49 protein-coding genes (2 of these 49 only partly in view) are annotated in these 57,671 nt (G+C 67.9%); 30 read left to right on the top strand and 19 right to left on the bottom strand.

What is annotated here, in order from left to right; genetic code table 11:
• Positions 1–1,678: the 5' portion of a hypothetical protein gene (locus ROY82_13150; protein MDT3683409.1), read on the bottom strand. Its footprint begins 590 nt before the window's first position; 1,678 of the gene's 2,268 nt are visible here — the first part of the coding sequence; it begins with the start codon at positions 1,676–1,678; the stop codon falls past the left edge of the window.
• 516 nt (positions 1,679–2,194) lie between these two features.
• A complete protein-coding gene (locus ROY82_13145) occupies positions 2,195–3,361 on the bottom strand; it encodes an NAD(P)/FAD-dependent oxidoreductase (GenBank protein MDT3683408.1) in 1,167 nt (388 codons plus the stop codon).
• A gap of 103 nt (positions 3,362–3,464) precedes the next feature.
• Between ROY82_13145 and ROY82_13140 the strand changes: the two genes are divergently transcribed.
• Positions 3,465–4,100 (top strand): TetR/AcrR family transcriptional regulator, encoded by a 636-nt coding sequence (locus ROY82_13140; GenBank protein MDT3683407.1) that lies wholly within the window; start codon positions 3,465–3,467, stop codon positions 4,098–4,100.
• Between the two features lie 162 nt (positions 4,101–4,262).
• On the opposite strand, the gene ROY82_13135 is transcribed toward ROY82_13140, so the two are convergent.
• Positions 4,263–4,817: a YceI family protein gene (locus ROY82_13135; GenBank protein MDT3683406.1), complete on the bottom strand. Its 555-nt coding sequence runs from the start codon at positions 4,815–4,817 to the stop codon at positions 4,263–4,265.
• A 210-nt stretch (positions 4,818–5,027) separates the two neighbouring features.
• Between ROY82_13135 and ROY82_13130 the strand changes: the two genes are divergently transcribed.
• Positions 5,028–5,378: a helix-turn-helix domain-containing protein gene (locus tag ROY82_13130; protein ID MDT3683405.1), complete on the top strand. Its 351-nt coding sequence runs from the start codon at positions 5,028–5,030 to the stop codon at positions 5,376–5,378.
• Between the two features lie 66 nt (positions 5,379–5,444).
• On the top strand, positions 5,445–6,356 hold the full coding sequence (locus tag ROY82_13125) for a VOC family protein (protein MDT3683404.1): 912 nt from the start codon (positions 5,445–5,447) through the stop codon (positions 6,354–6,356).
• 139 nt (positions 6,357–6,495) lie between these two features.
• On the opposite strand, the gene ROY82_13120 is transcribed toward ROY82_13125, so the two are convergent.
• Complete coding sequence (locus ROY82_13120) at positions 6,496–7,497, bottom strand: Gfo/Idh/MocA family oxidoreductase (GenBank protein ID MDT3683403.1); 1,002 nt, start codon at positions 7,495–7,497, stop codon at positions 6,496–6,498.
• 517 nt (positions 7,498–8,014) lie between these two features.
• Here ROY82_13120 and ROY82_13115 point away from each other — a divergent pair.
• The 12 genes from ROY82_13115 to ROY82_13060 all read left to right on the top strand — a co-directional run bounded on the left by ROY82_13115 (position 8,015) and on the right by ROY82_13060 (position 23,092).
• On the top strand, positions 8,015–9,223 hold the full coding sequence (locus ROY82_13115) for an ABC transporter ATP-binding protein (protein ID MDT3683402.1): 1,209 nt from the start codon (positions 8,015–8,017) through the stop codon (positions 9,221–9,223).
• Positions 9,224–9,256: 33 nt separating this feature from the next.
• A complete protein-coding gene (locus ROY82_13110; GenBank protein MDT3683401.1) occupies positions 9,257–10,333 on the top strand; it encodes an extracellular solute-binding protein in 1,077 nt (358 codons plus the stop codon).
• Between the two features lie 40 nt (positions 10,334–10,373).
• Positions 10,374–11,990, top strand: a complete 1,617-nt coding sequence (locus tag ROY82_13105; protein ID MDT3683400.1) for an iron ABC transporter permease — start codon at positions 10,374–10,376, stop codon at positions 11,988–11,990.
• A 212-nt stretch (positions 11,991–12,202) separates the two neighbouring features.
• Positions 12,203–13,069: a nitrilase-related carbon-nitrogen hydrolase gene (locus ROY82_13100; GenBank protein MDT3683399.1), complete on the top strand. Its 867-nt coding sequence runs from the start codon at positions 12,203–12,205 to the stop codon at positions 13,067–13,069.
• A gap of 262 nt (positions 13,070–13,331) precedes the next feature.
• Entirely contained in the window at positions 13,332–14,534 is a 1,203-nt protein-coding gene (locus ROY82_13095; GenBank protein ID MDT3683398.1) for an ROK family protein, read from the top strand.
• Positions 14,535–14,577: 43 nt separating this feature from the next.
• On the top strand, positions 14,578–15,789 hold the full coding sequence (locus ROY82_13090) for an extracellular solute-binding protein (GenBank protein MDT3683397.1): 1,212 nt from the start codon (positions 14,578–14,580) through the stop codon (positions 15,787–15,789).
• 40 nt (positions 15,790–15,829) lie between these two features.
• The gene (locus ROY82_13085) at positions 15,830–16,729 is read left to right on the top strand and encodes a sugar ABC transporter permease (protein ID MDT3683396.1); all 900 of its coding nucleotides are present in this window, start codon (positions 15,830–15,832) and stop codon (positions 16,727–16,729) included.
• Complete coding sequence (locus tag ROY82_13080) at positions 16,729–17,562, top strand: carbohydrate ABC transporter permease (GenBank protein ID MDT3683395.1); 834 nt, start codon at positions 16,729–16,731, stop codon at positions 17,560–17,562. Before ROY82_13085 ends, ROY82_13080 begins: the two co-directional genes overlap by 1 nt.
• A 139-nt stretch (positions 17,563–17,701) precedes the next feature.
• Positions 17,702–18,775, top strand: coding sequence for a glycoside hydrolase family 15 protein (locus ROY82_13075; protein ID MDT3683394.1), 1,074 nt, complete (start codon positions 17,702–17,704; stop codon positions 18,773–18,775).
• Complete coding sequence (locus ROY82_13070) at positions 18,772–20,517, top strand: glycoside hydrolase family 66 protein (GenBank protein ID MDT3683393.1); 1,746 nt, start codon at positions 18,772–18,774, stop codon at positions 20,515–20,517. The genes ROY82_13075 and ROY82_13070 overlap by 4 nt, the downstream gene beginning before the upstream one ends.
• Before the next feature lie 157 nt (positions 20,518–20,674).
• Complete coding sequence (locus tag ROY82_13065) at positions 20,675–21,190, top strand: hypothetical protein (GenBank protein ID MDT3683392.1); 516 nt, start codon at positions 20,675–20,677, stop codon at positions 21,188–21,190.
• Between the two features lie 246 nt (positions 21,191–21,436).
• Positions 21,437–23,092, top strand: a complete 1,656-nt coding sequence (locus ROY82_13060; protein ID MDT3683391.1) for a discoidin domain-containing protein — start codon at positions 21,437–21,439, stop codon at positions 23,090–23,092.
• A 70-nt stretch (positions 23,093–23,162) separates the two neighbouring features.
• Here the strand turns inward: ROY82_13060 and menC are convergent, their stop codons facing one another.
• A complete protein-coding gene (gene menC / locus ROY82_13055) occupies positions 23,163–24,272 on the bottom strand; it encodes an o-succinylbenzoate synthase (GenBank protein MDT3683390.1) in 1,110 nt (369 codons plus the stop codon).
• Between the two features lie 262 nt (positions 24,273–24,534).
• Here menC and ROY82_13050 point away from each other — a divergent pair, with 262 nt between their 5' ends.
• On the top strand, positions 24,535–25,968 hold the full coding sequence (locus tag ROY82_13050; protein MDT3683389.1) for an acyclic terpene utilization AtuA family protein: 1,434 nt from the start codon (positions 24,535–24,537) through the stop codon (positions 25,966–25,968).
• A complete protein-coding gene (locus tag ROY82_13045) occupies positions 25,965–26,297 on the top strand; it encodes a DUF4387 domain-containing protein (GenBank protein MDT3683388.1) in 333 nt (110 codons plus the stop codon). Before ROY82_13050 ends, ROY82_13045 begins: the two co-directional genes overlap by 4 nt.
• Positions 26,298–26,546: 249 nt before the next feature.
• On the opposite strand, the gene ROY82_13040 is transcribed toward ROY82_13045, so the two are convergent.
• Positions 26,547–26,768 carry a cold-shock protein gene (locus ROY82_13040; protein MDT3683387.1) on the bottom strand — a complete coding sequence of 74 codons (222 nt, stop codon included), beginning with the start codon at positions 26,766–26,768 and terminating at the stop codon, positions 26,547–26,549.
• A gap of 376 nt (positions 26,769–27,144) precedes the next feature.
• On the opposite strand from ROY82_13040, the gene ROY82_13035 reads away from it, so the two are divergent.
• Positions 27,145–28,398 (top strand): hypothetical protein, encoded by a 1,254-nt coding sequence (locus ROY82_13035; GenBank protein MDT3683386.1) that lies wholly within the window; start codon positions 27,145–27,147, stop codon positions 28,396–28,398.
• A 159-nt stretch (positions 28,399–28,557) separates the two neighbouring features.
• Here ROY82_13035 and ROY82_13030 read toward each other — a convergent pair whose 3' ends face one another.
• From ROY82_13030 to ROY82_12990, 9 genes are all read right to left on the bottom strand, one after another.
• On the bottom strand, positions 28,558–29,901 hold the full coding sequence (locus ROY82_13030) for an NAD(P)/FAD-dependent oxidoreductase (GenBank protein MDT3683385.1): 1,344 nt from the start codon (positions 29,899–29,901) through the stop codon (positions 28,558–28,560).
• Positions 29,898–30,863, bottom strand: a complete 966-nt coding sequence (locus ROY82_13025) for an aldo/keto reductase (GenBank protein ID MDT3683384.1) — start codon at positions 30,861–30,863, stop codon at positions 29,898–29,900. The genes ROY82_13030 and ROY82_13025 overlap by 4 nt, the downstream gene beginning before the upstream one ends.
• Positions 30,864–30,884: 21 nt before the next feature.
• On the bottom strand, positions 30,885–33,329 hold the full coding sequence (locus tag ROY82_13020) for an EAL domain-containing protein (GenBank protein MDT3683383.1): 2,445 nt from the start codon (positions 33,327–33,329) through the stop codon (positions 30,885–30,887).
• 128 nt (positions 33,330–33,457) lie between these two features.
• Positions 33,458–34,426, bottom strand: coding sequence for a hypothetical protein (locus ROY82_13015; GenBank protein ID MDT3683382.1), 969 nt, complete (start codon positions 34,424–34,426; stop codon positions 33,458–33,460).
• Positions 34,423–35,877, bottom strand: a complete 1,455-nt coding sequence (locus tag ROY82_13010) for a rhodanese-like domain-containing protein (protein ID MDT3683381.1) — start codon at positions 35,875–35,877, stop codon at positions 34,423–34,425. The genes ROY82_13015 and ROY82_13010 overlap by 4 nt, the downstream gene beginning before the upstream one ends.
• A 440-nt stretch (positions 35,878–36,317) precedes the next feature.
• Positions 36,318–37,157: a nucleotidyl transferase AbiEii/AbiGii toxin family protein gene (locus tag ROY82_13005; GenBank protein ID MDT3683380.1), complete on the bottom strand. Its 840-nt coding sequence runs from the start codon at positions 37,155–37,157 to the stop codon at positions 36,318–36,320.
• The gene (locus tag ROY82_13000; protein MDT3683379.1) at positions 37,154–37,753 is read right to left on the bottom strand and encodes a type IV toxin-antitoxin system AbiEi family antitoxin domain-containing protein; all 600 of its coding nucleotides are present in this window, start codon (positions 37,751–37,753) and stop codon (positions 37,154–37,156) included. The genes ROY82_13005 and ROY82_13000 overlap by 4 nt, the downstream gene beginning before the upstream one ends.
• Before the next feature lie 257 nt (positions 37,754–38,010).
• Complete coding sequence (locus ROY82_12995; protein ID MDT3683378.1) at positions 38,011–38,385, bottom strand: type II toxin-antitoxin system death-on-curing family toxin; 375 nt, start codon at positions 38,383–38,385, stop codon at positions 38,011–38,013.
• Positions 38,382–38,612 carry a hypothetical protein gene (locus tag ROY82_12990; GenBank protein ID MDT3683377.1) on the bottom strand — a complete coding sequence of 77 codons (231 nt, stop codon included), beginning with the start codon at positions 38,610–38,612 and terminating at the stop codon, positions 38,382–38,384. Before ROY82_12990 ends, ROY82_12995 begins: the two co-directional genes overlap by 4 nt.
• Positions 38,613–38,895: 283 nt before the next feature.
• Here ROY82_12990 and ROY82_12985 point away from each other — a divergent pair, with 283 nt between their 5' ends.
• From ROY82_12985 to ROY82_12970, 4 genes are all read left to right on the top strand, one after another.
• On the top strand, positions 38,896–39,159 hold the full coding sequence (locus ROY82_12985; GenBank protein ID MDT3683376.1) for a type II toxin-antitoxin system prevent-host-death family antitoxin: 264 nt from the start codon (positions 38,896–38,898) through the stop codon (positions 39,157–39,159).
• The gene (locus ROY82_12980; GenBank protein MDT3683375.1) at positions 39,156–39,533 is read left to right on the top strand and encodes a type II toxin-antitoxin system VapC family toxin; all 378 of its coding nucleotides are present in this window, start codon (positions 39,156–39,158) and stop codon (positions 39,531–39,533) included. Before ROY82_12985 ends, ROY82_12980 begins: the two co-directional genes overlap by 4 nt.
• Positions 39,534–39,751: 218 nt before the next feature.
• Positions 39,752–40,645, top strand: a complete 894-nt coding sequence (locus ROY82_12975; GenBank protein ID MDT3683374.1) for a LysR family transcriptional regulator — start codon at positions 39,752–39,754, stop codon at positions 40,643–40,645.
• Positions 40,638–41,549: a BadF/BadG/BcrA/BcrD ATPase family protein gene (locus ROY82_12970; GenBank protein MDT3683373.1), complete on the top strand. Its 912-nt coding sequence runs from the start codon at positions 40,638–40,640 to the stop codon at positions 41,547–41,549. Before ROY82_12975 ends, ROY82_12970 begins: the two co-directional genes overlap by 8 nt.
• 84 nt (positions 41,550–41,633) lie before the next feature.
• Here ROY82_12970 and ROY82_12965 read toward each other — a convergent pair whose 3' ends face one another.
• From ROY82_12965 to ROY82_12955, 3 genes are all read right to left on the bottom strand, one after another.
• On the bottom strand, positions 41,634–43,382 hold the full coding sequence (locus tag ROY82_12965; GenBank protein ID MDT3683372.1) for a THUMP domain-containing protein: 1,749 nt from the start codon (positions 43,380–43,382) through the stop codon (positions 41,634–41,636).
• Positions 43,383–43,802: 420 nt separating this feature from the next.
• Entirely contained in the window at positions 43,803–45,155 is a 1,353-nt protein-coding gene (locus ROY82_12960) for an anhydro-N-acetylmuramic acid kinase (protein ID MDT3683371.1), read from the bottom strand.
• Positions 45,152–46,225, bottom strand: coding sequence for a serine hydrolase domain-containing protein (locus ROY82_12955; protein MDT3683370.1), 1,074 nt, complete (start codon positions 46,223–46,225; stop codon positions 45,152–45,154). The genes ROY82_12960 and ROY82_12955 overlap by 4 nt, the downstream gene beginning before the upstream one ends.
• Before the next feature lie 138 nt (positions 46,226–46,363).
• Here ROY82_12955 and ROY82_12950 point away from each other — a divergent pair, with 138 nt between their 5' ends.
• The 5 genes from ROY82_12950 (at position 46,364) to ROY82_12930 (ending at position 51,486) form a co-directional block, all read left to right on the top strand.
• Positions 46,364–47,863, top strand: coding sequence for an ABC transporter substrate-binding protein (locus ROY82_12950; GenBank protein ID MDT3683369.1), 1,500 nt, complete (start codon positions 46,364–46,366; stop codon positions 47,861–47,863).
• An 11-nt stretch (positions 47,864–47,874) separates the two neighbouring features.
• Positions 47,875–48,825, top strand: a complete 951-nt coding sequence (locus ROY82_12945; GenBank protein ID MDT3683368.1) for an ABC transporter permease — start codon at positions 47,875–47,877, stop codon at positions 48,823–48,825.
• On the top strand, positions 48,822–49,661 hold the full coding sequence (locus ROY82_12940) for an ABC transporter permease (protein MDT3683367.1): 840 nt from the start codon (positions 48,822–48,824) through the stop codon (positions 49,659–49,661). Before ROY82_12945 ends, ROY82_12940 begins: the two co-directional genes overlap by 4 nt.
• Before the next feature lie 103 nt (positions 49,662–49,764).
• Positions 49,765–50,502, top strand: a complete 738-nt coding sequence (locus ROY82_12935; GenBank protein MDT3683366.1) for a hypothetical protein — start codon at positions 49,765–49,767, stop codon at positions 50,500–50,502.
• A 246-nt stretch (positions 50,503–50,748) separates the two neighbouring features.
• The gene (locus tag ROY82_12930; GenBank protein MDT3683365.1) at positions 50,749–51,486 is read left to right on the top strand and encodes a hypothetical protein; all 738 of its coding nucleotides are present in this window, start codon (positions 50,749–50,751) and stop codon (positions 51,484–51,486) included.
• A 177-nt stretch (positions 51,487–51,663) separates the two neighbouring features.
• On the opposite strand, the gene ROY82_12925 is transcribed toward ROY82_12930, so the two are convergent.
• Positions 51,664–53,217: a serine hydrolase domain-containing protein gene (locus ROY82_12925; protein ID MDT3683364.1), complete on the bottom strand. Its 1,554-nt coding sequence runs from the start codon at positions 53,215–53,217 to the stop codon at positions 51,664–51,666.
• Between ROY82_12925 and ROY82_12920 the strand changes: the two genes are divergently transcribed.
• The 3 genes in view from ROY82_12920 to ROY82_12910 are tightly spaced (each overlapping or abutting the next) and all read left to right on the top strand, a layout consistent with a single transcriptional unit that may run on beyond the window.
• Complete coding sequence (locus tag ROY82_12920; protein ID MDT3683363.1) at positions 53,216–56,353, top strand: monovalent cation/H+ antiporter subunit A; 3,138 nt, start codon at positions 53,216–53,218, stop codon at positions 56,351–56,353. The two genes, ROY82_12925 and ROY82_12920, sit on opposite strands and share 2 nt — an antisense overlap.
• The gene (locus tag ROY82_12915; protein ID MDT3683362.1) at positions 56,353–56,691 is read left to right on the top strand and encodes a Na+/H+ antiporter subunit C; all 339 of its coding nucleotides are present in this window, start codon (positions 56,353–56,355) and stop codon (positions 56,689–56,691) included. Before ROY82_12920 ends, ROY82_12915 begins: the two co-directional genes overlap by 1 nt.
• Positions 56,688–57,671, top strand: the 5' portion of a protein-coding gene (locus ROY82_12910) for a monovalent cation/H+ antiporter subunit D (GenBank protein ID MDT3683361.1). It continues 687 nt past the right edge of the window; only the first 984 of its 1,671 coding nucleotides appear in the window; it begins with the start codon at positions 56,688–56,690; its stop codon lies off the right edge, out of view. Before ROY82_12915 ends, ROY82_12910 begins: the two co-directional genes overlap by 4 nt.

Below are 57,671 nucleotides of genomic sequence, written 5' to 3'. Positions count from 1 at the left end.
CCTCGGCGGCGGCACCTCCTGCGCCCACGAACGCCACGCCGTCCAGCGCCAGGTCGATGATCGAAGCCGTGCCGTTCTCCACGCCCGCGAACGGCGTTAGTGACACCACGTAGGCCCGCGCACCACCCACGTATGCGCGCATGCCGGGTCGCGACATGCCGTCCACAACCACCCGCTCCGAGGCCAGCACTACCGCCTGGTCGGCCACGGCCAGGGGGAAAAGCAGGTCCTGCAGGGGGTAGGACGAGCCGGCGTCCTCGCTCTTCAGGTCGTTACCGGCGAAGTTGGCTGCGAAAGCGCGACCGATGGCCTGCTCGCGCAGGCTCATGCCGCCGGTGGACACGAGCACGTGGTGGAGAGACGCCAGGGCTGTTGGCGTGCCCTCGTTCGGCAGCGCCGCCAGGGTCTCGGCCGTTACCGCGCCCGCCTCGCGCAGAGTTGGGTCGACGCGGTCGAAGAGTACGCGCTGGGCGGCGCGCTCGGTGCCGTCCGGAGCCCTGGCAATAAGCTCGAGCCGCAGACGCGTGAGTTGCGCACCGCCGCCCCCGCCGAAGAAGCTGCCGAACGAGTCGTCTGAGCCGCTGCCCAACGGGAAGGCGGTCCCCGTCGTCGCCTTGCCGTTCACCAAGAGCACCGGCAGCCACTTCATCTCGCCCAACGCCCCGAGGAGCGCTCCACCGAGGCCCTGCGCCTCTGGTTGGAAGTAGAGCCACATCTCGCTGCCGGCGGCTTCGGCAGCCACCACGCTCTGCTCGAGCGAGACCACCTCCTGCAACGCGCCGTCCTCGAGTGTCTCGACCAGCACGCGCACGACCACCTTGTGCTGAGCTTCGGGCGGCAGCTCGTCGGCGGTGCCAGTGACGGCCGTTAGAGTGGCCCCCGGGGCGGCGTCCACCATCGAAGGGTCGAGGTCCAACCACGTGCCGTCGAGCTGCTCTAGTTGCACCCAAACGTGGGAACGCAGAGCCTCGCGCGGGTTCGGCACGACGGCGCCGGCAGCGCCGCCGCCGCCCATGGCGCCCCCAGCCGCACCGAGCGTCTCAAGCACGCCCGACGCATCCAAGGCCTGCGTCAGCAGCGCGTGGTCGCGCCACGCCCGTTTGGCGAGGGCCTGCACGTTGGTGGTCGTGACGCTGCCGGGGTCCGGATCGGCAAGTGGTTGCGGGGCACCGTCCACCGCTGCCGCGAGCAGGGTGTCGCTGGTGGCGTCGTCGAGCTCGCCGAAAGCCAGGCGGGTGACGTGGCCGTTGTGCTCGAGCAACGCCCGCAGAAGCAGGGCGCGGTCCCAGGCGTTACCCGCGCGTGCGGCCAGGGCCCCGGCGGCGCCGCGCAGTACGCCCGAGTACGGATCGAAGGCGAGGTGGTCTCGCACGAAGTCGAACGAGGCTTCGGGGTCGACGCCGAGCGCGTCGGCGAGGGCGTCGACCTCCCAGAGCTCGGCGGGCAACATGTCGGCCTGCGCCAACGCGGCGTTCTCGACGGCCACCAGGTCGAAGCCGCCCTCGGGCCGCGCGGGAGGGCCAGCCGGCACCAGTGCGGCGTGAGCGGCCCGATCGGCGTCGGTGGGCAGGGTGAAGGTTACGGGCGCGGCACTCGGATCGCCCTGGGCACGAGCGGGCGGTCCTACCAAGAAGGCCGCAAGTACGAGCATCGCGAGGACGGTTGCGCGGGCGGACACGAACCCAGCAGGCGAGGCGTTTCGCGCAGCACGTTTGCTGGTTGCCGCCGCGTGCATGGAACGACCGTGCCAAGACCTCTCTCGCCAAGGACCAGCCTGCCCGGAACCAGCGTGCCCGGAATTACGGTCGAGACCACCAAAACGGGCGCCCATGCACGTGCCTCCTAGCTCGAGTTGCCATGCCGAAGTCGCCGCAGCAGGTTTCTTTGCTGCCGGCATTCTAGGGCATCGCGGCCCGGGCGGCTGCCGCCCGCTCCCGAGGCGTGTTCGGCTGAGCCGGCATGACTTGGGTCCTCGGGCCCCTCGTCCCTTCCTCCCGCGCCGCCCCTCTAGCTTGCTTCCAGGCTCAGGTGGTCAGGACGGCCGTCAGGTCGAAGTTCGTTCCGGCATAAGACCCCTTGGTGCACCCTCCTCCAGTTGTCATCGTTCTTGACCTAGAATCCCTACCTGTGTCCTGAACGCCGTTCCGCAAGCGCCAAGGTCCGGACCACGGCTTCGGCGGTCCGTCAACACGATTCACCTCAAGACGTTTCGATCCTCACTTGAATCTTGCGAGCCGTGGCGAGGCCGGAAGCCGCGGCGTTCGGCTACTGGACCGCGGTTCGAGGTCCGCTGTTGGACCAGGCGGTCCACCACGATGGCGGCATCGCGTCCGACGCCACCCAGCAGGACCGAGGTCAGCCCTACCTGGAACGGGACGCCGACGAAAGCGAGGCCCTCCACGTTCTCGACCAAGCCGTATGGCGCCCGTGGCCAGCCGCGTTCGTCGAAACTGACCCCTGGCACGTCGATCCACGAGAAGTCCGGGGCGTACCCGGTACACCACACGACCACATCGGCGTTAACCAGTGATCCGTCGGCCAGCACTGGGCGGCCCTCGGTTACCGAAACCACTCGCGGCACCCGCTTTACTCCGGCCGCCTCGACCCGTGACGCCGAGATGCGGATGAGCGGTGCGCCACTGGCCACTATCTTAGGCGCGGCCTTGCGGCCGATCGGAGTCCGGCGGGTGAGCACCCGGTGAATGAAGTGCCAGTAGAGCTCCCCGGCCACCTTGAGGACCGGGTCGGGGATATGGAAGGTGGGCTCTCCGGAGATGGAAACCGTGCGGCCTGCCAGCGCGAGCTCTTCGGCGATTTCTGCGCCCGAGGTTCCAAAGCCCACGACCAGGACCTCGCCAGGAGGCACCGAGTCGGGAGACCGGTATGCGTGGCTGTGTAGCTGGCCGATGTGAGGATCGAGCGACTGTGCCAAGGCAGGCACGTGAGGCAGTTGGTTGGCTCCGGTAGCTACCACCACGGCTCCGGCAATAATCGATCCCTGCGACGTGAGCACTTCGAAGTGGCTGCCAACTCGTGTAAGCCGCGTTACCCGGACACCGTTGCGGACCGGCAGCGAGAAGCGGTCGACGTACTGGCTCAGGTAGCCAGCGACCTCATCCTTGGCCGGAAACGAGCCCGGAGGGGCCGGGAACGGCATGCCCGGCAGCCCGTCGTGGTGAGCCGGGGTAAAGAGTCGGAGCGAATCCCAGCGTTGCCGCCACACGTCTCCCGTCCGTTCGCTGGCATCGAGCACGACGAAGTCGGCTCCTGCTCGCATCAGGTGGTATGCGGCTGCCAGCCCGGCTTGACCGCCACCGATCACGATCACGTCATGGTTCTCGACAGATTCCAACTCAGCCATCTCTCGCACTCCTCGTGTCAGGACCGCAGGCCCGAACACCTACCGAGCCGACTGGCTCTTGATTAGAGTTTGACTCTAATGGCTAGAATGGTATGCTAACGACATGGCCGGAGTCAATACCCAAGAACGTAGGAAGCAACAGGCGGAACAGACACGAGCAGCCATCGTCAGCGCGGCCGCCGAACTGTTCGCCGAACATGGCTACGCCGGCACGACGATTCAGAGCATCGCGTCCAAGGCGGGTGTCGTGGTTCAAACAATCTACAACTCGATCGGACCGAAGAACAACGTGCTGTCGGCCGTGCTGGACCAAGCGGCGGCAGGGCCGGAGGCACCAAGAACGGTGCCTGAGTTCATGCAGGAGCGGACCGACGCCACCCGCGATGCGGCCGGGCTGATCGGAGTACTCGCGGACTGGTTCGCGGAGGCGCAACCGCGCACCGCCGAGGTTCACCGCATCATCCACCAGGCCGCCGCCCATGACGAAGCCATCGCCGAACTCGAAGAACGTCGGTCCGCGCAACGGTTCCGGAACTACCTGCAGGCCGCCCAACAGCTGGCCACGCGCCCCGGTTCGGTGGCACTGCCCAGTGAGGAGATCGCTGCCACGATCTGGAGCATCGGTCATCCGCAGGTGTACCGCTTCCTAACCGAAAGCGCCGGTTGGGATCTCGAGCGCTACCGCAACTGGGTGGAGCGGTCGCTCGTCTCAGCTCTGACGGAACCTAGCGCAAGTTAAGGGCGTAGGCCGCAAGGTTCCCGCTGCGGCCTACGCCCTTCGAATCTATTCGGTGTGGCTGCCGGAGCGCCGGGCCGTCTCGGCCTCGGCCCGGCGAGCGCCCCCGTCTAACGAGGGCCTCAGCCGATCGCGCGCCCCCTCACGGCCTGCCCCCTCACGGCCTCAGCCGGCGGCGACCATCTCCTTCTCGGCTTCCTTCTCGGCGGCGATCCCCTGCAGGTCGAGGGTGAAGCGCACTTCCTCGCCTACGAGCAGCGCACCCGCCTCGAGCACTTGGTTCCAGCTCAGGTCCCAGTCCTTGCGGTTGAGCTTGCCGTTGCCCCCGACCGCCACGCGCTTGTTCCCGTAGGGGTCGATGATCGGCTCCTGCGCCTCCAGCTCGAAGGTCACGGGCTGCGTTACGCCACGCATGGTGAAGTCGCCGGTGACGCGGTAGCGGCCACTCCCGCTCGGCTCGATCGCCGTGCTGGCGAAGCGGATCTCGGGGAACTGTTCCGCGTCCAAGAAGTCGGCGGACCGCAGGTGGGCGTCGCGCTTGGGCTCGTTGGTGTCGATGCTGGTCGCATCGATGACGGCCTCGACGCGCTTGAGGCGGCCGCCTTCGTCGCTCTCGACGTCAGCCGTGAACTCATTGAAACGGCCGCGTACCGTGGCGAACCCCATGTGACGGACGGCGAACTCTACGCTGCTATGGGCTGTATCCAGGTTCCACTTCATATGCACTCTCTCCTCTTCCGGCGCGCTGCTCCACCAGTGACCCGAAGAGTCCCCGACGTTCTGAGGCTGCGCTCGAAATGCTGGGCTGTTTGCGTGCTGCTTGCGCGTTGCTCTCACCGGGTGCTTCCCCCGGCATGGCTACACCATATCTTATAGCACCCCATAAAGTCAAGCACTCCATGAATCGGCGCGCTCTGCTATACTGACCGCATGGCGAGCGTGGAGCACGACTACTGCCCCGTGTACGCATCCATAGACCTGCTACAGGAGAAATGGGTGTTGCACATCGTGCGCTCGTTGCTAGAGGGCGAGCACGGCTTCAACGAGTTGGCGCGGGCGGTCGGCGGCGCCAACGCCACCACCTTGTCGCAACGCCTCGAACAGTTGGAGAGGCTCGGTCTCGTGGCCAAGACGGTCGAGTCGATCATGCCGCCGCGCACCCACTACCGCCTCACCGACTCGGGCCGGGAGCTCGAAGCCGTGATAGACGCCATCGACCGCTGGGGCCGGGCCCACATGAAGCAAGGCGACTCCGCCACCGCGGCGGCGGGCACCACCTGAGGGCGAAGGTGGCGGACCCCCTGAGAGCGAAGGTGGCGGACCCGCCTGAGAGCGAAGGTTTCGCTTGTGAACGGCGCCACTAACATCGGCATCCCACCCACCGGCTATCGGCTACCCGTCACCACCAGGCTCGGACCCGTCCACTTGCAGGTCAGCGACCTAGTGCGCTCCCTCGAGTGGTACGAACGCGTCCTCGGCCTGCGCGTCGCCGAGCGCCGCAACGGCACGGCAACGCTCACCGACCAGGCCGGCACGGCAACGCTCACCGACCAGGCCGGCGCCACGACGCTCGTCAAACTTCGCGAGCGTGCCGGAGCCCGTCCCGCGCGCCGCCGCCTTGGCCTCTATCACTTCGCAATTCTGCTCCCCGAGCGCGCCGCCCTCGGCGCCTTCCTGCGTCACCTCCGCACCCAGGGGGAGGCCGTGGCTGCATCGGATCACCTCGTCAGCGAGGCCCTCTATCTCGACGACCCGGACGGTCTCGGCATCGAGGTCTACGCCGACCGTCCCCGCGCAACCTGGCAGGCCTCGAACCGCGAGATCGTCATGGCCACGGGGCCCCTCGACGAGAGTGGCCTCGCCCGCGCGGCGCTGAACACCGCCTGGAACGGCGTTCCCACAGGCACGACGATCGGGCACGTTCACCTGCACGTCGGCGACCTGGCCCAAGCCGCTAGCTTCTACGCAGAAGGGCTGGGCTTCGACCGCGTGGCGTGGAACTATCCTGGCGCCCTCTTCCTCTCGGCCGGGGGCTACCACCACCACCTCGGCGTCAACGTCTGGGCCGGGAACGCCGAGCCCGCGAACGACGACGAAGCGCGCCTGCTCGACTGGAGCCTCGTGCTGCCCACGCTCGACGATGTCCGGGCTACTGCCGCGAGCCTCGAAGCCGCAGGCTACGCCGCACAGGAAGTCGGCGGCGGCGTGGTAACTGCCGACCCGTGGGGCACCAACCTGCGCATCCTGGCGGACGGCTGACTCCTAGCCGGTCTAACTGCGGATCAATTCAGACCGAGCTGCCCCGCGCCCTCACGCGCAACCACCGGAACTAAGAGAACCACCGGAACGGACAGAGGCGCCGAGACCCGCGGCCGCTCGCGCCCCGCGAGCCAGGCGCCTACCCGGGCCCCACCTCTACCCAGGTTCCCACTTCGGCGCTGCGGAAGACTGCATCGAGCACTTCCATGTTGGCGACCGCGTCCTCAAGGGGCGTCGGAACCGGCGTGTCGTCGAGGATCGCTCGGGACATCGCCTCGCCCTGAAGTGTGTAGTGGTCGGCCCGATCGAACACCATGCTCGTGGTCTCGTTGCCACGCTCGAGGACGGTGCTGGTGGGGCCGCCGAGCGGCGGGTTGAACGGTATCTCGATCTCGAGCAGGCCTTGCGTGCCGACGGCCAGGACGCGCTGGAAGGCCTCTAGCTGCGTGCCGCAGGTGAACGTGGCGGTGCCGGCGGGGCCGAAGTCGAGGATGGCCGACGCGAGCCTGTCGACGCGGAAGTCCGGGTCGAACTCGACCGTGGCCACCACGCGTCGCGGTTCGGTGCCGAACAAGAAGCGTGCGACGGAAACGTTGTAGGAACCGATATCCAGCAGACCGCCGCCCCCCAACTCGGGCCGGTTGCGGATGTTGTCAGGGCGCCGGTTGAAGTACGAGAAGAACGAATGCACCGTGCGCAACTCGCCCAACACGCCGCCCCGCACCTGCCGCAGCGCCTGCTGCCATTGAGGATGGAAGCGGTACATGAGCGCCTCCATCACCTTGAGGTGCGGGTGAGCGCGTGCGGCCTTCAGCAACGTTCGCGCTTCCTCAGCGTCCATGGCGATAGGCTTCTCGCACAGCACGTGCTTGCCGGCCTCGAGCGCTCGCACCGCCCAGCGCACGTGCTCGCTGTTGGGCAACGGGATGTAGACGGCGTCAACGGCCGGGGCCGCCAACAGCTCCTCGTAGCTGCCGTACGCAACCGGGATGCCGCGCGCCTCGGCCGCTGCCTTGGCCCGAGCCAAATCGCGGCTGGCGATCGCCACGACGTCGATCATCGCGCTCTTCTGCATGGAGGGGACGACGATGTCGACGCCGATCCAGGCGGTGCTCATTACGCCCCAGCGAACGGAACCCATGGCTAAGCTCCCTCCCGTGGTCGGAACCTTTTGCCGGCAAGCCGAGCGTACGCCAAGGCCGGTCTTGGCGGCGACCATCGTTGTGCGGCCAGGGTAGCGCTTCGGCACCGAGGGCGCGGCAATTCAACTGGCCTATACAAGCATTCGGGCTCGACATCGTTCGCGCATGACAATTTTGGGCCCGGCACCGCTGGAGTCCTGGACTGGTCGAACCCGGGACTGCTCGAACCCGGGACCGCTCGAACCCGAGACTGCTCGAGCCCGAGGTTGCCCGAGCCCTACCCCGTCACGTCCTCACGATCCCTCTGCAAACCCCTTGACGCGCCCAACCAGCCCGTAGCACACTAGGAAGCGTGATCTTGACTAATTTACTCAGGATTAGGAGTTTCCGCGCTGGAAGCGCTTCTGTTAACGGAGCGGCGCCTAAGCTGCGCCGGCAGAGGGCAGTCGGACACGTGAAACCCCGACTCCTCGAGCGTAACCCCGTCGGCGGCTTCCGCCACACCGGCGCTGCCATATGAGCATCGGTTCACAAGCGGTGGCGGACGCACCCATGCCTGGGCACGGGCCAAGCGGTCGGCCGGCCGGCGCGCACGCGGACTCGACGGTGCTCACCGTCAGGGGCGTCAGCAAGACCTTCTCCGCGCGGCCCGCGCCGGTGCGCGCGTTGCGCGAGGTGGACCTCGAGGTGGTGGCCGGTGGCCTCACCGCCATCCTCGGCGCCTCAGGCTGTGGCAAGACCACGCTGCTGCGCGTCATCGCCGGCTTCGACAGGCCCGACTCGGGTGAGGTGCGCCTGGGCGAGCGCGTGCTTACCGCCGCCGGCGTCCACGTGCCGCCGGAGCAGCGCGGCATCGGCATAGTGCCTCAGGAGGGAGCGCTGTTCCCGCACCTGAACGTGGCGCAGAACGTCGGCTTCGGCCTGAGTGGCTGGGGCCTCGGCGCACTTTCGGGCCGGGCGCGGCGTCAGCGCGCGGCGCGCGTGGCGGAGTTGCTCGAGCTGGTGGGACTCCCGGACCACGGCACCCGCCGGCCGGACGAGCTGTCCGGCGGGCAGCAGCAACGCGTGGCGCTGGCGCGCGCGTTGGCGCCAAAGCCGCAGGTGGTGCTCCTCGACGAACCGTTCTCCGCGCTAGACGCCGGCTTGCGCGCCGAGCTGCGCGAGGAAGTCCGCAGCCTGTTGCACCGCATCGGCACCACCGCCATCCTGGTCACGCACGACCAGGAGGAAGCACTGTCGCTGGCCGATCACATCGCCGTCATGCGTGACGCGCAGGTGGTGCAGGCCGACTCGCCCCGCGGCGTCTACGTCACCCCGGCCGACGCCGAGGTGGCTGCGTTCATCGGCGAGGCGGTGCTGCTACCAGGGAAGCTCGCGCCTCGGCACGCAACCAACGCTCCGAGCGTCGAGTGCGCCCTTGGTTGCATCGCCGTCCAGGCGGGCGGCGTCGGTCCGGGCTTCCATGGGGCGTGCATGGTGATGCTTCGCCCGGAACAGCTGGAGTTGGCCGACGTGGGCGTCCCGGCCCGCGTGGTGGCCACCAGCTTCTTCGGGCACGACAGCGTGGTGCGGTTGCGCCTGGGCGCGGACGGTAGCGGCGCACCGGTCCAGGTCCGCATGCAAGGGCACGCGCTACCCGCGATCGGCGACATCGCCAGGGTGCGCGTCGTCGAAGGAGCCACCGGCTGCATCGCTGCCGGGACAAATCAAACTGCCGTGTCCTGAGAACCGGACACGTCCCAGTAGGAGGAACCCCCCGTGAACTTCGCTAAAGGAACCCCCCGTGCCACGCGTCTGCCGTCGTTGGCGCGTGTAGGCCTGCTCGTGCTGCTCGGCGCAGCGCTCGTCTCCGCCCTCGCGCCCGCCTTCGCGGACGGCGCTGCTCAAGCCGGTTCGTCCACCAACGTCACGCTTACGGTCTACTCCGGCCAACATGAGTCCCTCGGGGAGGCGCTCGCGGCCGCGTTCGAGGCCGAAACGGGCATCAAGGTCGCGGTGCGCTCCGGCAAAGACGCCAACCTCGCCAACCAGCTCCTCGAGGAGGGCGCTCGCTCGCAGGCCGACGTCTTCATCACCGAGGAACCCGGGCAGCTCGCGGCTCTTGACGAGAAGGGGCTCCTCGCGCCCGTCGATCCGGCGACGCTCGCACAAGTAGACCAGCGCCTCAACCCCGACAGCGGCGATTGGGTCGCTTACGCCGCGCGCTCGCGGGTCATCTTCTACAACCCGAGCCTCATCTCCGAAGACGAGCTGCCCAGGAGCATCCTCGACCTGACGGATCCGGCGTGGAAGGGCAAGTTCGCCTACGCACCCAGCGGCGCGTTCGTCAGCACCGTCACGTACCTCATCACCTCCATCGGCAAGGAACGGACGCGTGCCTGGCTGGAGGGCATCAAGGCGAACGGCGTGAACCTGCAGAAGAACGGCGCCGTCCGCGACGCCGTCGAGGCGGGCCAGATCGCCTTCGGCCTGAGCAACCACTACTACTGGTACCTGCTGGCCGAGAAGCAGGGCGGGCCCGACAAGCTGGCCTCCAAGGTGCATTTCATGGATAACGGCGACGCCGGCGCGCTGCTCCTTAGCTCGGGCGCCGCGGTCTTGAAGACCAGCACGCACCAAGCCGAGGCCCAACGCTTCCTCGCCTGGCTCACCGACCCCCAGGGCGGTCAGCGGATCATCGCGACCACCACGCCGCAGTACCCGCTGGCGCCGGGCGTAGAGAGCACGATGGGCCTGAAGCCGCTGAGTGAACTGTCGCCGCCGGATGTCGATCAGGGAAGCTTGGGGGGCGTCGACGAGGCCCGTGACCTGATCATCGCAACCGGGATCATCTGATAGCGAGAAGGGCGACGGCGTGATGGCCTTCGAGCCCTAGATGACCCCAGAACCCGAGGCTCGCGCCGGGCAGCACCGCCGGCCACGAAGCGCCAAGCCGCCGTTGGCGCTCGTGGTTCCGGCGGTGCTCGTCGCGCTACTGGCGCTGACGCCGGTCGGCTACCTGTTCTTCCGGGGGGGCATGAGCCTCCCCCGGCTGCTGCACGAGCTGTCCAGCCCGACCACGGGAACGCTGATACGCCACACGCTCCTTCTCGCCGTCGGCGTAACGCTTGCCAGCATCGTGCTGGGCGTCTCGCTGGCGGTGCTGGTGGTGCGCACGGACCTGCCCGCCAAGCGCTTCTGGACGGTGCTCTTCGCCTTGCCGCTGGGCATCCCGGCGTTCGTCACCTCCTACACGTGGGTCGCGGCCGGCTACGAGTTCGCGCCGCGGTCCACCTTCATCTACGGCCTACGCGGAGCCATCATCGTGCTCAGCCTGGCCCTCTACCCCTACGTCTACCTGCCGGTGATGGCGGCACTGCGAGGCCTCGACCCGGCGCAAGAGGAAGCAGCGCGCTCGCTGGGCGCCAGGCCGTTCCTCGCCTTCTTCCGCGTGACCCTGTCGCAACTCCGCACCGCCATAGCCGGGGGCTCGTTGATCATCGCGCTGCACATGCTCGCCGAGTTCGGCGCGCTCGAGCTTCTGCGCTATCAGACCCTCACCACCGCCATCGTGCAGCGAGTCACCGTGCTGAGTGCGCCGGAGGCCGCCCGCGCGCTCTCGGTGGTGCTGGCCGTCGGGTCCCTCCTGTTCCTTGCGGCTGACGCCTTCTTGCGGGGCCGATCGACCCCCACCCGCATGGGCGGCGGCGTCGCTCGCTCCGCCGTTCCCTGGCGACTGGGGCGCACGAAGGCGGTGTGGCTAGGCGCCTGCGTGCTGTTGACGATCTTCGCGTTGGGTGTGCCGCTCTACTCGATGGTGACCGGCCTCGCCCGCCTCGTCCTCGCCGGCGGCGCCGGCTTCGACTGGGCGCGCCTCGGGAGCGCCGCACTAGACACCGCGCAGTACGCCGTCGCCACTGCTTTGGTAGCCAGCGTCGTGGCGATTCCGGTGAGCTTGCTGGCGGTGCGCTACCCGGGTTGGCTGGCGACCCTAACGGAACGCTCCACCTGGATCGCGCACTCGTTACCGGGCGTGGTGGTGTCGCTGGCACTCGTCTACCTGTCGGTGCGCTGGCTCACGCCCTTCTACCAGACCAGCGCGCTCCTCGTCGCGGGCTACATCATCCTCTTCCTGCCAATAGCCGTGGGCGCGCAGCAGGTCGGCATTGCCCACGCCTCGCCCCAGTTCGACAAGGTGTCGCGCTCGCTGGGGATAGGCGGGCTGGCCACCTTCTTCCGCGTCACCCTCCCGCTGGCCCTACCCGGCATAGCCGCGGGTGCCGTCCTGGTGCTCCTAAACGTGGGCAAGGAACTCACCATGACCCTGCTCCTCCACCCAACGGGCACGCGTACGCTGGCCACGGCGCTGTGGGCCACGACGGACGGCGAGGTGCTCGACTTCAGCGCCGCCGCGCCCTACGCCGTGGCGCTCGTGGTCATCACGGCCATCCCCGCGTTCTTGCTCATACGGCAGACACTGCAGCCCTCCAGGGGCGGGGGTAGCAGGCGCTAGGCGGTTTCGCCCTTCGCGGCTGCGCCGTGGCGGCGCCCGCGCGGCCACCCACACCCCCTTCGGGCCGAACTGCCATGCAGGCATCCCTGCGGTCATGTAACGTGATACATCCGCTTGCCGGCTCCGTAAGGCCGCGCTCGACCCAAAGGAACCGGGCCAGGACAAGTTCAAGCGACCCCACCAAGGCGGGGCCGACCTCGGAGGGAGAGCACATGCCTCGAACCGTGAAAGGCGGCCTCATCCAGGCCTCCAACCCCATCCCCGGCGACGACGATCTGCACGCCATCAAGAAGGCGATGATCGACAAACATATCCCCCTGATCGAGGAGGCCGGCAAGCAGGGTGTCCAGGCCCTGTGCCTGCAAGAGATCTTCTACGGTCCCTACTTCTGTCCCTCGCAGGACTCCAAGTGGTACGAGACGGCCGAGGCCGTGCCTGACGGCCCGACCACGCAGATGATGATGGAGCTCGCCAAGCAGTACGGCATGGTGATCGTGGTGCCGGTGTACGAGGAGGAGATGACCGGGGTGTACTACAACACCGCCGCCGTCATCGACGCCGACGGCAGTTACCTCGGCAAGTACCGCAAGACCCACATCCCGCAAGTCGCGGGCTTCTTCGAGAAGTTCTTCTTCCGACCCGGAAACCTCGGTTACCCCGTGTTCGACACCGCGGTCGGCAAGGTCGGGGTGTACATCTGCTACGACCGGCACTTCCCTGAAGGCGCTCGAGCGCTGGGCCTCAACGGCGCAGAGATCGTGTTCAATCCTTCGGCCACGGTGGCGGGACTCTCAGAGTACCTGTGGAAGCTCGAGCAGCCTGCCCACGCCGTCGCCAACGGCTACTTCGTTGGCGCCATCAACCGTGTTGGCCATGAACGCCCATGGGACATCGGAGAGTTCTACGGCCAGTCGTACTTCGTGGACCCTCGCGGGCAGTTCATCGCCGAAGGCAGCCGCGACCACGACGAACTGGTGGTCGCCGACCTGGACATGGAGATGATCCGTGAGGTACGCGACCTGTGGCAGTTCTATCGGGACCGTCGCCCCGACCTGTACGGGGGCCTCGTCGCGCCCTAGGGTTCGCCACCGCCTCGGCGGCCGTCAGCGGCCTTGACGTGCCGGCTCGCCTACACCCTCGGAGGAGCTGCAGACACCACCTAAAGATCAAGCGCTGGTCGCTCCCTCGCCTAACGCTGTAGGGCATGTGGATCGGTGGGTCGTGGGTGGGTCGCGCGCGCCATCGAAGCAGTGCACGTAGGTTGGCTATTGACAAGGCAAGGTCCACCCTCTATCGTTCTATTTACTAAAGCAATGATTCTTGTGAGGTCGCGAGGAGTACATGCCGCATCCCGGCAACACCGCAACATCACGTGACGAACTCCGTCGCAGCAACCTCGCGGCGATCTTCGGTCTGATTCACCGAGAAGGTCCGATCGCGCGCAACCAGCTCGCGCGAACCACTGGCCTCAGCGCGGCCACCGTTACGTCGCTAACCGCCGACCTCATCCGTACAGGCCTCGTCTACGAGGCCGAGGAAGGCGTCTCCATCAAAGCTGGGCGCAAACCTATCCTGCTAGAGGTCAATTATGATCACGCCCACGTGGTTGGCGTGAAGCTCAGCGCTGAGACCATCACCGTCGCCCTCACCAACTTGCACGCGGAAATTCGGGCCTCGGCCCGCATCTCGCTCGAAAACCATGCCCCTGCGTCAGTTGCGGGGGTCATAGCGGACGGGGTCCGAAGGCTGGCTGAGGAAGCAGGCGTCCCGACGAACGAGCTGGTGGGCTTGTGCCTCAGCCTCCCCGGCATCGTGGACAACGAGACCGGCCGCGTACGCCACTCCCCGCTTCCGAGCTGGTCCGAGGCGCCGCTCGCCGACCTCGTCGGTAAACGCCTTCCCATGCCCGTTTCTGTCGAGAACGACGTCAACGCTCTGGCGGTGGCCGAAGCATGGTTCGGTTCCGGACGTGACCACCTGGACTTCCTTGTCGTGACCCTTGGTCGAGGCGTCGGCCTCGGGATCGTGTTGAACGGCAGCGTGTACCGAGGTCCGCTTGGGGGCGCAGGAGAGTTCGGCCATAGCGTTCTCAGCTTTTCAGTTGGCGGACACACCGAGACGGTGGAGGATCAACTCTCCGACGACGCAATCCTGCGCGAGGCGCGCCTCCGTTTCGGTCCGGCAGAGGCACCCGCCTCCATACCTGAACTGGTCGCCCTGGCAGCCGCAGAGAACCAGACGGCAAGGGACGTCCTGGCGGTAACAGGAACTACTCTAGGCGTCGCGCTCAGCACCCTCGTCAACATCCTCGCGCCCAGCCTCATCGTGTTGAGCGGCGAGAGCGCGTGTGCCGCTCCCTTCCTTCTTCCGACCGCCCGCCTGAGTCTGCGCCGACACAGCTTCGGCGACCTCGCTGACACTCTGGACATCGTCGTCGAGCCCCTGGGGGATGAGGCCTGGGCGCGCGGCGCCGCCGGCCTCGCCGCCAGCCGGTACCTGAGCAATGCCAGCATCCTGGAGGTGATCCACCAGCACACACGTTGAGCGGACAACATCGGCACCCCAAACGAGCCTAAGGAGGCCCACCATGAAACGGTTCTCGATCGTCCTTCTCGCCCTGCTCTTGACGAGCGCCGTGGCGACTGCCCAGACCGTGACCTACTGGCACACGATGAGCGACGCGGAGACAGAGGCTCTGAACCAGGTCATCTCCGACTTCCAGGCTGACAACCCTGGAATCAAGGTCAACGCCACCCGCTACGCATACGACGACTTCAAGTCTGCACTGCTCACGAGCCTCGCAGGCGGCGAGGCCCCCGACACCGCTCGCCTAGACATCATCTGGGTCCCGGAGTTCGCCAATCTTGGCGCCCTCGCTGCACTCGACACCGCGATGCCGGACTTCCAGAGCCTCGCGGACGCCATGTTCCCCGGGCCGCTCTCCACCAACAAATGGCAAGGACACTACTACGGCCTGCCGCAGGACACCAACACCCAGGTCTTGTTGTGGAACAAAGCAGGCTTCGCGGCAGCCGGCCTCGATGGGCCACCTGCAACCATGGCCGAGTTCAGCGACGATGCCTGCAAGCTCACCAACGGAGACAAGCAGTACGGCTACGCCATGGGCGGAACATATTTCTGGGCACCGGCGCCGATCTTCTACGCCATGGGCGGCCAGGTCGTCGACGAGGGGATCACCACGGCCGATGGTTACGTCAACGGCGCGAACAGCGTCGCGGCCTTCCAGATGCTGGTGGACCTCTACAACAAGGGTTGCCTGTCGCCTAACCTCCTCGGGGGCGGCATCGGCACGGCGCAAGGACACGGCACCGGCCAGTACGCGATGATCATCGACGGCCCCTGGATGGTCGACATCTACAAGGCTGACTTCCCGGACTTCGAGGTGAACTTCGCGCCAATCCCAGCCGGTCCGGACGGCACCACCAGCTCCGTGGTCGGTGGCGAGAACGTAGTGGCGTTCGCCAGCAAGAACGGGCCAAGCGAGGCAGCTCTGAAGTGGGTTCGCTACCTCGCTAGCGCCAAGGCCCAGCTCACCATCGCCAGCAAGGGGGTCATCCCGGCGCGCGCGGACCTGATCGGCAACCCTGACCTGCCGGCATACTTCGGAGTGTTCCTCGAGCAGCTCAAGACGGCCCAAGCTCGGGTGCCACATCCGAAGTGGTCCCAGATGGACGACGCCATCAACAACGCCTTCCAACGCATGTTGCGTGGCGACCAGACCGTTCAGGCTGCGCTGGACCAGGCGGCGGTCGAGATCGACGCGCTACTCAAGCAGTAAGGGAGTCCCGGGGCCCGGCCGTTCGGCCGGGCCCCCCGTCATGCGCACGCTTCGCCGAATCTTCGGTCCGCAACCGTCAGCCTGGCTCTTCTTGCTGCCGGGGCTGGCTCTGTTCACGATCTTCCTCGTCATCCCGCTGCTCTACTCGGCGCGCATCAGCTTCTACGACTGGAACATCATCGACCCCTCCCGCAGTACCTTCCTCGGATTCGGGAACTACGCGCGGGCGATCGCCGACCCGATCTTCCGTCGGGCCGTGGTCAATACCATCGTGTACGCCCTCGTCACAGTTCCGCTTCAACTCGTGCTGGCGCTGCTGGCGGCGGTCCTTCTCAACGTGCGGGTGCCGGGGCGCACCTTCTTCCGCGTGGCAACCTATCTTCCGGTAATCACCTCGTGGGTCATCGTGACCCTGGTGTTCGAGTACCTGTTCAACAGCCAAGCCGGCCTCGTGAACTACGTGCTGGTCGACGTACTGCACCTGGTCGCCAGCCCTGTACGGTGGCTCGCAGATCCGATCTTGGCCATGGTACCGCTGCACCTCTTGGGGATTTGGAAGGGCGTCGGCTGGTCGGCCATCATCCTCCTGGCCGCCCTGCAAAGCGTGCCCCGGAACATCTACGAGGCGGCCGAGGTCGACGGTGTCGGGCCGGCCCAAACCTTCCGCTACATCACGCTCCCGCTTCTGAGGCCGACCCTGGTGTTCTTGCTCGTGGTGCTGGTAATCGGGGCGCTCAACGTCTACATCTCGGGATTGCTGCTGACCAACGGTGGCAATCCGATGGGCCTGACGCACTTCGTGCTGACGCTGATGTATCAGAAGACCTTCACGAACTTGGAGTTCGGCTACGGTTCCAGCATCTCCTACATGCTGGCCGCGTTCATCTTTGTCATCAGCGTCGTGCAGATCCGACTGCTCCGCCGCAGGACGGAGTACTGATGCGTAGTCGCGACCGCCGCCGCCGCGTCTTCGTGTTCGCGTTGCTCGTGGCTGGGTTGCCGATCGTCCTGCTGCCGTTCTGGCTAATGGTCACCACCTCACTCAAGCCGCAGGCCATGTCGCTGGAGTACCCACCTCGGTTGTTGCCGAGCGTATTCACGCTGTCGAACTACAGTCGTGTGCTACGACTGGAAAGCTTCGCCCTCTACTTCCTCAATAGCTTGTTCGTGGCGGTGGTGACCACCGTGGCAACGGTGCTGATTTCCGCCCTCCTCGCCTACGCCTTCGCCCGGCTTCGCTTCCGTGGACGTGAAGTCGCCTTCAACCTGCTCCTTACCGGCATGATGATCCCGCCGGTCATGCTCATCATCCCGCAGTTCCTGGTGGCCAAGCAGTTCCATCTGCTCAACAACCTCTGGGGCCTGGTGCTCGTGTACATCAGCATGAGCCTTAGCATGCAGACATTCCTCTTGCGTGGCTTCTTCGAGGACATCCCCCACGACCTCGAAGAAGCCGTGCTGATCGATGGGGGGTCACGGTGGACCATCTTCTGGCGCATCGTATTGCCACTCTCACGCCCTGGGCTTTCCGTGGTGGCCATCTTCACCTTCCTGTACAGCTGGGACGAGTTCCCTTGGGCGCACGTTGCGATCAAGGAGACGGCCCGCCGCACCCTGCCTGTCGCGATCGCGCTGTTCCAGAACCAACACCTCACCCAATGGGGAATGGTCTTCGCGGCCAGCCTCATCGCGCTCGTCCCTGTCGTCACGATGTTCGTCATCCTTCAGCGCCACTTCATCGAGGGGATCTCCACGTCTGGGCTCAAGGGCTGATCCGCTTTCATGTCCGCTTTCAGGCGCGGACCCGCGCGCATGGAGAAGGTTCGCGGTCATCGCCGCCATCGCTCGTTGGCCGACACTTCAACGACCTAGATGCCGCGAAAACTGCCGAGAGTCGACCCTAGGAGAACGTGTGACACAACCCGACCAACGCCTCATCAAAGCCAGTCTCGCCATCATCGAAGCCGGTCAGACGAGTGAGGGTGCCTACCTGGCGGCCCCGAACTTCCCTACCTACCGTTACAGCTGGTTTCGTGACGGTTCCTTCATCGCTACCGCCATGGATGACTGGGGTCGCACAGACAGTGCGGCCGCGTTCCACCAATGGGTCGTCTCCACGCTCGATAGAGCGCTGAGCGAGCTTGGTACCGTCGTGCCCGGGCCCAGACTGGAGGCCCATCAGCGTTTGCATACGCGCTATCGGCCGGACGGAAGCGCTGGCGACGAGGACTGGCCCAACTTCCAGCTCGACGGCTTCGGCACATGGCTCTGGGCTTACGGGCGACATCGTCAAGGGGCCGCTCGCAGCCTGACGGACGTTGAGAGGTCGGTCGTGCGGCGCCTCGCCGACTATCTCTGCGCCGTCTGGTCGCAGCCAAACTTCGATTGCTGGGAGGAGCATCCCGAACTGCTCCATCCGTCCACGCTCGGCGCGCTCGTGGCCGGAATCCGTGCGGCGGCATCTCTCCTGCACGATGACGCCCTCAATGGTGTCGCCGACACCATTCGGTCCTTCGTCCTCACACACGGAGTGCTGGACGGGAGCTTCGTCAAAGATGTTGGCAGTACCTCCGTGGACGCCAACCTCTTGTGGTTACCCCTCACTTACCGCGTCGTGCCCATCACCGACGCTCTCGCTCGCGGCACCATCCGGCGCGTTCGCTCCGAACTGCAGGATCCTGACGGCGGCGTGAAACGGTACCGCGAAGACACCTTCTACGGGGGCGGGAGCTGGGTGCTACTCACAGCCGCGCTCGCCGAGGCTCACCTCGCCCTTGGCGAGCAGGCCGAGGCGGATCGGCTGTTGTGCTGGATCGAGGCGCAGGCCACGCCCGAAGGCGCCCTTCCCGAGCAGGTCGCGCAACACCTGCTGGCACCGGACCGGATACAGGAATGGAACGTCCGATGGGGAAAGAGCGCCTGCCCGTTGCTCTGGTCCCACGCCTCGTACCTGAGCCTGTCAAGGCGTTACCAGGAGCGCGTGTGAGCGGCTCCCGAACGGCTCTGGAGCAAGTCCGTGTGATCGAGGTGATCGCCGAGAAGGGAGCGTGGCAACCGGGAGAGTGCGGGCGAATCAGCGTTGTCATCCAGAACCTTGGAACGAGCTCGGCGACCATGACCTTGCGGGTGACGCTCGAGGACCAGGGCGAGGAGCGTGCCACCAGCGAGCGAACGCTAGGTCTCGAGCCGGGCACGCAGACGGTCGAGATGTTGCTGACGGCTCCATCGGTCGATGCGCGCGGATACCACCTCCGGGCAGCCCTGATGCCGCGACCCAAGGCCGACGCCGGCCCGACCGACTCGGCAACCATGGGCGACGACGATGAGTCGCCACCCCAAGCGCTCGATGCCGTCGGCGCCCTGCTCGTCATCAGCCATTGGAGCCTCGCTCCACGCTACGGCTTCCTGAGCGAGTTCGCTCCTGCGCAAGACCGCCTTGACGCCATCGCCGACCTCACCCGCTTCCACCTCACCGCACTTCAGTTCTACGACTGGATGTACCGGCACTATGAGTACCTGCCGCCCGAGGACCTCTTCACTGACGCGATGGGGCGTACCCTGTCGCTCGAAACGGTACGTCGCCGGATCGAAGCTTGCAAAGAGCACGGCATCGCGCCAATCGCGTATGGGGCGGTGTACGGCGCGGAGCGCGAGTACGCCGACGACCACGACGGCGAGGTGCTTCGAGACGCGGCAGGCGAACGCCACGCCCTAGCCGAGCGCTTCTTCATCACCGACCCCCGCCCCGGCCCATGGCGCGAGCGCCTGCTCGCCGAGTACGAGCGCGCTGTGATGGAGCTCGGTTTCGTTGGCATCCACATGGATCAGTACGGCTCCCCCAAGCGGGCGTTCGACGCCGACGGCGGCGCCGTGGACTTGGCGCCGGCGCTGCGGGACCTGATCGACGCGGCTGACGGCAAGGCACGTGCTGCCGACCCGCAGGCCCGCGTCCTGTTCAACGCGGTCAACGATTGGCCAATCGACGCCGTAGCGACCTCCCGGCAGGCCGCCGTTTACATCGAGGTGTGGGCACCGCACGATCGCTTCCGGGACCTCGCGTCGCTGGCGACGCGCGCTCGTGATCTCTCGGGCAAGCAGGTCGTGCTGGCCGCGTACTTGAACTCGTTCACGGAGGGCGGACCACGAGCAGAGGCCTCTGGCAGGCTCGCCACTGCTGTCATCAACAGCTCCGGCGCACACCATCTCCTGCTGGGGGAAGGGAACGGAGTGCTGCGGGACCCTTACTATCCCAACCATGGGCACCTTTCGTCTGAAGGGGTGGCGCGGATGCGCCGGTACTACGACCACAGTGCGGCTCTGCACCACTACCTCTTCGACCCGAAGCTGGTGGATCTGAGCCGTACGTACGCAACGGGAGCGAACGCGGAACTCGAGCTCGATGGAGCGCCCGTGTCTGCCGTACCCGAAGCAGGAGCCGTATGGCTCCACGTCACGGCCGCCGAGCCTGGGACCTGGATCCTAAATCTCGTGAACCTCCTTGGTTTGGAAAGCGAGGCCTGGAACGCGCCCCACGACGACCCGCCGGTCGTGGACGGCCTGACGTTGACACTCCTACCGTTCCTGCGGCGTGCGCGTGCAACGTGGTCGACTCCGGACAGGGCGGGTGGTCCTACGGTCCTGACGGTTACCTCAGACGGGCAAGGCCGCAGCAGTTTCGCTCTTCCACCGCTCTACACCTGGGCCACGCTGGTCATCCGCGAGGCGTGAGAGGTGCCCAGTAGCACGACATGAACTAGAACTCGACCGGCCACACCTCGTTGCGCATGCCGCACTGAAGGATTGAACTACCGAAGCTATGGTTTCCATTGGAGATGGGTGTGTTTCGTTCTAGTGACTCAACGCCCACCAGAATGGAGAACGCAGCATGTACGAAGCCTATGCTACAAACTACCGTCGTATCCCGCGCCACCGTGTCGGCATCTTGGCCGCCCTCTTGGCACTGATGGTGCTGCCCTTCTCCGTCGCGTTGGCCGATGATGCGCCCCAGGTTCTCAAGATCGACGTCGGACAGTTCTACTTCCAGCTCGCCGGGCAGGAACAGAACGCCCCCATCCACCTGCAGACCGGTGTGGATTACGAGATCCAGCTCCACAACAGCGATTCGATGATGCATGAGGTGCAGATCGGCCGCGATCCGGGCACCAAGGACGGTCACCCACACGACTACCAGACCCCACTCTTGAATGGTGTGGAGTGGAAGATCGAGACCTCGGACACGAAGGTCGAAGGCGAAACGCTGACCGAGGTAGAGCTCCAGCCCGGCGCGACCGCCAGCATATTCTTCAGCCTGCCTGCCTCGGCCGCCGGAACCTGGGAGATCGGTTGCTTCCAGCCGGGCCATTACGAGGACGGCATGCACGCCCCCGTCATCGTGGAGTAACGCCGGCCATCGCCCCGCAACCCGAGTAGCGCATCGACGCCGAGGGCGTCCGTCACCGCGGTGGTAGTTGCAATCGCGGTGGCGTTGCCCGTCGGCATCGTCTTCGTAACCTGACGCATAGTGCCGCTTGTTCCCTGCCCCGCGCTAACATGACCACACCGTAAGGCGTGGCAGCAGGGAGGGTACATGGCACCTTATCCGAGGCGTAGCAACACCTGGTCAGGTCGCCGCCCTAGCGCGGGCAGAGTGTGCTCGGCCGTCTTCGCGCTCGCCCTCGTAAGCACGCTCGTGGCCTGTGGGCCGGCCAAACCACCTCCACAGGCGCGTCCGGCGCGCATCCAGATCCGCACCATCGGCGGAGTTGCGGAGTTCTACGACACCGTGACGGGGGTGCGCTTCACCCCGCGGGGCCACAACCTGGTGGAGTTCCGGCATATCGACGACCCGGTGTTCGGCGTCGTCGACCACGACATGGTGCTCTCCCCGGCGGCGTACGATCAGGCGCACATCCGCGGCGACCTCGAGGCCATGCACGCGTTGGGTTACAACGCCGTGCGTGTGATGTTGGAGACCTGCGGGGCGCTCGATTGCATCTACCCGTACGGCGCCACCGGCCGCGTCCTGAACGCCGCCTACCTCGACAACATCGCCGACCTCTTGCAGCTCGCGGCCGACACCGACATGTACGTGTGGATCACCTCCAACACGCTGCCCGACATCGGTTACTACCTCGAGTACGGCTACAGCGGCGAGACCGCCACCATCTCGGCGGGCGAAGCCACCTTCCTCACCGCCACGGGCATCGACGCCTACCGGCAGTACCTGCAAGACCTGCTACGCGAACTCGTTGCGCGCGACGCGCGGCTAGACCGAATGTTCTCGCTGTCGTTGCGCAACGAGCACTCCTACGACACCCGTTACCTTCCCTGGACGCTCACGAGCGGCACCGTCACCCCGGCCAACGGCGACAGCTACGACATGGCGCTCCCCTCGGAGCGCAAGCGCTTGGCCGAGGACGGCCTCATCTACTGGACCGATAGGCTCACAGAGGCCGTCAAAGAAGTTGTGCCCGCGGCCCTCGTCTCCATCGGCTTCTTCCCGCCCGACGCGCCCAACCCTTGGCGGCCGGGCGATTTCAGGCTCGTGGAGACAAGCCGGGAGATCCACGAATCGACGGCGGACTTCTTCGACCTGCACGCGTACCCGGCGCCCCTCGGCTACAGCCTCGCGAAGCTCCTGGAGAACTTCGGTGCTGTCGGCTTCCAGGCGAAACCGCTCGTGATGGGCGAGTTCGGGGCGTTCCGGTCTCAGTACCCGGACGAGTACGTGGCGGCGCAGGCGATGGTCGATTGGCAGAACGACGGTTGCCAGTCGGTGTACGACGGTTGGCTCACCTGGCATTGGCATGGCGACACCATCGAGGGCCTATGGGGCAGCGAGGGCACGCCATTGGGCCAGGCGCTGGCTCCGGCGCTTCATCCCGACCCCTGCTCCCCCGTGACGGTGCCCAACCCGAACCTTGCCTACCTGCGGCCGGTGATTGCCTCCAACGCTCTGCCCGACGAGCCCGCCTCCAACGCCGTCGACGGCACGGGCGCACAGTGGGGGTCCGGCAACGACGCTCCTCAATGGCTCGAGATCGACTTCGGGGCACCGGTCGAGCTCGGCTCGGTCCGACTGACCGTGGCGCAGTACCCCGCCGGGCATACGGTCCACGAACTGTACGGCGGCGCGACGAGCCCCGCCACAAGCTTGCTGCACACTTTCAGCGGAACCACCGCCGACGGGGCCGTCTTGGTGCACACCTTCGGGACGCCGCCGACGGTGCGTTACCTGCGCGTACTCACCACCAGCAGCGTGTCGTGGGTGGCGTGGCAGGAGATCCAGGCCTTCGCGCCGTAGGCGGCGGTCCCTGAAATGCTATGCCGGCCGTCCGGCGGCCAGCGGCAGCACAAGCCGAATACCCTGACCTTCAGTCGGGCTTCAGCGCTTGCACTCGCTGCGTGATCCTCTCGACCATGTCGCGCTTGAGCGTCACGCCTATGCCCGCGCCGCTGGGCACCTGCTGCACCCCGTTGACTGCCTCGAGGGGCTCCTCCACGATGTCCTCGTGCCAGTAGCGGCTGGAGCTGGAGGTGTCGCCCGGCAGCGTGAAGTTGTCGAGCGTGCTGACGTGGAGGTTGTGCGCGCGGCCGACGCCGCTCTCGAGCATGCCGCCGCACCACACGGGCGCCCCGAACGTCTTGGCCACGTCGTGAACCATGCGCGCGGCCAGGTAGCCGCGCACGCGCCCGGTCTTGACGTTTATGACACGCCCGGCCCCGATCGCCAGGCCCTTGCGCGCGTCCTCGGCCGAGTGGATGCTCTCGTCCAAGCAGATGGCCGTGCTCAACTGCGACTGCAACTCAGCGTGGTCGATGAGGTCGTCGTACGCCAGCGGCTGCTCGATGTAAGCCAGCCCGAACTGGTCGAGTTCCTGTAGGCGCGGGGCGTCGTTTAGGCGGTAGGCCGAGTTGGCGTCGACCGACAGGTCCATGTCCGGCAGCGCCGCACGCACCGCGCCCACCATCTCCACGTCCCAACCGGGGGCGATCTTCAGCTTCACGCGCCGGTAGCCGAGCTCGGCGTTCATGACCGCCAACTCGACCGTTTCCTCGATCGAATCCTGGATGCCGAGCGAGATGCCGACGGGGATATCGCGCTCGCGGCCACCGAGGAGTTGCCAGAGCGGCACGCCGAGCAACCTTGCCTGCAGGTCCCAGAAAGCCATCTCCACGGCGGCGACCGCCATGTTGTGCCCGCGGATGTAGCGCAGTTCGTGCAGCAGCTCCGCTGCGGTGGCGAACGAACGGTCCAGGACCAGCGGCGCGATGTACTGCTCGATCACGCTCCAGGCGGTGTCGACCGTCTCGTAGGAGTAGCCGGGGTACTCGCCGGCAACGCACTCGGCGATGCCCTCCACCCCGCCGCCGTAAAGCGTGACGAGCACGATGCGGCGGTGCTGCTCGACTCCGAAGCTCGTGCGGAACGGGAACTTGAGGCTCAAGGCCACTTCGCGCAGTTCGATGCGTTCGATTCTCATGGCAGTCCTGTCTCCCGCGCCGTCGCGGGCCGAAAGCGTTCATTAGCCCGTCGCCGGGCAGCTCGACGCTCTGCGTCGTCGCAAGGCTGAGGATACCGGGCAGGGTCATCGGCCAACTCAAGGTGAACGCTCGCTTCCGGGCCGACGCCATTGTCCGAGCAAGCTACCGTTTCTGCAACAATTGATGTAAGATGGGGAATCTTGCAACAGGGCTTGTCGTGGGGTCTCGCCTTCACGACACCGGCTCGCGAGAGGACCCGCCATGAGCAGCAGTTCCGGTTCGACCCTCAGATTCCTCTGTCCGAACGGACACCTGGGTTTCGCGCCCATCAAGGTCGGTAGTTTCGACCTGGGCGTCGCCACGAGCCCCGATTTCATCCTGGCCGACTCCGGCTCCGACGACATCGGCCCCGGCCCCCTGGGGAGCGACACCTCGACGAGCCCCGCCGAGTGGCAGCGCCACGACCTCGAGAAGATGCTCGTCGCGGCTCGGCGGCTCGGCGTGCCGATGATCATCGGTTCGGCCGGCGACACCGGCAGCAACAGCCGCGTAGACCTCTACGTCCAGATGATCCGCGACATCGCGGCGGAGCACGGGCTCGCGCCGTTCCGCCTGGGCTACTTCTACTCCGAGGTGCCTAAGGAGTACCTCCGGACGAGGATGCAGGCCGGCGACGCCGTCACGGGCCTCGACGGGCGCGACGACCTCACACTGGACGAACTAGAAGCCACCGACCGCGTGGTAGCCGTGGCGGGCGTGCACCCGTACATCGAGCTGCTCAACCGCGGCGCCGAAGTGATCATCGGTGGGCGCAGCTCGGACGCGGCCATCTTCGCCGGCCCGGCGATCCGCGCCGGCTACCCCGAGAACCTGTCGTACTACCTTGGCAAGGTCCTCGAGTGCGCTTCCTTCAACGCCGAGCCGTACGCCGGCAAAGAGACCGTCATCGGCGAGATCAGCCATGAGGACGTGAAGGTGACGGCCATGCACCCCGACCAACGCTGCACCATCGCGTCGGTCGCCGGGCACGCCATGTACGAGCGCTCGAACCCCTACTTCGAACACGTCGCGGGCGGTACCCTCGACATGACCGACTGCCACTACGAACAGTTCGACCCCAAGACGACGCGGGTCACGGGTCCGCGCTTCGAGCCCTCGGAACACGTCCGCGTCAAGCTCGAAGGTTCGGGTAAGGTCGGTGAACGCTTCATGGGCTTCGCGGGCGTGCGTGACCCGTACACCATCGAGCGCATAGACGAGGTCATCGACTGGGCCAAGCAGCAAGTGGTGGAGCGCTTCGGCGACCCGGCCACCGGCGGCTATGAGCTCCATTACCAGGTGTACGGCCGCGACGGGGTGATGGGCGACCTCGAGCCGCTACGCGATCAGACCGGCCACGAGCTGGGGATCATGGTGTTCGGCGTGGCGCCGACCGCCGAGATGGCGGAAGAACTCACCCTCACCGGAACCCGACAGATGTTCTACGCGCGGCTCCCCGACGTGAAGGGCACGGCCGGCGGCGTGGCCTTCCCGCTCGACGAGGTCGTCAGGGTTGGGGCCGCCTACCGCTGGACCCTGAACCACACCATCGGGGTGGAAGATCCCATGGAACTCTTCGACCTGCACACCACCGAAGTGAGCGCCTCTACTCCCGCAGGCGCCGGTGCGGCCCGCAGTCCGGAGGTAGCCCGATGAGCGACCGGACCACGAAGCCCCTTTCGGAGCTGGCCAAGACCGTGCGCAGCAAGAACGCCGGCGTCGACCGCATCACCTTCGACATCATCTTCAACGACCGCGACAACTACGAGATGGTGAAGCGCAGCGGCGTCATCAACCGCGAGTCGGTCGCCAAGCTCTACCGCATAGACCCCGCGCGCATCACCGACTTCGTTACCTACGACCCGGCGTTCGCCATCAAGTTCACGATCCTGCGCTCGCGACCCAGCGGCAGCGCCGGCGACGGCGACATCTTCGGCGCCCAGCAGTACGCGCCGCTGCTCGACTTCGTCATCCCGCTCGACTGAACAAGCCGGCCCGACCGGAACATCCCGCACGATCAGATGTTCTCGCTCGTCCAATTGTTCCCCCTCGACCGAACGATCGCGCACTACCGAACGTTCCCCCTCGACCGAGCAGACCCAGCCCGAGCGCCGATACGCGATAGAAGAACCGGGGCCCCAAGTGGGGCCCCGGCGCTGGGTTTAACCTAACGGTCGCGGTTCTCCAAGGCCTTGGGCCCGGGGCGCCGCAACGCGCGGTGAATCAGCTCTAGATCAGTAGTTGCTTGCGGGCTTGGTGACCGTGACGTCCACGGCCTGTAGGCCCTTCTGGCCCTGCTCGACGCGGAACTCGACCTCGTCGCCCTCGTTGAGGTTACGGAAACCGGAACCCTGGATGGCGGAGAAGTGAACGAAAACGTCCTTGCCGCCGTCGCTCTGTTCGATGAAGCCGAAGCCCTTTTCGCCGTTGAACCACTTGACTTTGCCTGTTGCCATGTTGTCTTGCCTTACTGCTAAAGCTCTGTTTAGCGCTTGAATTTCCGAGCCACTTGGCCCGAGTTACAAGAAAACTGATTCAGCTTTCTGGGAACAACGCACTCTACACCATTACTGCCAAGATTGCACCCCCCACCCCGACATAGGGCCCCAAGTCTTCGGAGCACGACGACGTCGACCGGGCGCCGAATCGCCGCAACGGATCTGCCGACTCTTACCGTTTCGTGACACTTGCCTTCGCAGTCGCACCGATAATGCGCCCAGCATGGGGTAGCACGAATCACCGACGCCGCCCTGCACCCCCTTTGCCTGCACGCCTCATCGGCGCCGCCCCAAGTTAAGTCGTAATTTACCCACCACCGGCCAAGCTGGTGGCATGAAACGCTTTCGCCTACCCCTGCTGTCGTTCGCCGCTGCCGCAGTCCTCATCGTCGCAGCGTGCTCTCCCTCCCAACGCCCTCCGACCGGCCCGGCGCTCACGCCGGCGGGCCCCGTCGATGTCCGCGTAGGCACCGGGGTTACGTTCAGCGCGGGGGGTTTCGCCGGCCCCGTCGAGTGGGCCGTGAATGACGTAGCGGGTGGGGCGGCGGCAACGGGCACCATCGCGGCGGGTCGCTACCAGGCCCCCACGCGCGTGCCGCTCGAGCCCACGGTGACGGTCACTGCCACGAACGAGACCGATCCTGGCGAGAAGGCCAGCGCCTCGGTCACCATCACTGCCCCGGGAACCCTGTACGTGTTCGACACGACGGTCCACGTCTATGGCAACCTCGACACCGTCGGCGGCAACGTCGCTCCCGACCGCAGCTTCACTATCGCCGGAACCACCTCGGAGTTCTTCGACATGACGCTGGCGCCCGCTCTAGACATGGCGTTCATCAGCACGGCTTTCAATACGCCCAGGATCTTCCGGTTGGACAACATCTCCACCGCGAGCGGTGAGGTCACGGGCACGTCATTCTCCACCCTCACCTACGATGACCCGGGCGGAATGGCCTACGACCATACGCGTGACACCCTTTACGTGATACTCGACGGAGCACTCGCTGCCTACGAGGGGGCCTCGACGGCCCCAGCCGGCACGGAGCCGACCCGCCTCGTGGCGGGGCCAAGCCTCGACGTCATGTTCGACACCGATAACCCTCGGCTCGCCCTGGACGTCGACGCCGACCGGGTCTTCTTCTCCAATGCCGACGCGACGCTCGTGGGGATCTACGACAACGCGTCCCAGATCGACGGCGAGGTGGCGCCGGACCGGACCATCACCGTCGATGGGCCCACCGACTTCTTCTGGGGCATGGCCTACGACGCCTCACGTGACCAGCTCTACCTCGGCGACCAGAAGACCGGTGTGGGAGTCTACGTGATCGCTAATGCCTCCACGGCGAGTGGCTTGGTTGCGCCCGCTCGAAGCATCGGCGGCCCCGCGCACCCGATCGTCGGCGCCTCACAGGTCGCTTACGACGTCGCCAACGACAGGCTGGTGGTCATCGACGCCGACGGCGACAGCGTGAAGATCTACGACAAAGCCTCGACGCTCGACGGTGACGTGGCGCCCTCGCGCGTCATCGGAGGAACCCAGGTGCCGCTCGATTACCCGTTCGGCGGCTACCTCGACCCGACCCAGTGAACTAGCCCGAGTCTCCTTGGCCTCCCCGGCCTTTGCCAATGGTCGTCCTCGAACGGATGAGGTCCCCCGCCCTACCGAGCACGTGGTAGAGCCGAAGCCTAGCCGCGAACCGCACGTTGGGGTGGCGCGTTCGCGATGCGCACGCCGCGGGGCGGACGCTCAAACCATGTAGGCCACGTCCGAGGCCTCGCTGGGGTGGACGAGGATGCTCCTCTTGAGGTCTTGCGCCGTGAGGCCGTGGCGGATCGCCAGGGCGAAGATGTCGATCACGTCGCCGGCGCGGTCGCCCAGCAGGTGGGCGCCGAGGATGCGGCCAGTGGCCCTCTCCTCGATGACCTTGTAGCCGGCGTGTTCCTGGCCGGTGCGGCGGGCCGAGTACCAGTCGTGCGTGTCGGCGTGACGGACGGTGACCTCGAGGCCGCGCGCGCGGGCCTCGCTCTCAAGCAGGCCGGCGCGCGCGAGGGCAGGGACCGTGAAGACCACGCTGGGCGTGCCGCGATAGTCGGGCGTCGCGTCCTTGCCCAAGAGGTTGGCGGCCACGACGTAACCCTCGTGGCTGGCCACGGGGGTCAGGGGCCAGCCCGCGGTGTCGGCGCCGTCGCCGGCCGCGTAAACGCTCGGGTTGGTGGTCGACCTCAGGTGATCGTCCACGCTCACGCCGCGCTCCGCGTCGAAGGCGATACCAGCGGCCTCGAGGCCCAGCCCGTCGAGCTCGGGCACCCGCCCTGCCCCGTGCACCACGAGATCGGCGTTGATCGTGGCGCCGCCGCTGGTGCTCACCCGGAAGGCCGAACCCGAACGTTCGACCTTGGTTACGTCCTGTTCCAGCTGAACGTCGATGCCCACGGCGCGGCTCGCCCGCACCAGCGAGTCCACTAGCGCGGGCTCGAAGCCCGGCAGGGGACGCTCGTTGCGGTCGAGAACGGTGACCATGGCGCCGGCGCGCGCGGCTACGTGCGCGAACTCGAACGACACGTAGCCGCCACCCACGAAAACGACGCGTTTGGGAAGGTCGTCGAGGTCGAGGAAGTCGGTGCTGGTGACGAGGTGCTCCGCCCCCGGGAACGCTAGCGTGCGCGGCCGCGCGCCGACCGCCAACACGATGTGCTCGGCCGTTAGTATGCAGCCATCCAGCTCCAGTTCGTTCGGGCCCTTGAACCGGGGGCCGCCGTGCAGCGTGGTTACGCCGCTCTTCTCGAGGGAGCGCTCGACCCTACCGGGCACGTTATCGGTGAAGGTGCGCTTGAAGCTCATGAGCGCCGGCCAATCGATGGCCAGCTCGCCGGTAACGCCGTTCGGCCTCATGCGGCGCGCCCAGTCGGTGACTTCGGCGGCGCCCACGAGGACCTTCTTGGGGTCGCAGCCCCGCAGCATGCAGGTGCCACCATACGGTCGGGTGTCGATGATGGCGACGCTCTTGCCGGCAGCCGCCGTCTTGTGCGCGATGACCTGGCCGGCCGTGCCGGCGCCGATGACGACGATGTCGTACCGCTGGCGGGTCATGAGGCCTCCTCGCGCCGGTCGTGCGCCAGGGGCACTTCGGGGGAGAGCGCCGTGATCTCGTCGCGCATTGCCCCTGCCATCACGAACTCGGCGGCCGCCAGCGAAGGCTCCAACTGCTCCACGCTGCGCGCGCCCACGATGGCCGCCGTGACCGCCGGGTGCGAGGTGCACCAGGCAACCGCCAGCGTCACGGGGCTTACGCCGCCGCGCTTCGCGTACTCCACGAAGCGTTCCGCCGTCTCCTCGTAGCCCTCCTGGCCGTAGCGGCGCTTGTAGCGCTCGTTCTCCGTCAGCCGCCCGGCGGCGCCGGCAGCGGCGTAACGCCCGCTCAGCAGCCCCGCCCCCAGCGGGCTGAACGTCATGACGCCGAGCCCCTCCGACTTGGCCATGGGGAGGATCTCGACCTCCGCCTGGCGTTTCACCAGGTTGTACATGGGCTGGATCAGCGAAAAGCGCTCCAGGCCGCGCCGCTCGGAGATGCCGAGGGCCTTCATGTACTGCCACGCGGCGAAGTTGCTGGCCCCGACGTAGAGGACGAGGCCGCGCCTGACGAGGTCGTCGAGCGCGCTCAGGGTCTCCTCCAGCGGCACGGCCGCGTCGAACTGGTGCAGCAGGTAGAAGTCGAGCCTGTCGGTGCCCAGGCGCTTTAGCGACGCCTCCACGGCGCGCACGATGTGCCGCCTCGACGAACCGCCGGCGTTGACGCCGGGGAAGCTGCGCCCGAAGACCTTGCTGACGATGACGAGCTCGTCACGCCGCCCCCTGATCAGGCCCCCCACGATCTCCTCGGTGCGGCCGGCGTTGTAGACGTCCGCGGTGTCGATGAAGTTGACGCCGGCGTCCAGGCTCCGCCCGAAGATGCGCCTCGACTCCTCCTCGTTCGCCTCGCCCCCGAACGTCATGGTGCCGAGGCAGATGCTCGAGACCTTGACTCCGGTGCGGCCTACGTTCCTGTACTCCATGCCCTCGTCCCTCGTTGTCCACTAAACCTGGACGCTGCCGCGCGCCAGGAGGCCGCCCAGCTCCTCGGCGGGGGCGGGCCTACAGATGAGGTAGCCCTGCGCCTCGTCGGCACCGAGCGTTCGCACGGCCTCCCACTGCGAGCGCTTCTCTATGCCCTCCGCCACCACGGTAAGGCCCATGCTCTTGCCGAGCGTGACGATTGCCCGCACTATGGCCGCGCCAACCTGTCGATCGGCATTCCGCTCCTCGCCGCCGGCCAGGTCCTCCAGGCCGATCTCGTTCATGAAGGCACCGTCGACCTTCAGCGTGTCGATCGGGAAACTCCGCAGGTACGACAGGTTCGAGTAGCCGACCCCGAAGTCGTCGAGGGCAACGCGCACCCCCATGGCGCGCAGCGCCGACAGCCTCGCCACGCCGCCCAGCACGTCGGTCATGGCCACCCGCTCCGTGACCTCGAGTTCGAGGGTCTCCGGGCCCAGGCCGGCGCTCTCGAGTGCCGCAGCCACTCGTTCGACCAGGTCCGGCATCGTCACCTCGCTGGCGCTGAGGTTGACTGCCACGCGGAAGCCGGTGAGCCCGCGGTCGCGCCAGTCGCTTAGCTGGCGCAGGGCCAGGTGGAGCACCCTTCGCCCCAGCGGGTGGATGAGGTTGGTGCTCTCGGCGAGCGCCATGAACTCGCCCGGCAGCACGAGCCCGCGGCCCGGGACCTGCAACCTGACCAGCGCCTCGAGACACATGATCTGCCCGCTCCTGGTGTCTATGCGCGGCTGGTAGTGGAGCAGCACCCGATCTTGTTCGAGCGCCCCGCGAAGCGCTTCCTCGAGCCTCAGGCGGCCGGCGGTGGCCTCCTCCATCTCGGGAGTGAAGTGAACGAGGCGGTTCTTGCCGCGCTGTTTGCCGTGGTACATGGCGATGTCGGAGCGCCGCAACAGTCCCTCGGCGCTGCTCCCATCGTGCGGGTAGGTGCTGACGCCGATGCTGGCCGTGACGTTCACGAGGTGCTCGCCTATCTGGAAGAGGTCGGAGAAGGCCCGCGAGGCGCGCTCCGCCAACTCGTCGGCGGCCACCCTCGCATCGGTGCCACTCACCAACATCGTGAACTCGTCACCGCCGAGGCGCGCCAGCACCTGCCCCGGCGCGAGGCAGTCGCCCAGGCGCTTGGCAACGGCCACCAGCACCCTGTCGCCCGCGGGGTGCCCGAGCGAGTCGTTCACCGGCTTCAGGTTGTCGAGGTCGAGGAACAGCACGGCCAGTTCCGTCTCCGTCGCGGCCGCCTCGGCCAGGGCCTCCTCGAGGAACTCCTGGAAGTGCGCCCGGTTGGGTAGGCCCGTCAGCGAGTCGGTGAAGGCGGAGCGCCGCAGGCTCTCCTCGAGGGTCGCCCGCTTGATGAGCAGGCCGGCATAACCGGCGTACAGCCGCGCGGCCTCGACGGACTCGTTGGTGAAGTCTTCGGCGCTGCTGAAGTTGTCGAGGGTGAGGAAGGCGGCCGCCGGCGAGCCGTCCACCGAGATCGGAACGACGAGCGCCGCGCGTATCTCTTCGGCGCGTCCATGGGCCACGAGGGCCTCCACTTCCGCCGGCGTCAGGTGCGTGTCCATCTCGGGGGCCACGACTATCCGTGGGTGCGGGTCACCATGGGGGTGGCCGAAGCCCACTCCAGAGGCGGAGAAGCGCACCTTGCCGATGGCCTCGTAGTCGTAGCCGTTCACGGCCGCCAGGCCGTAGCGCCCGTCGTCGCCGCGCAGCAGCAACGAACCCGCCTGCGCTCCCGGGATCGACTGCACCGCCTGATCGAGCATGCGCTGGTAGAGGCCCGGGCCATAGGCGGTGAGCAGGCCCTGCTCCATCACCTGGATGATGCCGCGGCGGAACTCCGCCATACGCTCGAGGCTCCGCTCGCGCTCGTGAAGGTCCTCTAGGCGGCGGCGGCTCGTGGCGGCGACCTCGGCCAGGTGAGCCGCCACGCGCACGTAGGCGCGCTCCTCGGCGGTCGGCCCCCGGGGCTCGACGTAGTAAACGGCGAAGGTGCCGACCACCGCGCGTTCAGGGGTGAGCAGCGGCGTCGACCAGCAGGCCCGCAGCCCGTGAGCCAGGGGCACCTCGCGCAGGCTCTCCCAGCGGTGGTCGGTTGCGATGTCGGTTGCCACCACCTCTTCTCCCAAGTAGGCGGCGGCGCCGCATGAGCCCACGTCGGGCCCAATGGGCCGGCTGCAGAGCTCGTCATTGAACTCCGCCGGCAGGCTCGGCGCCACCGAGCCGTAGAGGTGGCCCTTGTTATCGAGCAGCAAGACCGAGGTGCGCACGCCGTCCAGTTGCTGGTCCAGGAACCGCGTGATCTGGTCGAGGACCTCGCTCAGCTCGGCGCCGCCGGCGATCAGCTCGAGAACACGGGTCTGCGTGTTCTGGAGCAAGCGTGCCTTGTTCGCTCCGTCGCGGCGGTCGTGCGGGTCGCGAGTGATCTCCATGCGAGAGTCCGAGCGGCTAGAGGCCCAGGTTCGTCACATTGTCGCAGACGACTCCGCCAGGAACTTACCGATATGCCACATCGGGTGCTCCACTCGAGCGCCGCGCCGGGTAGGGTCGGCCGGTCAGTTCACTCGACCGACCTGATGCTCACGCTACCCACGCCGGCGTCTATTTCGAGACTTACAGTTGCCGGCTGCCCCGCCACGGCGGCCGGGCTCAGGTAGGAGTTGCCGCGCTTCTCGAACCCTCCACCTACCCTCACGGAACCGATGCCGGTATCGATGCGGGCCGTCAACGCCAGGCTCCTCGGCACGAGTATCGTGAGCCCGCCGACGCCACCGTCGACGCTCGCGTCGAAGGACCCGGTGCGAGGCAGCGTCAGCGTGACACCGCCAACGCCCGCGTCGAGCGCGAGTCCTCGAAGGTTGGCGTCACTAAGGTCGAGTTGCAGGTTGCCGACGCCGGCATCGACCATCAGGTCGGTGGGTAGGTCTTGGTTCAGTTCCAGCCGCCACTCGCCGGCACGAACGCTACCGAACTGGAACGGCAACCAGCCGGTTCCGCGTGATCTCAGCGTCACCTCGAGCGTGTCGCCCCGCCTGACCGACTTCTGGTCGAGCCTCTCGTTGCCCGCAAGCTGCACGGTGCCCCACAAGACGCTGTTACCGCTACCACTGGTGAGGTCGAGCGGGCTCACTCCCAGGTCGAGCACCACACGTGACTTGGTGGCCCCACCCGCGGGGAAGTCGACGGAGACGGGTTCTGCTGGGGCCCCACCCACGCCGCCCGAGAAGGCGAGCACGACGGCCACGCCGATGGCCAGGGAGATGACGAGGAGGCGGTACTTGCCGCGCGTGAGCATGTCGGCGCCGACGGCGATGAGCGCTATGGGCCAGAACGACCAGATTCGGCCCAGTCCACGCCAGAACCCTCCCAAGTCCATGCCGAAGTTGCCTGCCAGCAGTAACACGCCCACGATCACGAGCAGGATGGGCCACCAACTGTTGCGGCGCTCGTCGCCCGGGGGCCGATCATGGTGGTGGGGCGGCTCCTGGCCGCTAGCTCCGCCGGGTCTTTCGGATCCCTCGTCGGTCATATCGTCACCGTCCCGTTCTTCTCGCCCGATGCCGCCGCATGGGCGCTCCAGGCCTGGTAGCTACCTTCCAGTTCCACGACGTTGGAGAAGCCCCTGTTCCTGAGGGCGCTCGCCACCAGGGCCGCGCGCTCCCCGGACAGGCAGTAGACCACCAGCTTCCCCCGTCGCGGGAACTCATGACAGCGCCCGAGGAAGTTTGCCGCGGCCAGTTTCCGGGCGCCCGGCACGTGCCCGAGCACGAACTCGCTCGTGTTGCGCACGTCGACCAACTCGGCGCCGCCCAGGGCCGCGAGGGCCCCAGGAGCGACGAGGGGTAGCGGCGCGAGGTCGAGCCCCTCGAGCGACGTCACGTAACCCTCGACCTCGTCTATCCCCACGTACGAAAGCCGGTCGCGCAGCCGCGCGGCATGCGCCTCGTCGGCGGCGAGCACGACCACCGGGCGTCGGTCGGCCTCCGGGTCGATGACCCACGCCGCGTACGTGGCGAACGAGCGGCCGTTCGGCACCGCCAGGGCACCCGGCACCGATCCGGCCCACTGCTCTACCACCGGGCGAGTGTCGAGGAACATCACGTCACGGTTTACCCGCCCTCGCAACTCCGCGCCGGAGAACCTGCGCATGGGGCGCCGGTCGGCCAGCAGTGGGGGACCGTCGCGGTTGACACGCTTCATGCGCCCGAAGTAGTCGGGCGCCTCGGGCTGCCCCTCGAGGAGCGTCGCCACGAAGCCCGCCTCGTCGCCCGAGGCGACGTATGCGGACCACCAGGAGGTGAGACGCTCGTAGCCGAGCGTGCTATTGGCGACCGCACCGAGCGCCTTGCCGCAGGCGCTGCCGGCGCCGTGGCCCGGCCAGACCTGCAGGTGCTCCGGCAGGGCCCTGAGTTTCTCGAGGCTGGAGAAGAGTTGCCGCGCCCCCTCGAAGCGGGTGTCGTTGCCGCCGGCCACCGCGTCGAGCAGGTCGGGCCGGCCGACGTCTCCCACGAACAGGAAGTCGCCGCTCAGGAGGTGGGAGGGCACCTGCGAGCGTTGCGTGTCGGTCACGAGGAAGGACAGGTGCTCTGGCGTGTGGCCGGGCGTGTGAAGCGCCTGGAGCGTCACGTTGCCGACGCGGATGACGCCTTCGTCCATGAGCTCCTCGTGCTCGAACCCGTAGCGCCACTCGGTGCCGCCCTCGCCCGAAAGGTAGAGCCTGGCGCCGACGCTTGCCGCGAGCTCGCGCGCGCCGGAGACGTAGTCGGCGTGGACGTGCGTGTCGGTGACGGCCGTGATGCGCAGGCCCCGCGCCGCCGCCTCGTCCACGTAGTGGTGGACGTCCCTCCGCGGGTCGACGACCACCGCCTCGCCCGTCGCCTGGCAGCCGATCAGGTAGCTACCCTGGGCCAGGTCCTCGTCGTAGAAGTGCTTGAAGTACAAGTCGAACCCTCCTAGGTGGTGCCGCTGCGGGCGCAGCACGGACGTTGCCGCAGGGTATTACGTAGACGCTCCTATCCTAGTCGGGTTGAGATTTCACGGGGAGCTTGGGGCGAGCGGATGAGGTAGCAGAGTTGGTCGTAGGGCTCGAGTTCGTCTGGCTGGCGCGTTCCGCGCCGGTGAGCGCCGGCCCGGGATGCGAGGAGATGATCAGCTCGCGGCCGTGGTGGTCGTGGCGGAGTTGTCTGTGTTCCCAGCGGGTTGTCCTCGACACCAACGTCATCATCTCCGGATTACTACGGGCGGGTAGCCTACCCGGTTTGCGAGGAAGTTGCTAGAGATCCTGAGGTAATAGCGGTTGGGCATGACCGTGGTTGTTGCGACACCACCCAGATCAGGTGCCTAAGTCGTCCCCTGGGGGTTCCCCTAACGGTCGGTAACCGGTTGAGGGGCTATGGCTTTGCGGAAGGTTTGGCGTTTGGCTATTGGAAGCCGGACAAGAATTCTTGAAGTATGGCGTGGGCCTCAAGGGGGTCGCTCACCGAGAGCCCTACTTCGTGGGCTAACGCCGGGAAGGTTTCCTGCCATTCGGTGGGTGGTGGAAGCAGGACTAGCGGCAGTGCCTGCCTTTCGTAGCGCTCGAACGTCGCTGCGAGGCTGTCGCGCAGCAAGGGACTTGGTTCTAGTCCCTGGTCGATGAGTAGGATCATGTCTACGAGGTCTTTGACCCGGGTGCGGATCGCGCGCGGTGCGGTGTAGGCGTGCAGTTTCTCGGCGAAGTGGTCTTCCACCGGGTAGACAGCGAAGCGGGGCGTGGCGATGCCGGCAAAGGTCAGGTCGATGCGCCCGGGGATGTGGTCGGGTTCGCGAATCGTGACGTCTCCCTGGCCCACGTCGAGCGGGAAGCTGGTGAAGCGGCGGCCTGCGAGTATCGCTTCGACTCTGAACCTGTGGCCGCCTTGGGGCGGGCCGGTGAGTGCGCCTCTGGAAGTGGGGGCGCTGAGCCTGAACTCGAAGTAGTCACCCAGGTCGCGCTCAGCTGCCGTCTGCAGCTCGTCGAGCAGGTCGGGGTATGGGGGTGGCGGTACGTTCAGGTCCAGGTCGCGGGTGGTGCGGGCGCGGCCGGGGAAGCGGAGCTCGAGGGCGTAGCCGCCTTTGAGCACCCAGCGCTTGGTGTCGTCGTGGAAGAGTCTAGCGAGGAAGCGTTCGAACGCCACACTGGTGCGAAGGCGGTTAGGATCCACGAGGTGCTCGGCTCGCGCCTGGTTGGTCAGGCGCTCTTCGAGCGCCCGGCGGAAGCCGCCGGCGGTGCGGTAGATCATGGAAGTCCGGTGCTGGCGAAGCGCGCCTTTACTTCTTCGGGGGCTTCACTCACCGCTTGTTCCAGGACGCTCTTGCGGATCAGGCCTTGGCTCAGCGCGTCTTGTACGGCGGTGGCTAGGTGTTCGGCGCTCAGCGTGGAAGCCGCGGCGTCGAGCAGGGTGCGCAGGGGCGTTGTGATGCGGTACCCGTCACGTTCGGTCACGTCAGATGCAGTCAGTTCCTGGCGGTGCAGCTTGACGCCGGCGGGTGGTTGTTTCCGGAAGCTTTTTGGGACGGTGATGTGGGTCTTTGCGGGCATTGTGTCGCTAAGTTCGTAGGCTTGGAGGGCGGTTTCGTGGGAGATGGCGGCTTGGGTGTTGCCGTTTCGGTCTCGGCTCCACAGCATGAGTCGTACGTAGTGCTCGTCGGCTGTGCGGGGGAACCGCTCGAGCCGGTAGATGCCGTGGCCTTCGCGCCGCCAGTTCCCGGCCTTGTGATGGTAGTGCTGGGAGGCACGGCTGTAGCCGGCCTGCAGGGCCTGCGAGGCAGTGAAGTAGCCGGCTTGCTGTTCCGCGATGTCGTAGAGCTTGGAGCGGGGCTCGGTCTGGGCGGTCATCACCACTAGTTTACACGAATATCAAAATAATTGTGACTATTGCGTTACGTCTCTTCGTCTGGTGAGCGAGCTGCCGCGCCCCCGTGCGCGGCTCGCGTCGAAGCAGTCACTCCTAATCGTGGGCTTATCGATCCAGGCTTCTCTCGGTGGCTATAACGGGAGTGGCCGCCAGCCGAAACTCTCGGGAAAGGGGGTGCCCCCCATGGGCGTTTTCCATACTGTTCGTGGGCTACTCCAAAACTGGTTGGATCCTGGCGTTACAGATCCGTTGTGTTCCCGCGTAGCCACACGACGAGATGGTCAAGAGCGAAGGTTGCCGTGGCGTAGAGCCCGTTGATGAACTCGTACGTGTCACCCGCGCTGGCGGAGATTCGGAAGCCGTTTATTACGAGGAATGTATAAGCGGCAGCAAAGGCGGTTCGCTTGTTCCCGTCTACGAACGGGCGGCTTTGCGCCAGGCTCTCCCATAAGGCAGCTGCCTCCTCGATCGTGTCTGCGTAGTAGCCGGTTTGGGGGCGGAACAGGGCGGCTTCGAGGACGCCCATGTCACGTACCCCGCTCGCCCCTCCGTAACGTTGAATCTGATCCTCGTGAATGGCGAGAACATCCGCGAGCGTGAGGTAATCGGTCACTCAGCAAGCTTCTTGTAGAGGTCCCCGAACCTTTCGTGGCTCGCTTGGTAAGCGGCCATGACGTGGGGGCGTGGTCTTTCCTGCCGACGCTTCTCGAGTAGATCGCTGAGCGCCTCATCAACGAGCGCCTGAATCTGGCGGCCTTCACTACGAGCGAGGCTCCGGATCTCGGTCAGGATCTGCGCGTCGACTTGGGTTGCGAACTTCTCGCGAGTCTGGGTGGCCATGAGTGTCTCCTGGTAAATCAGTGCCTTCGATCATGATGCATCATGATGGCCTTGAAGCCGTAACCCATCGCACAGCGGCGCTTGCTACGGTCCCTGCCGACCATGGCGCGATAACGTGAGGTGGTGTTCACGGATGGAGCGCGCCGCGGCATGGTTGCGGTAGAGGTGTCGTTTTCTGGAGCGACGGCCGCCTGGAGCGGCAAGCCCAGGGGACTGCACTGGCCAGTAGACCAGACCAGGCCAGACCAGGCCAGGTCTACGCTATGATGCGCTCGGAGGCAGTATGACTGCGCCAACCGAGGTACGCACCATCACCGAAGCCAAGGCGAACCTCTCTCGCCTCATCGCAGCCGTAGAGCGGGGCGAGGTGATCGTCATCGGCAGGGCAGGAAAGCCAGTGGCGAAGCTGGTGCCTTACGAAGCGGACGTCGAGCCACGCGACCTTTCCGCGGGCGAGTGGAAAGGTCGAGTTCAGATGAGCGACGACTTCGACGAACTTCCCGCCGAGTTCATGGAGCATTTCGAGCGCGGCTCGAATCCGTCTTGAATCTTCTGCTGGACACTCACGTGTTCTTGTGGCTCGCGGGAGGGATCCAGCCGTTATCGCAGCGAGCGGTTGAGGCCATGACGGATCCCGGTAACGTCGTTTACGTAAGCGCGGCTACCGCCTGGGAGATAGCCATCAAGCGTGGCATGAGGAAGCTGACGGCGCCTCATGACCTCGCTGCAGAGATCGAGCGGCTCAGGTTCAAAGCGCTTCCAATCACCATCGCGCATGCCGAGGCCGTAGCGGCGTTGCCACGGGTGCATAACGACCCGTTCGACCGGCTGCTGTTAGCGCAGGCGGTGACGGAAGAGCTCCACTTAGTTACTCGCGACGCCGTGATGCGGGAGTACGCAGTGCCGATCATTCGAGCATGATCTCGGCGGCAAGAGCCGTCTCGTAATCAACGTCTCCCAAACCCCTCCTCGCACGGGTTTCATAAGACCTTGCGTAGGCGGGTAGTTCACAGAATCAACTGTCATGGATTCAGTTCGTCAAGTCGGCGTGGTTGGGCTGCGCCCTTTCCGCAGTCTGGGCGGGGAGTTTCGATTCCACGATTGAGCCGGCACGTATGCGCAACGTGCATAATGGGCGCATGCCGCGAGTCCCGGACGCCGAGCACCTCCTCACGCTCCTGGCCGTGGCGGAGGCCGGCAACGAGAGCGCCGCCGCCGAGCTGCTGGGCGTGGGGCAGTCCTCGGTCAGCCGCCGCCTGGCGGCGCTGCAGCAACTGGCGAGCGGACCGCTGACGCAGCGCACGGCCGCGGGCACGCGGCTTACCCCCGCCGGGCAAGCGTTGCTGGGGGCCGCTCGCGAGGTGCGTGCTGCACTGCGCGAGGCGGGCGAGCGCCTCGACCCCGAGCGGAGCACCGCGAAGACACTGCGCTGCGGGCTGAGCCCCCACCTCGTACCGCTGCTTGGCGGCGCCCTGACGGCCGACGGTGCGGCAGGGGTCCAGCTCGTAGAGGGGCACTCGGCCGACCTCGTCGCCGCCGTGCGCCGCGGCGAGCTCTCGGCCGCCTTCACCCTGGCGGCGCCCGCCGGAGGCGAGCCGGGGCTGCGCTTGGCACCCATAGGCGAGGAGCGCGTCGTGGTCGCGGCTCACCCCAGCGAGCCGGCGGTCAGGCACGACGGCGCCGACGCCGGCCTGCTCGCCCAGGCGCGCTGGTTGCTACCCTCCGAACCCAGCGCGGTGGGCGAGCGCGCCCGCCTGCTCCTGCGGCGTGCCGGCCTCGCCGCCGCCCACCAGGCCTCCATCCCGAGTCCGACCGCCATGCGGGCGGCGGTCCTGGCTGGAGCCGGGGTGGGCGTGGTCCTCGCGTCCGAGTTGCGGGCCGAGGCGGCGGCCGGCTGGCTGACGATCGCCAAGCTGCCCTTCGCCGCGGAGGGCGAGGACCAGATCCGCGTCTGGCTCGTTACCGCGGACTCCGTGGAACCAGGTCGGGCTACCCTCATCGAGGGGCTCGCAGCCGAGGCCATGAGTGTCTGATCGGGCCGCCTTCCTGGGCATCGACGCCGGTGGCTCGAGCACCAGGTGGTTGTTGCTGGACGCGGCCGGCGAGGAGCTGGCGCGCGGCGCGGGTGGACCAGTGTCCGCCATCCAGCTCGCCACGCCAGAGCGGGCGGCCGTTCTGGAGCGCCTCACCGCCCTGCTGCGCCAGGTTGCCGCCACGGCCACGCCCGCGCGCGTGGTCGCGGGCGTCACGGGCCTCGAGCCCGACTCCCCCGACGCCGGGTTCTTGGCGACCACCATCGCCGAGGCCCTCCAAATGCCGCAGGCGGCCGTGAGCGTCATGCCCGACATCCACACCGCCTACCTGGCCGCGTTCCGGCCAGGCGAGGGTGTGCTCGTGTACGCCGGCACCGGCAGCGTCGCCTTCCACCTGGCCGCAGACGGAACCGCCATCCGCGCGGGTGGCCACGGCTACCTGATAGACGACGCGGGGGGCGGCTACTGGATCGGACGCGAGGCGCTGAAAGGCGTCCTGCGCCGCTGGGACGAACAGGGGGCGGCGCCAGGCGGCCCGCTTGCGGCCGGCATCTTCGCTGCGCTCGGGGGCGATGACTGGAACACCATCCGCCGCGAGGTCTACGGCGGGGGCAGGGCCAGGTTGGCGGCGTTGACGCCGGTGGTGTCGCTGGCCGCGGCCCGGGGCGACGAGCAGGCCCGCCTCGTCCTGGCCGCTGCCGGCACGGAGCTGGCCCGCTTGGCCCGCATCGTGAGTGGTCGGGTGGGGCACGCACTGCCGGTGGTGCTGGCGGGCGGCGTGGCCCGCTGCGGGGCGCCCCTCACCGACGCGCTGGCCGCCGCCCTGCCTTCGGGCACGCGGCTCGGCGTCACTTCGCGAGAGCCGGTCGAGGCCGCGGCCCGCCTGGCGCGGGCGCAAGCGTGAGGGCGACGGCGCAAGCGTGAGGGTGCGGGCGCAAGCGTGAGGGCGACGGCGCAAGCGTGAGGGCGCGGGCGCGCGGCTGGGGAACTAGGGCCTGAGTTCGCCCTCGGCGACCGCGCCTGCGCCGGCCGACCGCTCCAAGTACTTGTGCAGCTCGCCCTCGCCGCCCATGAAGCTGAATGCCCTGACTCCGCCCTCGCGAAGCAGCTTGGCCACGTACGCGCTGCGCTGCCCCAGCGGGCAGAAGGCGACGTACACGCGGTCGGCGTCGAGCCCGCCACCGGCGATCAAGTCACTGGGTTCGGCGATCATCTCGGGCCACGCGGGTGTCCACCCGCGCTTGGCCGCGGCGCGGCAGTCTATGAGTACCGCGTCGGCGGGTAGCTCGCGCACCCGGAGGTCGTCGCCCTCGCCAGCCGTCGGAACCGGCAGCACCCCCTCACCCTCCCGGTAGGCGCGCAGCGGCACGCGCGAGGCGCCGCTCGCCACTCGCGCCAGGGCGGGGAGCAGCGCGTCCTCGTTCATGCCGCCTTCCTGCCAACTCAGCCTCTCAGCGCGGCTGGAGGTGGCGGGCCGCACGGGCGTGATGTTGCACTCCTCGACGGCCTTGGCCGACAACTCGGCCGTGCCGATGCGTTCGGCCAGGGCGATGATCTCCAGCTTGTCCGTGGCTATGAGCGGGCGCAGGACGGGACGCACGGCAGCCGCGTCGATGGTGCGGATGTTGGAGAGCGTCTGAGACGACACCTGACCGATGGCCTCCCCGGTCACGAGCGCGTCGATGCGCCGGCGCGAGAGTCGCCGACCCCGCACCTGAGGCTGAGTGGCGGCCCCGCTCGCGCCCGCCGTGGCGTACGCCTCGAGCGCGTCGGCCACGCCGTCGGCGGCTCTCACCATGAGGCGTTTGAGACCCACCTGCCAGAGGTTCGTCTCCACGTGGCTGCGCAGTTCGCCCATGGCCGGACGCAGGTCGATGACGTGCGCCTCGGGCCGCGAACCCGCGCCCCACTCGTCCGATAGCACTTTCGCGACCCTCAGGGCCAGGCGCTCCGACTCGAGGTCTCCGAGGCGGAAGTGCACGAAGTCGACCTCCACGCCGCGCCGCATGAGCGACCAGGCGGCCACCACCGAGTCGTAACCGCCCGAGAGCAGCGCGAGGGCGTGACCGCCCGTGCCGAGCGGCAGCCCGCCGGCGCCGGCGTGCCGCTGGCTCAGGAAGAGGGCCTGGCGCCCGTCGACCTCGATCTCGACCGTCACCTCGGGGTTGGTGAGGTCGACCTTGGCGCCCGGGTTGAGGGCGGCGCCCAGCTTGCGTTCCACGTCCATCGAGCTGAAGGCGTGCCGGCCCATGCGCTTGCAGCGAACGGCGTAGCGCTTGCCCCGCACGCGCTCGCCGTAGAGCCGCTGGCCGGCCTCGACGATGGCGTCCAGGTCGGGCGCCGTCACGGCCTCCACCAGCGAGAAGGTCCCGATGCCGAAGACGCGGGAGAGGACCTCGGCAACGGCGGCCGGGTCGGGTCGCTCGGCGGCCGCAGCGGGACGCCCCTCGGCCGGAGCGGGACGCCCCTCGGCCGGAGCGGGACGCCCCTCGGCCGGGTCGGGTCGCTCGGCGGCCCCGCCCTCGTCGGCGCGGCTGCTCACCTCGGCCATCACGCGGTTGCCCCGCACGAACACGCGCACCCCGAAGCCGCCGCGCTGCAGGGCATCCTTGACGGCGAGCCTCAGCTTGCGGAGGAAGGACGCGCGCGTGGTGGGCGCCTTGATCGTCACCTCGGCCGTGGGACGGATGGTGACGAACAGCCGCTCGTCGTCGGTTCGCAGATCGATGTCTCTCATTGATCGATATCTCATGCCCGCGCCGTGGCGCGCTCCTAACCGGGCCCGCACTTCCGGGGGCGCCGCTGCTTCAGGTTAGCCGCCGGTGGGTTGGCAGGCATGTTCTTGGGACAGAAGCTTGGTGAGGTTGCTTGGGGCGCAGCCCATTCGCGGTGCCTTGGTTCGATTCCGCAGCGCGATTCATTGGCGTGATTCCTTGGCGCGATTCAGCGGTGCGGTCGAGCGCCAAGAAGGTGCCGCGCGGTTTGCCTTGTTCCCCCGAACCATGGCATCCCGCGCGGTTGAGTCATCGTCACACGTAAGTGCGACACGTAGCGTCGCAGTAAACCGAACTGGTACAACGCCAGCGCTCGCCGGGTTGACCTTGACGCCATCACCGTCCCAAACGTCCGCACGACGCCGGCGTGCGCCCGGGCCGGGCTACCGCGGGCGCCGCCGGCCGCCCCAAGGACGGGCGATCTTGCCCGCCACTACGGGCCAAGCCGCACCGGTGGCCGAGGGCAGCACGTTGGGTTCGCCGTGGAGAGCGAGGTAACCCATCACGGCCATCGCGAGGGTCTCGCGGTCCTTGGCGTCCCAGCCGTACTCCTCGAAGCTCTTGACGGGCACGCTCAGGCCCCGGGTCAGGCCCTCGAGCAGCACCGGGTTGCGCGCCCCGCCACCGGCCACCAAGACCTCGTCAACGCCCAACGGCGTGAGGTGGGTGGTGATCCCTCCCAATACGCTGCGCACGGTGAGCTCGGCGAGCGTCGCCATGAGGGCCTCGAGGGCCTGCCCGCCGCCCTGCCGGTCCGGCGCCAGCGCAGCGCCCGGGCCAACCCGCTCCGCCGCACCGCCCGACCGGCCCCACTCCGGGGCGGCTCCCGGCCGGAAGCGCTTCGCGTCGACTCCCGGCCAACCACGCTCCAGGGCGGCGCCCAGGTAGAAGTACTCGCGGCCCGTGGTCTTGGGCGGCGGTAAGCGGAAGTACGGGTCGTCGAGCAGCCGCTCCAGCGCCGCCTCGTCCACCTTGCCGGCGCGCGCCAAGCGGCCGCCGTCGTCGAAGGGGGTGCCAGCGAATTCGGCCGCCGCCTCGTCGAGGAGGCAGTTGCTCGGGCCCGTGTCGAAGGCGATCACGCGGCCCGCGTCGCCGACGGCGGGCAAGTACGTGACGTTGGCGATGCCGCCTAGGTTCACCACCACGCGGGCCGCGCCCGGCGCGGCGTAGAGCACGTTGTCGGGGAAGCTCACGAGGGGCGCGCCCTGACCGCCGGCCGCCAGGTCAGACTGCCTGAAATCGGAGACGGTGACGACGTTGCAGTTCTCAGTCACCACGGTGGCCTCGCCCAACTGCAGCGTGCTCTTCACGCGCCAGCCGCGCTCCGGCTCCACCCGCGGGATGTGATAGACGGTTTGCCCGGAGAGCGCCACCAGGTCCAGCTCGCGCTTGCGCTGGGCGGCAGCCACCACCTCTGCGTAGAACCTGCCCACCTCCTGGTGCAACTCGGTTATCAGGACCACGTCCGAGGTCTCGGGCTTGAGCGCGCGGTGCAGCCTGGCGCTCAGTTCCTCCGGGTACTCGTGGCTCGAGCGGCCAAGCACGTCCCAGGCGAGGCGACCCACCCGGCGTTCCAGTCGGACCGTGACGGTGTCGACCCCATCGAGCGACGTGCCCGACATGAGGCCCAAGACGGTGGCCGGCGGCAGGTCGGGCGGAAGGTCGGGAGGCAGGTCGGGCGGAAGGTCGTGAGGCAGGCCGGGCGGCAGGTCGGGAGGCAGCCCGCGATCGGTCACTTGAAGGCCTCCACCACGGCGTCATGCAGCGCGTGTCTGAGCGAGACGATGCCGTCGGCCGGGCCGCGGCGGGGGTGCACGCGGTTCGTGAGCAGCGTCACTACTAGGCCGTGGCCCGGATCCACCAGCACGCTGGCGCCCGTGAAGCCCGTGTGCCCGAAGGCGCGCTCCGACGCCTTGGGGCCCAGCGGCCAGCCCTCCTCGGCGAGGCGCCACAAGAGCCCCCGCCGCGCGCCCTCGCCCTGCGACAGGTCGCCGGTGGCGTGGCGCATCAGCTCCTCGCCCGCGAAGGGCGCATCGAACCGCAGCCAGGCTTGCGCGTAGCGGGTGACGTCTGCGGCGGTGGCGAACAGGCCCGCGTGACCGGAGACGCCGTCCATGGCGTCGGCGTTCTCGTCGTGGACGCGGCCCGCCAACGGCCCACGCAAGCCGTCGTCCTCGGTGGCCGCCACGTCGGCGCCCGCGGGTAGCGGTCCGAAGCCCGTACTGCTCATGCCCAGGGGCTTGAGCACCTGCCGGCGCAGGAACTCCTGGAGCGGCGTTCCGGACACGCGCTCGATGATGGCGGTGAGGACGATGACGCCTAGGTCCGAGTAGAGGTTCTTGCCGTGTGGCTCGCTCAGGCTCGACTGCAAGACGTTGGTGAGCACGGCGCGGTGGCCCGCTACGGAGGCGAAGACCGGGCGCCACGCGGGAAGCCCGGAGCGGTGCAGCGCCAGGTCCTCCACCGTGACTGCGCCCAACGACGGTTCCTGCATCCAGCCGGCGGCGGGGAAGAAGCGGTCGACGCGGTCGCTCAGGCGCAACTCGCCCGCCTCCACCAGCCGAAGCAGGCTCGGGAGGCAGGCCGTCACCTTTGTCACCGAGGCCAGGTCGTACCTGGTTTCCAGGGTGACCGCCTCGCCGCCGTAGGCCACGGCGCCCCTGGCTACGGCGGCGCCGGGGCCGCTGGGGCCGGCCACTTGTAGCACCGCGCCGGGCGTCACGCGATCGGCGATGGCGGCCTGCAGGAGCGGCGTGGCCGCCACCACGGCCCGCTCGGCGGCACCTGGGTCAGTCTTCCGGTCCATGCCGAAGGCTATCACCCGCCGCCCCACTGGTCTAGCAATGGTACTCTCGGGGAGCAAAAGCACGCTCCTCCGCGCCCTGAACCCACGGAGACGACCAACCTCGAGGGTGCCACGGCGCGACCATGGAAGGAAGGCAACATGCGCTCACTAAAGCTCCTCCTCATCGCTGCCGTGGCCCTCTTCGGCACGGCCTTCGCCCAACAGGGCCGGCTCGAGCTGGCCGTGGATCAGGCGCCGGTCGGCCTCGACCCTCACGTCGTAACGGCTTTCTCCTCGTTCGCGGTCATCGGCCAGATCTACGACGGCCTGCTCGAAGTGAACGCCGGGCTCGTGCTGGAACCGGCGCTCGCCACCTCCTGGACCGTCTCGGACGACGGCCTCACCTACGTCTTCCAGCTCAGGGACGGCGTCAAGTTCCATAACGGCCGCACCATGACCGCCGAGGACGTCGTCTACTCCTTCGACCGCATCATGAATCCCGAGACGGGTTCGCCGCAGGCCAGCCGCTTCAACGAGGTCGCGTCGCTCGTGGCCACGGGCCCGCTGGAAGTGACCTTCACCCTCAAGGAGCCGTTCGCGCCGTTCCTATCGAACCTCACCAACCTGACCGTCGTTCCGCGCGAGGTCGTAGAGGCCAACGGCGGCAGCCTGCAGCAGGCCGCCGTGGGCACGGGTCCGTTCATGCTCAAGGAGATCGTTCCCGACACCTACGTGCTGCTGGTGGCCAACCCCGACTACTACCGCCCAGGCCAGCCGAAGCTGGCAGAGTTGCGCTACAACGTCGTGCCCGAGGCCTCCACCCGCGCCGCCGGCATGCGCACGGGGACCTACAACCTGATCCCCGACGTCGACCCCGCCACCGCCGAGACGCTCAAGAACGCTCGAGGCGTGACGCTCATGGGCGTCCAGGACCTCGCCTACACGCTGCTCGGCCTCAACGTCAGCCGCGCGCCCTTCAACGACCCCCTCGTGCGCGAGGCCATCAACTACGCCATCGATAGAGACGAGATCGTCGACGCCGTCTACTTCGGCAACGCCGTGCCGGGCGGTCCGCTGAGCCCCGGGCTCGAGGAATGGGCAACGCCCGTCTCGAACTTCCCCTGCTACGCCACCAACCCCGACAAGGCCCGCGAGCTCCTCGCCCAGGCCGGCTACCCGAACGGCTTCGACGCCGACCTGATCACCTTCGGCACCATCCAGGTCGTGTCCGACGTCGCGCAGGTCGTTCAGGCGCAGCTCGCCACGGTCGGCATCAGGCTCAAGGTCAACGTGGCCGAGTTCGGCGCCTTCGTGCAAGCGTGGCGCAACTCCGACTTCGATACCTTCGTGAGCCTCAACGGCGGCTCCACCGACCCGGACGGCTACCTCTACCGCACCTTCGTGACCGGCGGCTCCACCAACGTCTTCAAGTTCTCCGACCCCTCCGTGGACGAGCTCCTTAAGCTCGGCCGCACCACCACCGATCACGCCGAGCGCGTGAACATCTACGACCACCTGCAGAAGCGCCTGGCCTGCACGGGCCCCATCGCGCACATCGCCTACGGCACGCTCTTCAGCGCCGTCTCCGACAACGTGGTCGGCTTCCAGCAGCTCCCCACCCGCGGCCTGCGCTACCTTCGCGAGGTAGAGCTGCGCTGAGGCGCTGACGGATGTTCCAGTACACCGTCAGGCGCCTACTAGACCTGATCGTCGTGCTGCTCGGGGTCTCGGTCCTCGTGTTTGCGATGGTGCGCTTCATCCCGGGTGACGCCGTGGCCATCATGTTGGGCGCCAACGTCGACATCACGCCCGACCGGGTGGAGGCGTTGAGGCACCAGATCGGCCTCGACCTGCCGGCGTACCAGCAGTACTGGAACTGGCTCACGGGGGTGCTGCGGGGCGACCTCGGCACCTCCATCTGGACGGGCACGCCCGTGCTTACCGAGATCAGGGCGCGGCTGCTCCCCACCTTCGAGATCACGTTCCTGGCCCTCGTCCTCGCCCTCGTGCTCGCGATCCCGCTCGGCGTCTTAGCCGCGCGGACGCGGGGCACGGGCGGGGACGTGGTGGTGAGGATCCTCGCCATCATCGGCCTCACCCTGCCCTCCTTCTGGGTGGGGGTACTGTTCCTCTATTTCTTCTCGCTCTACATCCCCGCGTGGCCGGCCATCGGTTACGTGCCGTTCACGGAGGACCCGCTCGGCAACCTGGCCCGCGTGGCGCTCCCCACCGTGGCCGTGAGCCTGCCGATGGTGGCGGGCATCACGCGTATCTTGCGTTCCAGCCTCCTCGAGGTCATGTCGAGCGATTACGTGCGCACCGCCCGCTCCAAGGGCGTGAGCGAGCGGCGTGTCCTCTACAAGCACGCCCTGCGCAACGCTCTCATCCCGACCGTGACCGTCATCGGCGTGCAGCTCGGCTACCTCCTCTCGGGCGTGGTCGTCATAGAGCAGGTGTTCGCCATTCCCGGCGTGGGCCGGCTCATGTTGGGAGCCATCAACGAGCGCAACTACCCGCTGCTGCAGGGCGTCGTGCTCATCGTTACCGGCATCTTCGTGGTGGTGAACCTGCTCGTCGACCTCACCTATGCCTGGATCGACCCGCGCGTGGAGTACGTGTGAATCTCCGCCGCTTCTTCAATCGCCTGTGGCGCAACCGCGTGGGGTTCATCGGCTTCGTGGTGGCGCTGTTGGTCGTCGCCGCGGCGGTGCTCGGCCCCTGGTTGGCGCCCTACGACCCGCTGGTGCAGTCGATCCGCGAGCGCTTCCAGGGCCCCAGCGCGGCGCACCTCTTGGGCACCGACAACTTCGGCCGCGACACCCTCTCGCGCATCCTGCACGGCTACCGCACGAGCGTCCTCGTGAGCCTCGGCGCCGTGGCGATCGCCACCGTCGTCGGCGGCGGGCTCGGGCTGCTGGCGGCGTACTGGGGCGGCTGGCTCGACCGCATCATCATGCGTTTCATGGACGTGCTCCTCGCCTTCCCCATCATCCTGCTCGCCATCGCCGTGCTGGCCGTCCTCGGCCCCGGGAGCTTCAACACGGGCCTGGCCATCGGCATCGTGTACACGCCCGTGTTCGCGCGCCTGGCCCGCGGGCCCGCCCTTACCGTCCTCAGTTGGGACTACGTGGCCGCCGCACGCGCCCTGGGCGGCAACGCCTGGCGCATACTGGGCAAGCACGTGACGCCCAACATCATGGCGCCCATCCTCGTGCAGGTCACGCTGTCGTTGTCGACCGCCATCCTGGTCGAGGCCTCGCTGAGCTTCCTGGGCCTGGGCACGCAGCCCCCGACCCCCTCGCTCGGCCTCATGCTCTCGGAGAGCCGAGGCACCATGCTGCTCTCGCCGTGGGTGTCGGTCTTCTCCGGCCTCGCCATCCTGCTAGCCTCGTTCGGGTTCAACCTCTTCGGCGACGGCCTGAGAGACCTGCTCGACCCCACCCTGCGCGACGCCTGACCGGCAGGCGGCGAACGGGTAGCCCGCGGCACATGAACCACGGCTCAAGGAGCGCTGCCGAGAATCTCACTGCCCTCGACCGCGCGCCCCTTAGACTTCTAGGATGAAACGACGCAACCTCAGATCGTCGCTCGTGGTCGTGGCCTTCCTCGCCGTCGCCTCGGTACTCTCGCTGGCGTCTGCACAGATCGACGACCGCGCTCGCGCTCTCCTCGAGGGCATCCAGCCCGCTTCCGTGCAGGAGATCGACACCCTCGACCAGACCATGGTGATCACGAGTTACATGCCGGACGGCACCACGCAGGAGATGAGCAGCCGCACCGTCATCGACTACGTGAACCGCCGCCTGGCCTCGTTCATGGAGATCGCTCCGGGCATGTCGACCCGCACCATCTACCAAGACGGCAAGGTGACCATGACCATGCCAGGCATGCCCATGGCGCTGCCCGTCCCGCCCGGCGTGGCCGAGTCGCTCGCTGAAACGTTCGAGAAGCCCCCGGCGGTCTTCCTCAAGGACACCGACAAGGCCACGTACGACGGCCCGGTCGACTACGGCGTGCTGAAGGGCGAGCTGGTGACCTACACCACCACGATGCCGGGCTCCAGCGAACCGGTGACGATGGGCTACGTGTTCGACGGCGGCAAGCTCGTAGGCACGCACATGGAGGCCGACGGCACGGAGATGGTCAGCGTGTTCGACTCGCCCATCAGCCAGTTCACCAGCAGCGCCTTCGACAACACCACCTACATGCTGCAAGATGGCACCTGGACGAAGGCGAGCCACGTCCACTTCGAAGACTCGATAATCAACGAGCCCATCGACGAGAGCGTCTTCGAGTAAGCCGAACCACTTAGCGCCACCTTGGCCCCGCGCCGGGACATCCGCCGGCGCGGGGCCGTTTTCGTGCCGGCGGTGGGGTGACGGGCCAGCGGCTGGTGACGGACGAGCTGTTGGCGGGGGACTGCGGCTGGTGACGGACGAGCAGTTGGCGGGGAACTGCGGCTGGTGACGGACGAGCAGTTGGCGGGGAACCGCGGCTGGTGACGGACTAGCGGCCGACGCCAGCGGCGCCGCCTACACTCTGCCATGAACCCGAGCCGCCCCCTGACCTCGCTCGCCTTGGCCGCCACCCTGCTCGTGGCCGCGTTGCTATCCACGGCGTCCGCGCAGATCGACGATCGCGCCCGCACCCTCCTCGAGGGACTACAGCCGGCCACCAAGACCGAGGTCCGCAACGTGGAACAGTCTGTGACCACGACGACGTTCCTCGACGCGGGCCAGACCGCGGAGTCGAAGGCTACCACCGTCATCGACTTCGAGAACAGGCGCCTCTCGATGACCACCGAGATGCCCGGGATGACCAGCCACGTCGTCCTCGTGAACGGTGTGGCGACCGTGACCACGACGGGCGTGCCCGGAAAACAGCAGCTGCCCCCTGAAGCGGCCGCGCAACTGGCGAAGGAGTTCGACCAGGCCGACCCCATCGTGTTAGGACCAGGCGACGGCGCCACCGACGATGGTGTCGTCAGCTACGGCGACATCGTGTCCGGCGAGCAGGTGACGTACACCACCCACGACGAGACCGGAAACCCGACCACCACGCAGTACCTGTTCCAAGACGGCAAGGTGCTGGCCGTGCACATGAGCGTTGTCGGCGCCGGCGAGATACTGGTGGTCTACGACAAGCCGGTCGACACGCAGGCCTTCATGGCCTTCGACTCGACCACCTACGTTCGCACCGGCGACGAGTGGAAGAAGATCAGCCGCACCCACGTCGAGGCCATCGCGTACAACGTCACTCTCGACGAGAGCTTGTTCGAATAGTCACGGGCACGGGGTCGGGCTGGCGCACACGGAGTCGGACCGGCGTGCACGGAGTCGGACGGGAGCGCACGGAGTCGGACCGGTGTGCACGGAGTCGGACGGGAGTAAACGGAGTCGGACCGGCGTGCACGGAGTCGGGTCGGCGTGCCCCCGAACCAAGCCGGCGCGCCCCGCGCTTTACCCGAGGCGCCGCATGACGCGCCCCGCCTGGGCGCTCCACACCTCGTCATGCTCGTCCCTCAACAGTCTGACGGGCGCGCGCCGCTCGGGATACACGAGCGCCACCTCGTCGGGGCCTGCCACGAACGCCGGAAGGTCGACCTTCGGCCACCCTTCCTGAGCGCGCAGCTCGCCCGACGCGGTGCGGTAGAGGCGCAGGCGCCCGTACGGTTCGCCCGAGAGGTACTCGCCGAGGAATGGCTCGGCGGCGGCCGACGGGGTGGCCTCGCCGTCGTCGGGGCCCGATGTGGCGGCTTCGGGGGCGGCGGCCGCCAGGAAGGGCTCGGGCTCGTAGGCCGCCGCGTCCAGCGGCAGCCCGGCGCAAGCGTTGATCGCTCGCGTGAGGAGCTGCTCGGCCGGCACGCCGTCCAGGTTGCAGAGGACCACCACTCCCACGCCCAGCTCGGGCACGAATCCGATGGCGCTCGACACCCCCTTCAGGCTCCCGCCGTGCTTCACCACCCGCAGGCCGTGGTGGTCCTCGTTGATCGCCAGGCCCAGGCCGTAGGCCGCGCCTGGCGCGCTGGACACGCGCGGCGCTGTCATGGCTCGCACCTTGGGCCCGCCTCGCATGAGGTGACGCACGTACACGCGCAGGTCGGCCAGCGTGGACTTGAGCATGCCCCCGCCCTGCATGACGCCGGTGGTCTGCCAGGCCGGCGAGCGCCGCACGGCGCCGGCGGCGTCCTTGGTGTAGAGCGTCGAGTGATCGGCGTCCGCCAGCACGCCGCCCAGGTCGAAGCGCGAGCGCCGCATCCCCAGAGGCAATAGCACCTCGCGGTCCACGGCCGCGGCGAAGGGGGCGCCCGCGGCGCGCGCCACGATCCCGCCCGCGAGGCAGAAGGCGTCGTTGCTGTAGGAGTAGAGCCCGCCCGGCGGCGCCAGCGGCGCCGCGTTCTCCCCCAGCCAGCCCGCCAGGCCGGCGAAGTCGGAAACCAAGGCGGCGAGGGCCTCCAGGCGGCGGCGCGCCTCACCATCTTCCAGCGCGGCCGCCGCGGCTTCCAAGCCAGCAAGCGTGAGGGACCCCGTGGGCAGCGGCGCCATGCCCATCACGCCCGGCACCAGCGTCAACTTGGCCTCGCCCAGGGTCGGCCCGGCCGCCACGGTGTCGTCCTCCTGGCTGGCGTAGCGCAGCCACGTCATGGTGGGCGTAGGTGGCAGGCCACTCGTGTGGCTTAAGAAGTGCTCCACACGCGGCGCCTCGCCCTCCGACCAGAGGCGGCCGAAGTCGAAGTAGCTCCGCACGTCGTCGCCGATGCTCAACAGTCCGCGCTCCTGCAGCGCGAGCGCCGTGAGTGCGGTGAACGACTTCGTCACGCTCGCCACGCCGAAGATGGTGCCGGGGGTGACGGGCAGGCGCGCCTCGCGGTCGCGAAGGCCGAAGCCGCGCTCTAGCACCACCTCGCTGGGCGTGAAGACGCTGAGGCCAAGGCCGGGTGCACCGCTCCCGGTGAGGGTGGCGTCCGCCAAGTCGGTGAGCGTGGCTACCAGGTCGGGTGGGAGGAAGGGCATGGCGCTCACACATACCACCGCGCCGCGCCAGGACTTCACTTACACCGTTGTCGGAGCCTCCCCTTATGATGAGGCGCCGCACCCGGGCAGCCGGGTTTCGCGCCCGCCGCCCCTTATGACCGTAGACGCGACCCTATTACCAGTGCTGGCCCTGGCGCCATTCGTCGTCAGCGCCCTCGTCCTGCTGCTTCCGCGCCACGCGCGCAACGCAGCGGCGGGGCTTGCCGGCGCGACCGCGCTGGCCGGTGTGGGCCTGGCGGCGTGGCTCTACCAGGGCGTCACCGACGCCCGCGTGCTCGAGCAGACGTGGCACTGGCTGCCCGACATCGGGCTCGAGCTCACCTGGCGCCTCGACGGCCTGAGCTGGCTTTTCGTGCTGCTCATCACGGGCATAGGCGCCCTGGTGGTGCTGTACGCGCGCTACTACATGGCGCCCGAGGACCCCGTGCCGCGCTTCTTCTCGTACCTGCTGGCCTTCATGGGCTCGATGCTCGGGCTCGTGCTGTCGGGCAACCTCGTGCAGCTCGTCCTGTTCTGGGAACTCACGAGCCTACTCTCGTTCCTCCTGATCGGCTACTGGCACCACAACGAGAACGCTCGCGGCGGGGCCCGCATGGCCCTGGCGGTCACCGGCCTGGGCGGCTTCTTCCTGCTGGTGGGCGTGCTCATCATCGGCCACGTGGTCGGCAGCTTCGACGTGGGCACCGTGCTGGCCTCTCGCGACGTCCTCGCGGCCAGCCCCCTGCTCACGCCCGCCATCCTCTTCCTGCTGGTGGGCGCGTTCGCCAAGAGCGCGCAGTTCCCGCTGCAGTTCTGGCTGCCGCACGCCATGGCGGCGCCCACGCCCGTGTCGGCCTACCTGCACTCGGCCACCATGGTCAAGGCGGGCATCTACCTGATGATCCGCCTGTGGCCCGTGCTGGCCGGGAACGACACCTGGTACTACACCGTCAGCCTGGCGGGCCTCGTCACTTTCATGCTGGGCGCCGTCAGGGCCACGTTCCAGAACGACCTCAAGGGTATCTTGGCGCACTCGACCATCAGCCACTTAGGCCTCATCACCCTCCTGCTCGGCCTCTCCACCCCGGCCGCCGCCGTCGCGGCCATCTTCCACACCCTCAACCACGCCACGTTCAAGGCCTCGCTGTTCATGGCGGCGGGCGTCATCGACCACGAGACGGGCACCCGCGACGTGCGGCGCCTGAGCGGCCTCCTGAGGCACATGCCGCTGACGGGCACGCTGGCCATGGTGGCCGCGGCGGCCATGGCCGGCATCCCCCTCCTCAACGGCTTCCTCTCCAAGGAGATGTTCCTCACCGAGACGCTGGAGTTCCACTCGGGCTCCGTCTTCGACCGGCTCTTGCCGCTCTTCGCCACGCTCGGCAGCGCGTTCAGCGTCCTCTACTCGGTGAGGTTCATCCACCAGGTCTTCTTTGGGCCCGAGGCCAAGGACCTGCCCAGGCGGCCGCACGAGCCAGTGGCCTGGATGCGCCTGCCCATCGAGTTGCTAGTCGCCGTCTGCTTGCTGGTGGGGATCCTTCCCGCCATGTCGGTGGGGCCGCTGCTGCGCTCGGCCGTGGTGGCGGTGCTGGGCGCCAGGACGCCCGACTACCACCTCGAGCTGTGGCACGGCTTCACGCCCGCCTTCCTGCTCTCCCTAGTGGCCATGGCGTTGGGCACGGCGCTGTACGTGGCGCTCTACCGCCGCCTCGCCAACCGCGAGCAGCGCGAGCGCCCGTGGGCGGAGCGCGCGCGGGCCCGGCAGGTGTTCGACCGCGCCATGGAGGGCCTGGTGGTGGGTTCGGCCGCCGCCGTGCGCTTCCTCGGCACCAGGCGGCTGCAGCCGCAACTCTTCCTGGTCGTCGCCGCCGCGCTGCTGGCGGGCGGGGCGCCGTTCTTGTACCAGGCGTTCACCGGGCCGGAGAGGGTGGCCATGCTGGGAGGGGTGCCGCTGACGGCGTTCTCCTGGCCGTTCCTCGTGGTCTGGGTGTTCGGCGCCTTGTGCGCGGTGGGCGCGGCGTACCTCGCCAAGTTCCACCGCCTCGCCGCCGTCATCCTCCTGGGCGGGGCCGGCTTGGCCGTGTGCCTCACGTTCGTGTGGCTGTCGGCGCCCGACCTGGCCGTCACGCAGTTGCTGGTCGAGATCGTGACCACCGTGCTCCTCCTCCTGGGCCTGCGCTGGTTGCCGCGGCGCGACCCGCAGGCCGTGGGCGAAGGGGCCCGCACTGAGGTCCGGCGCGCCAGCGCTTTCACGCGCCGTAGCCGCGCCCGCGCTTTCACGCGCCGTGGCCGCGACCTCGCCCTGGCGCTCGTCGTCGGCGCCGGCATGGCCGGCCTGTCGCTGGCCGCCATGACGCGGCCCGCGAACGGCGGCATCGGCAAGTTCTTCATCGCCAACGCCTATGGGGGTGGCGGCGGGCGCAACGTCGTCAACGTCATCCTCGTCGACTTCCGCGGGTTCGACACGCTGGGTGAGATCACGGTGTTGGCCGTGGTGGCGCTGACCGTCTTCGCGCTGCTCAGGCGCTTCAGGCCCGCGCGCGAGCTCGTCGGCAGCACCCGCCAGCAGCGGCGCCAGGCGGCCCACGATGCGGCGCTCGAGGGCCGGGAGGTGGGCGACACGGCCACCGACTACCTGTTCGTGCCCCGCGTGGTCATGCACCTGCTCTTCCCCCTCGTGGCGCTGTTCGCCGTCCACCTCTTCCTGCGCGGCCACGACCAGCCGGGCGGGGGCTTCGCGGCCGGGGTCACCTTGGCGATCGCCTTCATCGTCCAGTACATGGCGCGCGGAACCCGCTGGGTGGAGGAGCGGCTGCGGGTCCTGCCGCTGCGCTGGATGGGTTTGGGCCTCCTCCTCGCGGCGGCCACGGGCGTGGCCGCGTGGCTCTTCGGCCGGCCGTTCCTCACCTCGGCGCACTCCTACCTGGACATCCCCTACCTGGGCCGCTTACCCGTCGCCTCGGCCACGCTCTTCGACCTCGGAGTGTTCGCTCTGGTGATCGGCGCCACCGTGCTCATGCTCATCGCGTTGGCGCACCAGTCGATCCGCAAACCGCGCGTCATCGAACCTGCCGACGAGCCGAGCGGCGCGGCGGCCGATACACCCGGCGCCAACGGCACGGGCGGGGGCGGCTGATGGAGGTCGTGGTGGCGGTCGGGCTCGGCGCGCTCGCCGCCGCGGGGGTCTACCTCGTGCTGCGCCCGCGCACCTTCCAGGTGATCATCGGGCTCTCGCTCTTGACCTACGCCGTCAACCTCTTCATCCTCGCCATGGGTCGTGTGGTGGTGGGAGGGGCTCCGGTCCTGGCGGTGGGCGCCGACCCGGAGAAGTTCGCCGACCCCGTGCCGCAGGCCCTGGTGCTCACCTCGATAGTCATCAGCTTCTCCATGACCGCGCTGTTCCTCGTCGTGCTGCTGGCCGCCCGCGGGCTGACCGGCAACGACCACGTCGATGGCGACGAAGGCGCCGCATGACCGCCCTCTCCACCGCGCTCCAGACGCACCTCGCCGTTCTTCCCATCCTGCTGCCGCTGGTCGCGGGCGCTCTGCTGCTCCTGCTGGACGAGCGGCGGCGCCGCGCCAAGGGCGTCATCAGCCTGGCCGCCGTCCTGCTGACGCTGGCGGCCGCGGTGCGCCTCCTGCTGCTGGTGGGCGATCCGTCGACGCCCGAGATCGTCGTCTACCGCCTCGGCAGCTGGCCCGCGCCCTTCGGCATCGTCCTGGTGGCGGACCGCCTGGCCGTGCTCATGGTCCTGGTGGCCAACCTGCTGGGCGCCGCCGGGATGGTCTACGCGCTGGGGCGTTGGGCGGTGCTCGGCCCGCGCTTCCACACCCTCTACCTGCTGCTGCTCATGGGGCTCTCGGGCGCCTTCCTGACCGGGGACCTGTTCAACCTCTACGTCTTCTTCGAGGTCCTGCTGGCCGCGTCCTACGGGCTGCTCCTGCATGGCGGCGGCAAGCGCCGCGTGAAGGCCGGCCTGCACTACGTGGCCATCAACCTGGTCGCCTCCATGGCCTTCCTCGTGGGCGTGAGCCTCGTGTACGCGCTCACCGGCACCCTCAACATGGCCGATCTCGCCGTCAAGGCGAGCACCCTGGGCGCGGACGATCTGCTGCTCCTCAAGGCCGGGCTGTCGGTGCTCGGCGTGGCGTTCCTCGTGAAGTCGGGCGCCTGGCCCCTCTCCTTCTGGCTGCCCACCACCTACAGCGCCGCCGCCGCGCCCGTCGCGGCCATCTTCGCGGTCATGACCAAGGTGGGCGTGTACGTCATCTTGCGCCTCAGCACGCTGCTGTGGCCGGAGGGGCAGGCGCTGGCGCTGTTCGGCAGCTCGTGGCTCCTCTACCTGGGCCTCGCCACGGTGGTCTTCGGCACGCTGGGTGTCCTCGGGAGCCGCGAGCTGCCCCGGATCGCGGGCTACCTCACGCTCGTCTCGTCCGGCACGCTCCTGGCCGTC

Source organism: Truepera sp. (genome assembly GCA_032027045.1).
Lineage (GTDB): Bacteria > Deinococcota > Deinococci > Deinococcales > Trueperaceae > JAAYYF01.
Note: the sequence above shows the minus strand (reverse complement) of the source record. Positions and strands in the feature narration are given on the sequence as shown.

Excerpts from the sequence above, each read along its gene's own strand:
- ROY82_13145 (MDT3683408.1), bottom strand. The coding sequence starts at position 3,361 with ATGGCTGAGTTGGAATCTGTCGAGAACCATGACGTGATCGTGATCGGT.
- ROY82_13140 (MDT3683407.1), top strand. The coding sequence starts at position 3,465 with ATGGCCGGAGTCAATACCCAAGAACGTAGGAAGCAACAGGCGGAACAG.
- ROY82_13135 (MDT3683406.1), bottom strand. The coding sequence starts at position 4,817 with ATGAAGTGGAACCTGGATACAGCCCATAGCAGCGTAGAGTTCGCCGTC.
- ROY82_13130 (MDT3683405.1), top strand. The coding sequence starts at position 5,028 with ATGGCGAGCGTGGAGCACGACTACTGCCCCGTGTACGCATCCATAGAC.
- ROY82_13120 (MDT3683403.1), bottom strand. The coding sequence starts at position 7,497 with ATGGGTTCCGTTCGCTGGGGCGTAATGAGCACCGCCTGGATCGGCGTC.
- ROY82_13115 (MDT3683402.1), top strand. The coding sequence starts at position 8,015 with ATGAGCATCGGTTCACAAGCGGTGGCGGACGCACCCATGCCTGGGCAC.
- ROY82_13105 (MDT3683400.1), top strand. The coding sequence starts at position 10,374 with ATGACCCCAGAACCCGAGGCTCGCGCCGGGCAGCACCGCCGGCCACGA.
- ROY82_13100 (MDT3683399.1), top strand. The coding sequence starts at position 12,203 with ATGCCTCGAACCGTGAAAGGCGGCCTCATCCAGGCCTCCAACCCCATC.
- ROY82_13095 (MDT3683398.1), top strand. The coding sequence starts at position 13,332 with ATGCCGCATCCCGGCAACACCGCAACATCACGTGACGAACTCCGTCGC.
- ROY82_13090 (MDT3683397.1), top strand. The coding sequence starts at position 14,578 with ATGAAACGGTTCTCGATCGTCCTTCTCGCCCTGCTCTTGACGAGCGCC.
- ROY82_13085 (MDT3683396.1), top strand. The coding sequence starts at position 15,830 with ATGCGCACGCTTCGCCGAATCTTCGGTCCGCAACCGTCAGCCTGGCTC.
- ROY82_13080 (MDT3683395.1), top strand. The coding sequence starts at position 16,729 with ATGCGTAGTCGCGACCGCCGCCGCCGCGTCTTCGTGTTCGCGTTGCTC.
- ROY82_13065 (MDT3683392.1), top strand. The coding sequence starts at position 20,675 with ATGTACGAAGCCTATGCTACAAACTACCGTCGTATCCCGCGCCACCGT.
- menC (MDT3683390.1), bottom strand. The coding sequence starts at position 24,272 with ATGAGAATCGAACGCATCGAACTGCGCGAAGTGGCCTTGAGCCTCAAG.
- ROY82_13050 (MDT3683389.1), top strand. The coding sequence starts at position 24,535 with ATGAGCAGCAGTTCCGGTTCGACCCTCAGATTCCTCTGTCCGAACGGA.
- ROY82_13045 (MDT3683388.1), top strand. The coding sequence starts at position 25,965 with ATGAGCGACCGGACCACGAAGCCCCTTTCGGAGCTGGCCAAGACCGTG.
- ROY82_13040 (MDT3683387.1), bottom strand. The coding sequence starts at position 26,768 with ATGGCAACAGGCAAAGTCAAGTGGTTCAACGGCGAAAAGGGCTTCGGC.
- ROY82_13035 (MDT3683386.1), top strand. The coding sequence starts at position 27,145 with ATGAAACGCTTTCGCCTACCCCTGCTGTCGTTCGCCGCTGCCGCAGTC.
- ROY82_13030 (MDT3683385.1), bottom strand. The coding sequence starts at position 29,901 with ATGACCCGCCAGCGGTACGACATCGTCGTCATCGGCGCCGGCACGGCC.
- ROY82_13025 (MDT3683384.1), bottom strand. The coding sequence starts at position 30,863 with ATGGAGTACAGGAACGTAGGCCGCACCGGAGTCAAGGTCTCGAGCATC.
- ROY82_13020 (MDT3683383.1), bottom strand. The coding sequence starts at position 33,329 with ATGGAGATCACTCGCGACCCGCACGACCGCCGCGACGGAGCGAACAAG.
- ROY82_13015 (MDT3683382.1), bottom strand. The coding sequence starts at position 34,426 with ATGACCGACGAGGGATCCGAAAGACCCGGCGGAGCTAGCGGCCAGGAG.
- ROY82_13005 (MDT3683380.1), bottom strand. The coding sequence starts at position 37,157 with ATGATCTACCGCACCGCCGGCGGCTTCCGCCGGGCGCTCGAAGAGCGC.
- ROY82_13000 (MDT3683379.1), bottom strand. The coding sequence starts at position 37,753 with ATGACCGCCCAGACCGAGCCCCGCTCCAAGCTCTACGACATCGCGGAA.
- ROY82_12990 (MDT3683377.1), bottom strand. The coding sequence starts at position 38,612 with ATGGCCACCCAGACTCGCGAGAAGTTCGCAACCCAAGTCGACGCGCAG.
- ROY82_12985 (MDT3683376.1), top strand. The coding sequence starts at position 38,896 with ATGACTGCGCCAACCGAGGTACGCACCATCACCGAAGCCAAGGCGAAC.
- ROY82_12975 (MDT3683374.1), top strand. The coding sequence starts at position 39,752 with ATGCCGCGAGTCCCGGACGCCGAGCACCTCCTCACGCTCCTGGCCGTG.
- ROY82_12965 (MDT3683372.1), bottom strand. The coding sequence starts at position 43,382 with ATGAGAGACATCGATCTGCGAACCGACGACGAGCGGCTGTTCGTCACC.
- ROY82_12955 (MDT3683370.1), bottom strand. The coding sequence starts at position 46,225 with ATGGACCGGAAGACTGACCCAGGTGCCGCCGAGCGGGCCGTGGTGGCG.
- ROY82_12950 (MDT3683369.1), top strand. The coding sequence starts at position 46,364 with ATGCGCTCACTAAAGCTCCTCCTCATCGCTGCCGTGGCCCTCTTCGGC.
- ROY82_12945 (MDT3683368.1), top strand. The coding sequence starts at position 47,875 with ATGTTCCAGTACACCGTCAGGCGCCTACTAGACCTGATCGTCGTGCTG.
- ROY82_12935 (MDT3683366.1), top strand. The coding sequence starts at position 49,765 with ATGAAACGACGCAACCTCAGATCGTCGCTCGTGGTCGTGGCCTTCCTC.
- ROY82_12930 (MDT3683365.1), top strand. The coding sequence starts at position 50,749 with ATGAACCCGAGCCGCCCCCTGACCTCGCTCGCCTTGGCCGCCACCCTG.
- ROY82_12920 (MDT3683363.1), top strand. The coding sequence starts at position 53,216 with ATGGCGCTCACACATACCACCGCGCCGCGCCAGGACTTCACTTACACC.
- ROY82_12925 (MDT3683364.1), bottom strand. The coding sequence starts at position 53,217 with ATGCCCTTCCTCCCACCCGACCTGGTAGCCACGCTCACCGACTTGGCG.
- ROY82_12915 (MDT3683362.1), top strand. The coding sequence starts at position 56,353 with ATGGAGGTCGTGGTGGCGGTCGGGCTCGGCGCGCTCGCCGCCGCGGGG.